The sequence below is a fragment of the Mucilaginibacter aquariorum genome, assembly GCF_024498135.1.
GTDB lineage: Bacteria > Bacteroidota > Bacteroidia > Sphingobacteriales > Sphingobacteriaceae > Mucilaginibacter > Mucilaginibacter aquariorum.
The window spans coordinates 2,421,485-2,479,155 of the sequence record NZ_JANHOH010000001.1; the positions used below are offsets into that span (position 1 = coordinate 2,421,485).

The 57,671-nt window shown below is 42.5% G+C and carries 54 protein-coding genes (2 of these 54 running past the window's edge); 25 read left to right on the plus strand and 29 right to left on the minus strand.

Translation table 11 applies throughout. The annotated features are described in order from the left end of the window. Positions 1-21: the start of a tyrosine-type recombinase/integrase gene (locus NPE20_RS10600; protein WP_256538596.1), read on the minus strand. It extends 1,215 nt beyond the left edge of the window; the window shows 21 of its 1,236 coding nt (coding positions 1-21); its start codon is at positions 19-21; its stop codon lies off the left edge, out of view. A gap of 540 nt (positions 22-561) precedes the next feature. Between NPE20_RS10600 and NPE20_RS10605 the strand changes: the two genes are divergently transcribed. The 3 genes from NPE20_RS10605 to NPE20_RS10615 all read left to right on the plus strand — a co-directional run bounded on the left by NPE20_RS10605 (position 562) and on the right by NPE20_RS10615 (position 2,087). Further along, the gene (locus NPE20_RS10605) at positions 562-999 is read left to right on the plus strand and encodes a hypothetical protein (RefSeq protein ID WP_256538597.1); all 438 of its coding nucleotides are present in this window, start codon (positions 562-564) and stop codon (positions 997-999) included. A gap of 207 nt (positions 1,000-1,206) precedes the next feature. Then, complete coding sequence (locus NPE20_RS10610) at positions 1,207-1,578, plus strand: cupin domain-containing protein (RefSeq protein ID WP_256538598.1); 372 nt, start codon at positions 1,207-1,209, stop codon at positions 1,576-1,578. Positions 1,579-1,826: 248 nt separating this feature from the next. Then, on the plus strand, positions 1,827-2,087 hold the full coding sequence (locus NPE20_RS10615; RefSeq protein ID WP_256538599.1) for a hypothetical protein: 261 nt from the start codon (positions 1,827-1,829) through the stop codon (positions 2,085-2,087). 432 nt (positions 2,088-2,519) lie between these two features. On the opposite strand, the gene lpxB is transcribed toward NPE20_RS10615, so the two are convergent. Genes lpxB through NPE20_RS10635 form a run of 4 tightly spaced genes read right to left on the minus strand, consistent with a single transcriptional unit; the run spans position 2,520 to position 5,861 of the window. Continuing rightward, on the minus strand, positions 2,520-3,632 hold the full coding sequence (lpxB, locus tag NPE20_RS10620; RefSeq protein ID WP_256538600.1) for a lipid-A-disaccharide synthase: 1,113 nt from the start codon (positions 3,630-3,632) through the stop codon (positions 2,520-2,522). 1 nt (position 3,633) lies between these two features. Next, positions 3,634-3,894, minus strand: coding sequence for a hypothetical protein (locus NPE20_RS10625; protein ID WP_256538601.1), 261 nt, complete (start codon positions 3,892-3,894; stop codon positions 3,634-3,636). Then, positions 3,887-4,663, minus strand: coding sequence for a 5'/3'-nucleotidase SurE (gene surE / locus NPE20_RS10630; RefSeq protein WP_256538602.1), 777 nt, complete (start codon positions 4,661-4,663; stop codon positions 3,887-3,889). Before surE ends, NPE20_RS10625 begins: the two co-directional genes overlap by 8 nt. Before the next feature lie 46 nt (positions 4,664-4,709). Further along, the gene (locus NPE20_RS10635) at positions 4,710-5,861 is read right to left on the minus strand and encodes an acyltransferase family protein (protein WP_256538603.1); all 1,152 of its coding nucleotides are present in this window, start codon (positions 5,859-5,861) and stop codon (positions 4,710-4,712) included. 194 nt (positions 5,862-6,055) lie between these two features. On the opposite strand from NPE20_RS10635, the gene NPE20_RS10640 reads away from it, so the two are divergent. After that, entirely contained in the window at positions 6,056-6,556 is a 501-nt protein-coding gene (locus tag NPE20_RS10640; protein WP_256538604.1) for a DinB family protein, read from the plus strand. A gap of 219 nt (positions 6,557-6,775) precedes the next feature. Here the strand turns inward: NPE20_RS10640 and NPE20_RS10645 are convergent, their stop codons facing one another. The 3 genes from NPE20_RS10645 to acs are packed head-to-tail and all read right to left on the minus strand — an operon-like array spanning position 6,776 to position 9,344. Continuing rightward, the gene (locus NPE20_RS10645; protein WP_256538605.1) at positions 6,776-6,961 is read right to left on the minus strand and encodes a CsbD family protein; all 186 of its coding nucleotides are present in this window, start codon (positions 6,959-6,961) and stop codon (positions 6,776-6,778) included. Positions 6,962-7,014: 53 nt separating this feature from the next. Beyond that, complete coding sequence (locus NPE20_RS10650; protein WP_256538606.1) at positions 7,015-7,428, minus strand: hypothetical protein; 414 nt, start codon at positions 7,426-7,428, stop codon at positions 7,015-7,017. A gap of 14 nt (positions 7,429-7,442) precedes the next feature. Next, positions 7,443-9,344, minus strand: coding sequence for an acetate--CoA ligase (gene acs, locus NPE20_RS10655; RefSeq protein ID WP_256538607.1), 1,902 nt, complete (start codon positions 9,342-9,344; stop codon positions 7,443-7,445). Between the two features lie 457 nt (positions 9,345-9,801). On the opposite strand from acs, the gene rpmB reads away from it, so the two are divergent. The 6 genes from rpmB (at position 9,802) to bshC (ending at position 14,777) form a co-directional block, all read left to right on the plus strand. Beyond that, positions 9,802-10,035 (plus strand): 50S ribosomal protein L28, encoded by a 234-nt coding sequence (gene rpmB / locus NPE20_RS10660; protein WP_067063465.1) that lies wholly within the window; start codon positions 9,802-9,804, stop codon positions 10,033-10,035. A 77-nt stretch (positions 10,036-10,112) separates the two neighbouring features. Then, positions 10,113-10,295, plus strand: coding sequence for a 50S ribosomal protein L33 (gene rpmG, locus NPE20_RS10665; RefSeq protein WP_121246452.1), 183 nt, complete (start codon positions 10,113-10,115; stop codon positions 10,293-10,295). Positions 10,296-10,371: 76 nt separating this feature from the next. Continuing rightward, complete coding sequence (locus NPE20_RS10670) at positions 10,372-10,533, plus strand: DUF4295 domain-containing protein (RefSeq protein WP_256538608.1); 162 nt, start codon at positions 10,372-10,374, stop codon at positions 10,531-10,533. Positions 10,534-10,702: 169 nt separating this feature from the next. Next, the gene (gene ftsY / locus NPE20_RS10675) at positions 10,703-11,665 is read left to right on the plus strand and encodes a signal recognition particle-docking protein FtsY (RefSeq protein ID WP_256538609.1); all 963 of its coding nucleotides are present in this window, start codon (positions 10,703-10,705) and stop codon (positions 11,663-11,665) included. Between the two features lie 55 nt (positions 11,666-11,720). Continuing rightward, positions 11,721-13,055: a 30S ribosomal protein S12 methylthiotransferase RimO gene (gene rimO / locus NPE20_RS10680; protein WP_256538610.1), complete on the plus strand. Its 1,335-nt coding sequence runs from the start codon at positions 11,721-11,723 to the stop codon at positions 13,053-13,055. Between the two features lie 111 nt (positions 13,056-13,166). After that, positions 13,167-14,777, plus strand: a complete 1,611-nt coding sequence (bshC, locus tag NPE20_RS10685; protein WP_256538611.1) for a bacillithiol biosynthesis cysteine-adding enzyme BshC — start codon at positions 13,167-13,169, stop codon at positions 14,775-14,777. A gap of 319 nt (positions 14,778-15,096) precedes the next feature. Here the strand turns inward: bshC and NPE20_RS10690 are convergent, their stop codons facing one another. Together NPE20_RS10690 and galB are read right to left on the minus strand one after the other, a co-directional pair. Then, complete coding sequence (locus NPE20_RS10690; RefSeq protein ID WP_256538612.1) at positions 15,097-16,407, minus strand: amidohydrolase family protein; 1,311 nt, start codon at positions 16,405-16,407, stop codon at positions 15,097-15,099. A 279-nt stretch (positions 16,408-16,686) separates the two neighbouring features. Continuing rightward, entirely contained in the window at positions 16,687-19,116 is a 2,430-nt protein-coding gene (galB, locus tag NPE20_RS10695) for a beta-galactosidase GalB (protein WP_256538613.1), read from the minus strand. Positions 19,117-19,257: 141 nt separating this feature from the next. Here galB and NPE20_RS10700 point away from each other — a divergent pair, with 141 nt between their 5' ends. Then, positions 19,258-20,571: an IPT/TIG domain-containing protein gene (locus NPE20_RS10700; RefSeq protein WP_256538614.1), complete on the plus strand. Its 1,314-nt coding sequence runs from the start codon at positions 19,258-19,260 to the stop codon at positions 20,569-20,571. Between the two features lie 6 nt (positions 20,572-20,577). On the opposite strand, the gene NPE20_RS10705 is transcribed toward NPE20_RS10700, so the two are convergent. Then, on the minus strand, positions 20,578-21,051 hold the full coding sequence (locus tag NPE20_RS10705) for a DUF6702 family protein (RefSeq protein ID WP_256538615.1): 474 nt from the start codon (positions 21,049-21,051) through the stop codon (positions 20,578-20,580). A gap of 66 nt (positions 21,052-21,117) precedes the next feature. Between NPE20_RS10705 and NPE20_RS10710 the strand changes: the two genes are divergently transcribed. Together NPE20_RS10710 and NPE20_RS10715 are read left to right on the plus strand one after the other, a co-directional pair. Then, complete coding sequence (locus tag NPE20_RS10710; RefSeq protein ID WP_256538616.1) at positions 21,118-21,708, plus strand: HupE/UreJ family protein; 591 nt, start codon at positions 21,118-21,120, stop codon at positions 21,706-21,708. Continuing rightward, on the plus strand, positions 21,705-24,044 hold the full coding sequence (locus NPE20_RS10715) for a M1 family metallopeptidase (RefSeq protein ID WP_256538617.1): 2,340 nt from the start codon (positions 21,705-21,707) through the stop codon (positions 24,042-24,044). The genes NPE20_RS10710 and NPE20_RS10715 overlap by 4 nt, the downstream gene beginning before the upstream one ends. Positions 24,045-24,113: 69 nt before the next feature. Here NPE20_RS10715 and NPE20_RS10720 read toward each other — a convergent pair whose 3' ends face one another. Further along, a complete protein-coding gene (locus NPE20_RS10720) occupies positions 24,114-24,632 on the minus strand; it encodes a hypothetical protein (protein WP_256538618.1) in 519 nt (172 codons plus the stop codon). Positions 24,633-24,998: 366 nt separating this feature from the next. Further along, positions 24,999-25,382 carry a T9SS type A sorting domain-containing protein gene (locus NPE20_RS10725; protein WP_256538619.1) on the minus strand — a complete coding sequence of 128 codons (384 nt, stop codon included), beginning with the start codon at positions 25,380-25,382 and terminating at the stop codon, positions 24,999-25,001. A 291-nt stretch (positions 25,383-25,673) separates the two neighbouring features. On the opposite strand from NPE20_RS10725, the gene NPE20_RS10730 reads away from it, so the two are divergent. From NPE20_RS10730 to NPE20_RS10755, 6 genes are all read left to right on the plus strand, one after another. Further along, positions 25,674-26,744: a sensor histidine kinase gene (locus NPE20_RS10730; protein ID WP_256538620.1), complete on the plus strand. Its 1,071-nt coding sequence runs from the start codon at positions 25,674-25,676 to the stop codon at positions 26,742-26,744. A 3-nt stretch (positions 26,745-26,747) separates the two neighbouring features. Continuing rightward, complete coding sequence (locus tag NPE20_RS10735) at positions 26,748-27,497, plus strand: LytR/AlgR family response regulator transcription factor (RefSeq protein WP_256538621.1); 750 nt, start codon at positions 26,748-26,750, stop codon at positions 27,495-27,497. A gap of 94 nt (positions 27,498-27,591) precedes the next feature. Then, positions 27,592-28,137, plus strand: a complete 546-nt coding sequence (gene msrA / locus NPE20_RS10740) for a peptide-methionine (S)-S-oxide reductase MsrA (RefSeq protein ID WP_256538622.1) — start codon at positions 27,592-27,594, stop codon at positions 28,135-28,137. Between the two features lie 16 nt (positions 28,138-28,153). After that, positions 28,154-28,957 (plus strand): 5'-nucleotidase, lipoprotein e(P4) family, encoded by an 804-nt coding sequence (locus NPE20_RS10745; protein ID WP_256538623.1) that lies wholly within the window; start codon positions 28,154-28,156, stop codon positions 28,955-28,957. Between the two features lie 159 nt (positions 28,958-29,116). Further along, positions 29,117-29,983: an aldose 1-epimerase family protein gene (locus NPE20_RS10750; RefSeq protein WP_256538624.1), complete on the plus strand. Its 867-nt coding sequence runs from the start codon at positions 29,117-29,119 to the stop codon at positions 29,981-29,983. A gap of 84 nt (positions 29,984-30,067) precedes the next feature. Next, positions 30,068-30,406: a hypothetical protein gene (locus NPE20_RS10755; protein WP_256538625.1), complete on the plus strand. Its 339-nt coding sequence runs from the start codon at positions 30,068-30,070 to the stop codon at positions 30,404-30,406. Between the two features lie 71 nt (positions 30,407-30,477). On the opposite strand, the gene NPE20_RS10760 is transcribed toward NPE20_RS10755, so the two are convergent. Together NPE20_RS10760 and NPE20_RS10765 are read right to left on the minus strand one after the other, a co-directional pair. After that, positions 30,478-32,322, minus strand: a complete 1,845-nt coding sequence (locus NPE20_RS10760) for a glycoside hydrolase family 35 protein (protein ID WP_256538626.1) — start codon at positions 32,320-32,322, stop codon at positions 30,478-30,480. Between the two features lie 13 nt (positions 32,323-32,335). Then, positions 32,336-35,221, minus strand: coding sequence for a DNA gyrase/topoisomerase IV subunit A (locus tag NPE20_RS10765; protein ID WP_256538627.1), 2,886 nt, complete (start codon positions 35,219-35,221; stop codon positions 32,336-32,338). A 134-nt stretch (positions 35,222-35,355) separates the two neighbouring features. Between NPE20_RS10765 and NPE20_RS10770 the strand changes: the two genes are divergently transcribed. Next, the gene (locus NPE20_RS10770) at positions 35,356-35,889 is read left to right on the plus strand and encodes a hypothetical protein (protein WP_256538628.1); all 534 of its coding nucleotides are present in this window, start codon (positions 35,356-35,358) and stop codon (positions 35,887-35,889) included. Between the two features lie 28 nt (positions 35,890-35,917). Here NPE20_RS10770 and NPE20_RS10775 read toward each other — a convergent pair whose 3' ends face one another. After that, entirely contained in the window at positions 35,918-36,433 is a 516-nt protein-coding gene (locus NPE20_RS10775; protein ID WP_256538629.1) for a YdeI/OmpD-associated family protein, read from the minus strand. Positions 36,434-36,601: 168 nt separating this feature from the next. Here NPE20_RS10775 and NPE20_RS10780 point away from each other — a divergent pair, with 168 nt between their 5' ends. After that, the gene (locus NPE20_RS10780; RefSeq protein WP_256538630.1) at positions 36,602-37,027 is read left to right on the plus strand and encodes a nuclear transport factor 2 family protein; all 426 of its coding nucleotides are present in this window, start codon (positions 36,602-36,604) and stop codon (positions 37,025-37,027) included. A gap of 98 nt (positions 37,028-37,125) precedes the next feature. Here NPE20_RS10780 and NPE20_RS10785 read toward each other — a convergent pair whose 3' ends face one another. The 4 genes from NPE20_RS10785 to NPE20_RS10800 all read right to left on the minus strand — a co-directional run bounded on the left by NPE20_RS10785 (position 37,126) and on the right by NPE20_RS10800 (position 41,069). Next, complete coding sequence (locus NPE20_RS10785) at positions 37,126-37,785, minus strand: GDSL-type esterase/lipase family protein (protein WP_256538631.1); 660 nt, start codon at positions 37,783-37,785, stop codon at positions 37,126-37,128. Then, positions 37,782-38,279 carry a cytidine deaminase gene (locus tag NPE20_RS10790; protein WP_256538632.1) on the minus strand — a complete coding sequence of 166 codons (498 nt, stop codon included), beginning with the start codon at positions 38,277-38,279 and terminating at the stop codon, positions 37,782-37,784. Before NPE20_RS10790 ends, NPE20_RS10785 begins: the two co-directional genes overlap by 4 nt. A 113-nt stretch (positions 38,280-38,392) precedes the next feature. Then, positions 38,393-40,288 (minus strand): DNA topoisomerase IV subunit B, encoded by a 1,896-nt coding sequence (locus NPE20_RS10795; RefSeq protein WP_256538633.1) that lies wholly within the window; start codon positions 40,286-40,288, stop codon positions 38,393-38,395. Between the two features lie 106 nt (positions 40,289-40,394). Beyond that, positions 40,395-41,069 carry a hypothetical protein gene (locus tag NPE20_RS10800; RefSeq protein ID WP_256538634.1) on the minus strand — a complete coding sequence of 225 codons (675 nt, stop codon included), beginning with the start codon at positions 41,067-41,069 and terminating at the stop codon, positions 40,395-40,397. Between the two features lie 456 nt (positions 41,070-41,525). Between NPE20_RS10800 and NPE20_RS10805 the strand changes: the two genes are divergently transcribed. Next, positions 41,526-43,445: a glucosamine-6-phosphate deaminase gene (locus NPE20_RS10805; RefSeq protein ID WP_256538635.1), complete on the plus strand. Its 1,920-nt coding sequence runs from the start codon at positions 41,526-41,528 to the stop codon at positions 43,443-43,445. Positions 43,446-43,631: 186 nt separating this feature from the next. On the opposite strand, the gene NPE20_RS10810 is transcribed toward NPE20_RS10805, so the two are convergent. From NPE20_RS10810 to NPE20_RS10835, 6 genes are all read right to left on the minus strand, one after another. Continuing rightward, a complete protein-coding gene (locus NPE20_RS10810) occupies positions 43,632-44,249 on the minus strand; it encodes a DUF4142 domain-containing protein (protein WP_256538636.1) in 618 nt (205 codons plus the stop codon). 48 nt (positions 44,250-44,297) lie between these two features. Next, on the minus strand, positions 44,298-45,983 hold the full coding sequence (ftcD, locus tag NPE20_RS10815; protein WP_256538637.1) for a glutamate formimidoyltransferase: 1,686 nt from the start codon (positions 45,981-45,983) through the stop codon (positions 44,298-44,300). Positions 45,984-46,168: 185 nt separating this feature from the next. Continuing rightward, the gene (gene hutI, locus NPE20_RS10820; protein WP_256538638.1) at positions 46,169-47,392 is read right to left on the minus strand and encodes an imidazolonepropionase; all 1,224 of its coding nucleotides are present in this window, start codon (positions 47,390-47,392) and stop codon (positions 46,169-46,171) included. A 176-nt stretch (positions 47,393-47,568) separates the two neighbouring features. Then, positions 47,569-49,242 carry a urocanate hydratase gene (hutU, locus tag NPE20_RS10825; protein ID WP_256538639.1) on the minus strand — a complete coding sequence of 558 codons (1,674 nt, stop codon included), beginning with the start codon at positions 49,240-49,242 and terminating at the stop codon, positions 47,569-47,571. After that, a complete protein-coding gene (gene hutH, locus NPE20_RS10830) occupies positions 49,220-50,779 on the minus strand; it encodes a histidine ammonia-lyase (protein ID WP_256538640.1) in 1,560 nt (519 codons plus the stop codon). Before hutH ends, hutU begins: the two co-directional genes overlap by 23 nt. Next, positions 50,766-51,269 carry a MarR family winged helix-turn-helix transcriptional regulator gene (locus NPE20_RS10835; protein ID WP_256538641.1) on the minus strand — a complete coding sequence of 168 codons (504 nt, stop codon included), beginning with the start codon at positions 51,267-51,269 and terminating at the stop codon, positions 50,766-50,768. Before NPE20_RS10835 ends, hutH begins: the two co-directional genes overlap by 14 nt. A gap of 305 nt (positions 51,270-51,574) precedes the next feature. On the opposite strand from NPE20_RS10835, the gene NPE20_RS10840 reads away from it, so the two are divergent. The 3 genes from NPE20_RS10840 to NPE20_RS10850 all read left to right on the plus strand — a co-directional run bounded on the left by NPE20_RS10840 (position 51,575) and on the right by NPE20_RS10850 (position 54,464). Next, entirely contained in the window at positions 51,575-52,018 is a 444-nt protein-coding gene (locus NPE20_RS10840; protein ID WP_256538642.1) for an SRPBCC family protein, read from the plus strand. Positions 52,019-52,081: 63 nt separating this feature from the next. Then, positions 52,082-52,753 carry a basic secretory family protein gene (locus tag NPE20_RS10845; RefSeq protein WP_256538643.1) on the plus strand — a complete coding sequence of 224 codons (672 nt, stop codon included), beginning with the start codon at positions 52,082-52,084 and terminating at the stop codon, positions 52,751-52,753. Between the two features lie 124 nt (positions 52,754-52,877). Then, positions 52,878-54,464 carry a hypothetical protein gene (locus tag NPE20_RS10850; protein WP_256538644.1) on the plus strand — a complete coding sequence of 529 codons (1,587 nt, stop codon included), beginning with the start codon at positions 52,878-52,880 and terminating at the stop codon, positions 54,462-54,464. Between the two features lie 125 nt (positions 54,465-54,589). On the opposite strand, the gene atpG is transcribed toward NPE20_RS10850, so the two are convergent. From atpG to atpH, 3 genes are all read right to left on the minus strand, one after another. Continuing rightward, entirely contained in the window at positions 54,590-55,501 is a 912-nt protein-coding gene (gene atpG, locus NPE20_RS10855) for an ATP synthase F1 subunit gamma (RefSeq protein ID WP_256538645.1), read from the minus strand. 137 nt (positions 55,502-55,638) lie between these two features. Continuing rightward, positions 55,639-57,213, minus strand: coding sequence for a F0F1 ATP synthase subunit alpha (gene atpA / locus NPE20_RS10860; RefSeq protein WP_256538646.1), 1,575 nt, complete (start codon positions 57,211-57,213; stop codon positions 55,639-55,641). 33 nt (positions 57,214-57,246) lie between these two features. After that, positions 57,247-57,671: the 3' portion of an ATP synthase F1 subunit delta gene (gene atpH / locus NPE20_RS10865; protein WP_256538647.1), read on the minus strand. 124 nt of this gene lie beyond the right edge of the window; the window shows 425 of its 549 coding nt (coding positions 125-549); its start codon lies beyond the right edge, outside the window; its stop codon occupies positions 57,247-57,249.

The following is a 57,671-nucleotide window of genomic DNA, read 5'->3' on the forward strand; positions in this document are numbered from 1 at the left end:
CACTTTTTTTAATACTTCCATCACTTTTCCTTTTATTACCTGAGTATTTCCAGGTAATACTTAGGTAATACTAAAGTCGGAAAAATCAAGCTATTTATGAAATAAATTGAAAAATAAATTTTCGTAACTAATTGATAAACAAATGATTTGCGAGTATTTGAAACTATTTGAATAGGGTATTTAACTTTATGGCATGCAAGAGGTCATCGGTTCGACTCCGATATTCTCCACATTTATAATCAGCCACTTACTTAAAATTGTAAGTGGCTTTTTTTATTTACGTGCACACAATTTGTACACAAGCCTATCACCTAAATTGAAAAAGAATGAAAGGATGCAAATGTCAGTACTGTTATAAGAGTATAAAACAAAAATTAAATAAGGTTTTATTAAAATAGCTTCACTTCATAACCACCTTTTCAGAGAGATTAAATATTTATAATCTTTTTCTCATTGGCTCGAACCCGGCAAACCCGAAATAATCCGGTTTTAAATGCCTTTTTCCATCAGCCTTATCGTTTGTTATTTTAGATTTTATAGTTTTAACCTTTAAACCTTATCATGTCAGTTAAACTAGAAAAGAACCAATCCGGGATAGCAGGAGAATTTTATGTAGCCGGTGAGCTCTCACGCTTCGGCTATAACGTAACAGTAACTTTTGGAAATACGAAATCAGTTGACCTTCTTATCCAAAAAGATCAGGCTGTTTATGCGATTCAGGTTAAAAGCATCCAGGCAACCCGTTCCATCTGCTGGAACATCGATAAAACAAAAGTTTTTCCGGATCACTATTATGTTTTGGTAAACCTTCACGTTGATCACCCCGAGCGGAAACCCGAGTTTTTTATATTAAAAGGAAGTGAGACTTTGACCCTGTTTAAGGACACACCAAAGGCTGGCAATAAAAGGGCTTACCTTGATTACAAAAAATTGCTGCAAATGTCTTTTTATCAAAACCGCTGGGAAGTGTTCGGTCAGCCGTCAGAAATCATATTGTAATATGTATCAATTTATACCCGAATATCCGGTTTGTCAAAAATGTCAAGAGGGCCGATGGAACTGACTGGGCTTATTTTGATCCCGGTATGGAATTGCAATTCAATCTTATCAAAACGCAGTATATAGATTTATTTACATTAAGATAGCTGTAATAATTCGGGCACATTATTAGCTTAGCCGTTGTTCAATACACAACGAATAAAGCAAATGATCAAAGCTTATAAATTATATACCGGCGCTGACGGGCATTCGCATATACAAACAGGAACAGTTACTGAGGGTATATTTAGCCAGGCATCGTCTATACGGTTCCAGGAATCGCCACCACACTCTTTTTACGATTGGCACAACGCTCCCGCCGATCAATATGTAATAACCTTATCGGGCACGCTGGAATTTGAAACACACCCCGGCGAAACATTTATTATAAAACCCGGCGATTTATTAATTGCTATGGATACCACGGGCAGCGCCCACAAGTGGAAACTAATAGACGATGAACCATGGAAACGCATCTACGTAGTATTTGACCCATCGCAACAAGTAAACTTTATCCCAGACGAAGAGCCGGAATTATAAATAAGATGATTTCGATAGGTTTCCCCTAACACTACTTTAGAATTGTAGCAATTATCCGTACAGTGTAACCGGCAAAACAGACAATGCACTGTCTGAAAACGGACACTTCATTTTAATATCGCTAACAAAATGACTACTCTTTGCAACACGCCATACCGATTTTTAATACAATAAGCATATTACACCACACCAAAAAAAGGTGTAAAAGCCCCTGTTTCCCAAGTGAATGTAAAAATATCTCATACCAAATGTCATTTTTTTTCATGCAGATGAAAAGTTTGGCATTGAATTGGAATAGTACTTATCAAACGGGGGTTAAAATGTCAATAGACAAGAAAACTGAAAAAGCGGGCGAAGAGAAAGAGTGGGAAAACCCACAAGCGCCCGAAAAAACATCCGATGAACGGGATAGGGAGCAGCTTGCAAGGCAGTATAAAGAAGCAAAACGCAGACATGACAACCTTAGCGAGAACCAGGAGAAGGAGAACGAAGAGAACAACAAAGAATAATAAAATTAAAAACTTAAAATATTGAATATGAAAACTTATCAAAAACCAGCTACCAGCAAATTAGTAAATCGTTTCGATAAAGAGTTAATGAACCTTTTAATGAGTGATTTAAAAGCACTTAAATCAAAAAAACAAGCTGCTTAACGTAGCGATAGCATACACCTATCAAAAACTCACAACATTAAACATCATTCTATGAAAGCTTATAAAACCTGCAACAAGTAAATTACTTACCAGTTTTGATAACGAGTTAAAAAACTTATTAATGGAAGATCTTAGGTCTTTCAGTGAAAGGAATCTGTTTTCACCAAGCAACAAACAGGCGGCTGTACAACAACAGTTATCAGCCGCCTGATCGATCATATATATCTACAATATCTATCTAAAAAAACACCTTTTGAGAAAAATAAGGCCCGCTATAATTAGCAGGTCTTATTTTTTTGAAGCATATTTTACTATGAGTTTTGCTGTTTTGGCTGATGCGCCGGGAGTGCCCATCTTTTCATCAAGCACATCATAATCAGCAAGCATTTGTTGCCTCAGGTGTTCGTTATGCAACAGGTTATTCAGTTCTTCATTTATTTTTACTGATGTGCAATCTTCCTGTATAAGTTCCTTTACTACCAACTTATCCATGATCAGGTTAACCAACGATATGAATTTTATTTTCACCAACATACGCGCAATACCAATGGTTACCGCATTACCTTTATATACTACTACCTGCGGCACATCAAATAAGGCGGTCTCCAGTGTGGCCGTGCCCGATGCTACAACAGCAGCCTGTGCGTTGGCCAAAATATCGTAAGTGGCATTAAATATTACGGGGATGGCTTTATCGCCGAGGTATTGGTTATAATACGTAGTATTAAACGACGGCGCACCTGCTATCACAAACTGATGATGCGGAAACTTATGCATAGCCCCCAACATCTCGGGCAGCAAGCGGCTTATCTCCTGCTTACGGCTACCCGGCAACAGCGCTACTATCTTTTTATCAGTTAGGTTATTATTTGCAAGGAAATTGGCATCGGGCTTAAAAGCATCAACGGCATCCAGCAGCGGGTTGCCAACGTAATCTATCTTCATACCCCAGCTTCTGTAAAAATCTACCTCGAAGGGCAGGATACAAAACAGGTGATCAACAATGCGTTTAATTTTTAGGACACGTTTTTGGTTCCAGGCCCAAACCTTTGGCGATATATAATAGTAAACCTGTAAACCCTGAGTTTTGGCAAACTCTGCTATCTTTAAGTTAAACCCCGGAAAATCTATCAGTATTAATACATCAGGCTTATAGGCCACAATATCCTGCTTACATATTTTAAGATTTTTAAGGATAGTGTTCAGGTTGATCACCACCTCTACAAAACCCATAAAGGCCATATCGGCATAGTGTTTTACCAATGTACCACCTTCGGCCTGCATCAGGTCGCCGCCAAAAAAACGGAAGTCGGCGTTGCCGTCCAGTTCTTTTAAAGCTTTCATCAGGCTTGCTCCATGCAAATCGCCCGAAGCTTCGCCCGCTACCAGGTAATACTTCATCTTAAGTATGCATTTTAAATACAAACACCAATAATGTACAGGCAAATGTAGCTATCATTATTCCGTTTGATGTTTTATCAAGATATGCTTTCGCCGAAAACCTTAACAATATCAGGTTTAACCCAATAGCTATCAGGTACGGCGCTGCCGGCTTATCCAAAAAGGAGCTGTTTTTTAACAACAAGGAGAATACCAACCAGGCAATAGCAGGAATTACGCAGCCGTATAGTATCCCCAAATAAAGGTTATTCTTCTTAAACATTAAACGTCCAGGTATTTAAAACGGGTATAGCGTGGTGGGCGGTCATATCAAACTGAACCGGCACAACCGATGCATAATTATGCTCAAGCGCCCAAACATCAGTGTCCTCGCCATTATCATTATTTTGAAAAACGCCAGTTAACCAATAGTACGGCCGTTTATATGGGTCAAAACGCATATCAAATTCTTCGGCCCATTTGGCATTGGCCTGGCGGCATATTTTTAGGCCTTTTATTTTATCCCCTGCCGGGAAGTTAACATTTAATACAGTACCACCCGGCAAGCCGTTTGCCAAAACCTGCAAGGCAAGCTCTTTCACATACTTTTGACAAGGATCAAAATCGGCCTGCAGTGTATAATCATCTAACGAAAACCCTATTGATGGGATATTTTCTATAGCTCCCTCAACAGCAGCCGACATAGTACCGGAGTACAGCACATTAATAGAATTATTCAATCCATGATTAATGCCCGATACACACAGATCTGGTTTTACCCCTTTAAGAACACTGTTAACAGCCAGCTTTACACAATCTACCGGAGTACCACTGCAGCTATACATCTCAATACCCTCGTAAACATCAACCTTATCTAAACGCAGGGGTTTACCAATGGTAATAGCATGCCCCATTCCAGATTGCGGACTATCCGGCGCTACAACAACCACCCTGCCAATCTCTTTCATGGTATGCATCAGGGCTTTAATACCTGGTGCGGTTATACCATCATCATTTACTACCAATATGGTGGGTTGCTTAGCTTTTGTCATGGGGCAAAAATAGCTATAATTGAATTAAGCTTCCTTCAGAATTGTATTAAATAATCTTATTTACACCCGGAATTTTAACTAATATCAACCCTAACAAAAAGCTACCGGCCACAGCTAAAGGCGCCACTATTAATAATTTCAAGGCCGGCTCTAAAGCCCAGCCGCTTAGCGCAACGGTTAAGGATATGACCACCAAAGGATGGAAAATATATACCGCAAATGTGCTGCGCGATAGATCATTTAGAAAAACTGAGGGTTTGTTCCATCTGTGTTTACCTATGCAAAGCAAGGCGGTTATAATAGTAAACCCAACCAATTGTTCCCAGATGGCATACCACGCCGATTGCCAGTGTATACCACCGATAAACCAATCACCCGGAAAATTCAAAACGGTTTCTACCACAAAAAAAAGTGGAAAGCCAATTACAACAAGGCAAATAGCCATTGTGCGCATGAGTTTACCCGGCTCATATTTAACATCATTCAGCCATTTGCTTCTGGCGGCTATCAAACCTAAAATAAATAAGGCGATATACTGTGGAAAATGCCCCAACTGAAAGCCCAGCGGTTTAAGCACCCACCCTACCGGGAAAACGATGCGGACCGTAAAACTTATCAGCCCGATAATCACCGCGAAAAGCAGGATGGTGGTAACCGTGGGTAATTTAACCACTTTGGCTAAAGGCGTTACAGCTACTCTGTATAATACATACAACAGCGTAAAAACCAGCAGGGCGGCAACAAACCAAAGTACACCAAAATCTACCCAGGGGTGAAAACCGCCCAGGTATTGCAGGTAGGTGATATTCTGTCCTTCGGCCCATTTGTAGGGTATAAAACTTAAAACCGGCGACAGTACGAACGAATAGAACAGTAAGGGGATCCCTAACCTGACGAGCCTGTCGGTGATAAATTTCACAGGGCCTTTTTTATCGTATGATGAGGGGACAAACAATGCCGACAGGAAAAAGAAAAAACCCATAAAAAAAGCCTGGTTAACAGATACAAACGCTGTCATGGGGACGATGGCTCCTGCTATGGTTGTTTTCTGCGAATAGTACCAGCCGCCCGGCGCACCGTATGCTATAAAAGTATGATGCAAAATAACCAGCATGGTAAGCACCACCTTTAGGTGATCGATGTAGTTTATTTTTGCTTTGGGCTGGATAAGTGCAGGTTGCGATTCTGAGTTAGGCATTATGGTTGGGGTATGGTATAAAAATAGTGTAAATTTTATTCTATTCCTCTTTTTGTCGTGGTAGGGTCTCACATAGCGCATTTTTGGCGCAATCGCCCCCTTAGATTGTCATTATACCACCCCTAAATAGTTGTGTTATGGCTATAGCTTTGTATTGTACATGATTGATAAAGGTAATTAAACTTATAAATGCTATGAAAGACGAAATTTTAAACCGTTTTGATAAAACGACAGATGAGCTAATTGGATTACTTACCCCGCTTACCCAGGAACAACTAAATAAGGTTCCTTTTGAAAACAGCTGGACAGCGGGTCAGGTAGGCGATCATCTTTGTAAATCGTATGATGCAACTGGTGTTTTAAATGGGAATGTAAAGGCAACAGATCGCGTACCCGATGAAAAATTGGGAGAGGTAAACAAGCTGTTTTTAGATTTCAGTATAAAAATGCAATCGCCAAAAGAAATCCTTCCAACAAATGATGATATAAACAAAGGCAACCTGCTCACCTCGTTAAAAACAAGAATTGCATCTTTACGGGAGGTAATTATCAATAAAGATCTGACAAAGATCTGCCTGGATTATGCCATACCGGGCTTTGGCGAATTTACCCGTATGGAATGGATTGGCTTTATTACCGTTCATACTCAAAGGCATATCCATCAGCTAAAAAATATCAGTTCAAATATCAATTGAATATTTTGTTAACGCAGGGTTGGATTTAATGGTGACGTTATTTCGTCAGTATAGTATTTTTTAAATTATTCATTATCAGTTATTTATGAGTTCACAATGGTGTTCACGGCCATGAACGTGAACACTTCTCACGCCATTTACTAAAATTGTCATGGGTAACGACAGTGAAGGATGACAAAACGGAATAAAAGAAAGGCCTCGTTAACCGAGGCCTTTCTTTTACAAACTGTTTATCCAGTCTACAAGTTCTTCACGGGTTTTACCCGTTTTTTGTTGCAGGCGGCCAAGTGTTTCGTCGTCCTTGCCTTCTTCGTGGGCCAGATCGTCATCGGTTAAATCGCCGTAAGCTTGTTTTATTTTCCCTTTCAGCTCGTTCCAACCGCCCTTTAATTCTAATTTGTCCATGATTTGTTCTCCTATTTAGATGTATAAGATTAACAAGTCAAAGTGTTCTTAGTTTAGATTAAATTAACTTTCGCTTTAACACTTCTTGCAAAAAGCTCAAAGTCTGCATCAGGCAAAAAGTTTATATAGTAATAATAAAGTCCGGCAGGTGATATCTCTCCTAATTCGCCGTTACCTATCTCAAATTTTCCCCTATACATTATATCAAGCGTACCAGAATCCGTGTTTGTTGTATCTAATTTGGAGCAATAACGTTCGATAGTGCAACCGTCAAAAACTACTTCGACGCCTTTAAGCTCACTTTTACAATACTTGTTAGGTTTAAACGAAAGCGTTAATTGCTTTTTAGAACTTGAAAAATCAATAGCGTCACAATCAAATTCATTATGTAAATCGATGTGTAAGTCCTCGAGTTCAAATTCCGCAAAACTTTTAAATAACTCAGAATTTGTAAGGTCTATTTCCATCTTGTGCCTTAGCTCTAAAGTGCCCCTTCCTTAATCTCATCTACTATAGCAGGGTCAAGTAAGGTAGAGGTATCGCCCAAATTAGAGGTATCGCCTTCGGCTATTTTTCTTAAGATCCTTCGCATAATTTTACCCGAGCGTGTTTTGGGCAGGCCGCTTACAAACTGAACCTTATCAGGGCGGGCAATGGCGCCAATAATGCGCGATACCGTCATCATAATATCTTTCTTGGTAAGCTCAGGGTCATCATGCAAGTTGGGGCATACCACAAACGCGTAAACGCCCTGGCCCTTAATATCGTGCGGGTAACCTACCACGGCACTTTCTACCACGCTGCTGTGCATATTAATGGCATTCTCTACCTCGGCCGTACCTATACGATGGCCTGATACATTCAGCACATCATCTACACGGCCGGTAATGCGGTAGTAACCATCCTCATCGCGCAGGCAGCCATCGCCTGTAAAATACAGGTTTGGATAAGTGGCGAAATAGGTTTGGCGGCACCGTTCATGATCGCCATAAGTGGTACGTAGCATACCCGGCCAAGGGAACTTGATGCAAAGGTTGCCGTTAACGCCATTTCCTTCTACCTCTTTACCTGTATCGTCAATAAGTACAGGCTGCACGCCCGGCAGTGGCAAGGTTGCGTACCCTGGCTTTAAAGGCGTAATATTAGCAATTGGCGATATCATGAAACCACCGGTTTCGGTTTGCCACCAGGTATCAACAATAGGGCAATTCCCTTTACCTATCTTTTCGTCGAACCAGTGCCATGCTTCTTCGTTAAGTGGCTCACCTACCGAGCCGAGTTTTGTTAATGAGCTAAAATCTTTTCCCTTCACCACATCATCGCCAAAGCTCATCAGCGAGCGGATGGCGGTTGGGGCGGTATATAATATATTAACCTTAAACTTTTCTACAATATCCCACAAACGGCCTGCATTTGGCCAGGTAGGGATGCCTTCAAACAATACCGTAGTAGCACCCTGGCTCAACGGCCCGTAAGCGATGTAGGAGTGGCCGGTTATCCAGCCAATATCTGCCGTACAAAAATAAACCTCGCCCGGTTGGTATTGGAACGCGTTACTGAAGGTATAACCGGTATAGACCATGTAACCGCCACAAGTATGTACAACACCTTTTGGCTTGCCTGTAGAACCCGAGGTATACAGTATGAACAGCATATCCTCTGCATCCATTTCTTCGGCAGGGCATTCTATATTTCCTTGTGTTTCTACTTTTTGCACTTCATCTTCCCACCATACATCGCGGCCTTTTATCATAGATACCGGCGTACGGCTGCGGGTAAGTACAATAACCCTTTTAATAGACGGGCACTGCACCAGCGCGTCGTCAATAATTGATTTCAGCGGCACTTCTTTTGTACCACGGAAGCTGCCATCGGCAGTAATCACAATATTACATTCGGCATCCTTTATCCTATCGGCAATTGATTGCGCCGAAAAACCACCAAATACCACCGAGTGAATTGCGCCTATCCGGGCGCAGGCCAAAACTGCAATAGCCAGTTCCGGCACCATAGGCATATATATACAAATGCGGTCGCCTTTTTTTGCGCCATTGTTTTTCAATACGTTGGCAAACTGACAAACTTTACTATGCAATTGGCGGTATGTTAAAACACGGTGGTTCTCTGACGGATTATTCGGTTCCCAGATAATTGCGGGGGTATCACCGTTCTTTTCTAAATGGCGGTCAAGGCAGTTCTCAGTAATATTAAGTTTGGCTCCCTTGAACCATTCTATTTTTGGTTCTTTAAAGTTCCAGTCTAAAACCTTGTCCCACTTCTTTCTCCATAAAAAATTATTGGCAATGTCTTCCCAAAATTGTTCAGGTTGTTCAACGCTTTTGCGGTACACCTGCTGGTATTCTTCAAATGATTTAACTTGCATGGTAGTATATAAATGGTGGCGTAAATTAGTAATTTATGCGTAATCTGCGTATTAAATTTCATCTTTTTAAAGTATTTTAAAAAGTATTTAATTACTATGGCGTGTCCGAAAAAATACAACATGGCTTTTGCTTAGATATTTGTAGTTTTACATAGTGAAAAAATACTTTTTAGAAATTTACTTTCCCATCGGTATCGTTATAGGCTCATTTTTAGCGCTATTTTCCGGCATAAGCCTTTTTATGGCTATGCTAATGAGTGTATTGTTTGTGATGCTTGCCCATTTATCGATAAATAAAAGAGCTCGGCAAATGGCATTATTTCAATTAAAAAACATCTTTTCGTCTACAAAAAAAGATTTTTGAAATATTTTAAAAACACTGTTGTCTATCTCAGTTAAAAATCTGATATTTGCAAACTCTTTTTAGGAAAAGAACGAGAATTAAAAAATATTTGTCATGTCAAGAATTTGTGATTTAACAGGAAAAGGCTACATGAATGGCTTTAACGTTTCTAACTCAAACGTTAAAACTAAACGCAAGTTTTATCCAAACTTAAAACTTAAAAGGTTTTATATCCCTGAAGAAGATAAATGGATCACTCTAAAAGTATCTACTTCAGCACTTAAAACTATCACCAAAAACGGTATTACAGCTTGTATCAACAAGTTTGTTAAAAAAGGCTCTATTTAATATTAATAGATTGTTGGGGCTACAGTTAAAGATGTGATATCTTAACAATTGGCAGGCAACTCAAAACATAAAAGAAAATGGCTAAGAAAGGCAACAGGGTTCAGGTAATTTTAGAATGCACAGAGCATAAAACCAGCGGCATGCCGGGTATGTCTCGTTATATTACCACCAAAAACAAAAAGAACACTACCGAAAGACTGGAAATGAAAAAATTCAACCCGGTTTTAAGAAAAGTAACTTTACACAAAGAGATTAAATAATCTAAGCTTGATTGCTGTAGATTATGCATGATTTATATCAGCATAATTGTAAGCACAACTTATAAAACATAACAACATGGCAAAGAAAGTAGTTGCAACCCTGAAAGTAGCGGGTAAAGGAAAAGAGTTTTCAAAAGTAATAACAATGAATAAATCACCACGTACAGGTGCTTACTCATTCAAAGAGCAGATCGTTGCTAACGATTTCATTAAAGATGCTATTGCAGGTAAACTGTAATTACTTTTGATAAAAATATAAAAGCCGTCTTGTTGATAACGAGAGGGCTTTTTTTGTTACTGGCGGATGTGCTGATATAATGATGTGCTAATGACATCTAATATTTAAGCATCCCGGTTAGAATTGTTAATTTGCATATCTGCACATTTAAAATCTGCACATCTAACTTATGGGATTATTTGATTTTTTCAAGAAAAAGGAAACCACACAGCAGGAACAGCAGGCGCTTGATACCGGCCTGGAAAAAACAAAAGACAATTTCTTCTCCAAGATAACCAAAGTAATTGCCGGTAAAAGCACCGTTGATGATGATGTGCTGGATGACCTGGAAGAAGTGCTGGTAACGTCTGACGTTGGTGTAAGCACCACCCTAAAGATCATCGAACGTATACAAGCCCGTGCTGCCAAAGATAAATACGTTAACACATCAGAACTTAATAAGCTTTTAAAGGACGAGATACAGCATCTGCTTGCCGAAAACAACAGCAACGATTTCCAGAACTTTGAGTACGGCGATCATAAGCCTTACGTTATCATGGTTGTCGGCGTTAACGGAGTGGGTAAAACCACTACCATAGGCAAACTGGCCCACAAATTAAAACAAGCCGGCAACAAGGTAGTATTAGGCGCTGCCGATACCTTTCGTGCTGCGGCGGTAGATCAGCTACAGCTTTGGGGCAAACGTGTTGATGTAAAGGTGATAGCACAACCCATGGGCAGCGACCCGGCATCTGTAGCTTACGATACCCTGCGATCGGCCGTAGCCAATGGCGACGATGTAGCAATTATTGACACTGCTGGCCGTTTACATAATAAGGTTGGTTTAATGAACGAGTTAACCAAGATCAAAAATGTGATGCAAAAGGTTGTACCCGGCGCACCGCACGAGATCTTGCTGGTACTGGATGCATCAACCGGGCAAAACGCTATTGAGCAATGCAAACAATTCACCGAAGCTACCGCGGTTAATGCATTGGCATTAACCAAATTAGATGGCACCGCAAAAGGCGGTGTAGTGATAGGAATATCTGACCAGTTTAAAATACCGGTAAAATATATAGGTGTAGGCGAAGGCATGGAACACCTGCAACTATTCGACAGGCAAGCGTTTGTGGATAGCCTGTTTAAATAAGAAATTAATAAAGCGTCGTTGCAAGGGATAAGAGAATGACGCGAGTGAAAAAGCAATGAGGACAAAAACAATTAGCAAGCCGATACTAACCAGTAAACCCCGTGTAAACGTGGTTACTTTAGGCTGTTCAAAAAATATTTACGATAGTGAAGTACTCATGGGCCAGCTTAAAGGCAGCGCCTTTGATGTGGTACATGAGTCGCAGCAAATGCGCAGCGATGATATTATTGTAATAAACACTTGTGGTTTTATTGATAATGCAAAGCAAGAATCAATAGATACCATATTACAATACAGCGAGCTTAAAGACCAGGGTAAAGTTGGCAAAGTTATCGTTACCGGTTGCTTAAGCGAGCGCTATAAGCCCGAATTAGAGTCCGAAATCACCAATATTGATGCTTATTTCGGCACAAATGACCTTCAAAACATCCTGCATAGCATTGGTGCCGATTATCGCCACGAATTGATCGGCGAACGTTTATTAACCACCCCATCGCACTTTGCTTATTTTAAAATTGCCGAAGGTTGCAACCGTCCATGCTCGTTCTGCGCCATCCCATTGATGCGTGGTAAACACGTAAGCACACCGATTGATCAATTGGTGAAGAATGCCGAAAGCCTTGTTAAGAACGGCACAAAAGAGCTGATATTAATAGCACAGGATTTGACCTATTACGGTCTTGACCTTTATGGCAAGCGTAATTTAGACGAGTTGCTGCGCCGCTTAAGCGATGTAAATGGTGTAGAGTGGATAAGGATGCAATACGCCTACCCTTCGGGCTTCCCGATGGAAATTTTGGATGTGATGAACGAGCGCGATAACATTTGCAAATACCTGGATATGCCATTACAGCACATTACAGATAACATGCTAAAATCTATGCGCCGTGGCTTAACCAAGCAAAAAACCATTGACGTGGTTAATGAGATACGCGACCGTGTGCCAAACATTGCCATGCGTACCACGCTGATAACCGGTTACCCCGGCGAAACCCAACAGGATTTTGAAGAAATGGCACAGTGGGTTGAAGATACGAAGTTTGACCGTTTAGGTTGCTTTACTTACTCGCACGAGGAAAAAACACACGCCCATACTTTGGTTGATGATGTTCCCGAAGAAGTAAAACAGGAACGCGCCGATGCTATAATGGAAATTCAGCAAGGCATCTCTTTCGACAAGAACCAGGAGAAGGTAGGCAATACCTATAAGGTACTTATTGATAAAAAAGACGGCGGCTATTTTGTTGGCCGTACCGAATACGATTCACCAGAGGTAGATAACGAGGTCTTGATAGACGCCGCTATTGATTATGCAGCCGTGGGCACTTTTGTCAACGTTAAAATAAACAGCGCCGAAGATTTTGACCTTTATGGACAAATTGTAAAATAAAACCAATTTTACAGGCGGCATGTTGCTAATAAGATTTTAAAATCTAATTTCGACATTCAGATTAAGCGTTTAGGAAAATCTAAGATCGTAAATCTGCAATCGTAAATAAAAATGGACGCAGCCTGTATTGACTATAAAGAAACGGGGTATTTTTCCCAAACGGTTATTGATTATCTGGAAAATGTTCCGGAGCTACGGTCATTTTATAGCCACCGCCCCACTCTTAAAGGTTTTGCCGAACTATTCAATCATAAAAAAGTTATTGCCAACCGCGACTTATTAGCACAGGTTTTAACAGAGCAATATTTTGGGATCTCGCAAAACGGCATCCCCGAATTAGATGCTGCCGATTTCATTCGTAAACGTATCGAGCTACTTAAACTACCCGATACCTACACCGTAACCACCGGCCATCAGCTAAATATTTTTACCGGCCCTTTATATTTTATCTACAAGATAGTTACTGCTATAAAACTTTGCAGGCAACTAAAAGACGCCCACCCCGATAAAAATTTTGTACCCGTTTACTGGATGGCATCTGAAGACCATGATTTTGCCGAGATAAACTACACCAACATTGGTGGTAAAAAAGTACATTGGTGGTATGAAGCATCAGGTGCTACAGGCCGGATAAATCCGGATACCATGCGCCAGGCACTAAACCAATATAAAGGTGTTTTGGGTATTGATGGCCACTCGTCAGAACTTGGCGAAATGGTAGAAACCGCCTACACCAAATTTGATAAGCTTGCCGATGCTACCCGCTACCTGGTGAATGCCCTTTTTGGCCGCTACGGGCTGGTTATTATCGACGCTGACGACCATCGCCTCAAAGAATCTTTTGCGCCCATTATGGAGCAGGATATCATTCAGCAAAACAGCTTTAAAAATATAACCGCTGCTAACGAGCAATTACAAAAGCTTGGCGTACACATACAGGTAAACCCGCGCGAAATAAACTTCTTTTACCTGAAAGATAACCTGCGCGAACGCCTTGTTTTTGAGAACGACCGCTACAACGTAATGAATACCGATATCAGCTTTACCGAGGCTGAACTGAAACAGGAAATTAAAACCGCGCCCGAAAGGTTTAGTCCTAATGTGGTAATGCGCCCGCTGTACCAGGAGTGTATTTTACCAAATATTGCCTATGTAGGTGGTGGTGCCGAGCTGGTTTACTGGCTGGAACTTAAATCAAACTTCGACTTTTATAAGGTAGATTTCCCTATCCTGATACTGCGTAATTCCGGCCTTGTTATCCGTAAGGAAACCGCGGCTAAAATAAAAAGCATGGAGCTTGCCCCTGCCGAGATCTTTAAAAGTGCCGACGAGATAAAAAACAGCTGGGTAAAAAAACACAGCGATCACGACCTTACCCTGGCCGAGGAATGGCGCGAACTGGAACGTGTTTTTGAGAAAATAAAACTGCGCTCGCACAAAATTGACAGCACCCTTGCCCCATCTGCAGCGGCAATACAGGCACGTTTAAAACATGCCGTGGATAACCTGCAAAAGAAAATGGTAAAGGCCGAAAAGCGCAATTACCATACTCGCCTGGAGCAGATAGAACAGATTAAAAAAGATATTTTCCCCAACAACAGTCTACAGGAACGTTCCGAAAACTTTGGTTTGAGCTACGTAAAATGGGGACAGCTTTTCATAGACGAACTTATCCGCAACTTCGAACCGTTAGATTTTAAATTTACAGTTTTAACGGAGTAATAACTTCACCACTTTGTCATGGAGCGTGTCGAACCATTAGCAAACTGTATAATCCTTCGACAAGCTCAGGATGACAATTTATTAGTAAATGGCATGCCAAGTGTTCACGTTCACGACCGTGAACACCATCTCTAACGTTTAAACAACTGATAATAAGGCATTTTAAAAATAAGGCACTGACAAAATAACGTCACCATTAAATCCAAACCCGGCAAAGTCTTTGTCCCCGCAGGGGCGTCTGAAAGAGAGTCTGCGCCCTATATGCAAGTCGCCGCAGGGTCCACGAGGTGAGACCCTGCGGCGACGAAAAAATAAATGACTACTTACCCACGTATACCACCCCATCCTTCATTACAAAATGGATATTCAAAATTGCGTGTATATCCGTATCAATATTGTTGTCCACTGCAATAATATCAGCAAGGAAGCCGATTTTGAGCGCGCCGATTTTGCCGGACATATTAAGCTGCTTTGCTGCGTTTATGGTTGCAAATTGGAGGATTTGTGGGATACTCACCCCTTCTTCTTGATAACCAATGAGCGTATGTTTAGACCAAGCCGCATAAGGCATCTTTACGTCAATGTAATCGTCAGAGCCAGCAGCTATTATAACGCCATATTTGAGGGCGCGTTGCAGCCGGCTGGCCTGGGCATTTAGCATTTTTTTTATTTGCGGCCCAGCGTTTTTGTCATCGGGGTAGGCAATCTTTACATAGTTTGCGAAAATAGTGCTGTCGCCGTCAGTTGGCACCAGTATAACTTTCTTTTTGGCCATCATAATAAGAGTACTGTCCGCCACGTCATAGCCATGTTCAATGCCGTCGACTCCGGCAATTACAGCGTTGTAAACGGCCTGATTATCAGTAGCGTGAGCAGTTACACGAAGGTGATAGCGATGCGCCTCGGTAACTATTGCCCGCATCTCGTCAACCGAAAGTGCGGTACGGTTAGGTGTATTGTTGGAGTAAATTTTTATCACGTTTACCCCTTGAGTGACATTTTCACGCACTGCCTGTATAGCGTCGGTAGGGCTGGTTATTATCCGGTATTCATCATTTGCGATACCGCGATGCTGGTAAATCAGCCCAGGCAGTTGCCCGCCCTCGCTGGACAGTCCCTGCCCGGCACATCTCATACGTGGCCCAATGACCAAACCATCATTAATAGCCTTGCGCAAAGCGATATCGGCAAATTTGCCCGAGTTGCCCAAATCCTGCACGGAAGTGATGCCCGCCTCTAAATAGGCTTTGGCCCTTACAGCCCCATAAATGGCCCGGTAAGCATCCCCCTGCTGAGTTAAGACCTTTTCTAAAGAAAGGGTCGAAAAGTCCATGCCTGGCTGTAACTCTTCCCGAAAAAGCAGATGCGTATGTGAATCAATGAGACCCGGCAAAATAGTGTATTTAGAAAGATCAATAAGCTGATGATCTTGCCTTTCATTGGCTGTAACGTCCTTGTCGGGCTTAACGCCTTCTATCCTGCTGCCATCAACCAACACATCCAAACCGATTTTAAATGTTCCCGTTTCGCTATCAAACAGTTTACCTGTTTTAATGAGATACTTATGGCTGATTTGCGCTTTGGAAAAGTATGGAAGAATTAGCAGGGCGAGGAAAATTGTTTTTTTCATATATAATTATAAGTATTGGTAATGCGAGGCACTTACAAAAGCTAATATAAAAATTCGATAGCCAAAGCATTATAAAACCCGTAAAAGAAACGAGCTCAATAGGTTAATTAATTGAAAAATTAGTGGATTTAATACTGCCTGTGTAAAAGCGGTGTCAGGAGTAGTGGTCATTGCTTGCATATTGCTTTGTCTTCGCAGGGTCTTCTGGAAGAGACCCTGCGCCACATGCAAAGCATCGCAGGGGCCACGAGGTGAGACCCTGCGGCGACTTAAATTTCCTTATTTAGCATTCAATGTAACAACAACCGGCTTTAACCCCGCTGTTGTAGCAGTAACTCTGATACTTCCTACCGTTTCTCTCCCTTTTACAACAGCCAGTGCCAAACCATGGAACGCCTTTACATTATTTGCCCTAAAACTGTCGTGACTAACCGGATTGCCGTTATCAACAGATACAAGCGTTCCGCCAAGTACCGTAAACTTGATACGGTTAGCGGCGTTGGGTACAAGGTTACCATCTTTATCTAAAACCCTAACAGTAATAAACGACAGGTCTTTTCCATCAGCTTTAATATTGCTTCTATCAGCAGTTAGTTCAATTTTAGCAGGTGCTCCTGCAGTTTTTATCTCTTTGGTTAATACAACTTTTCCATTTTTACGTGATACGGCTTTTAAGGTACCCGGCTCAAACTTTAATCGCCACATTACATGCAGGTCATCGCCTGTTTTCTTTTTAATCCCAACAGATTTCCCGTTCAGATACAGTTCAACTTCATCTGCATTGTTATAATATGCCCATATGTCAATCATTTTGCCCGGCTCCCAGTTCCAGTGCGGGAAAATATGCAGCACCGGCTTAGCTGTCCACTCGCTTTGGTACATGTAATAGATATCTTTAGGAAAACCGGCCAGATCTATTATGCCAAAATAAGAACTGCGCGACGGCCAGGTGTAAGGCGTAGGCTCACCCAGGTAATCAAAACCTGTCCAGATAAACATGCCAGATAGGTGGTCATACTTTTTCATCACCTTCCAGGTAGCCTCATGAGTTGAACCCCAAGTCGGCCTGGTGTTGTCATAGGCAGATACATTATTACCTTCTCTTATCAATGGCTTATCCCATTGAGGGGGCCAGATCCGTATACTATCTGATGGCATCTCATAATATCCGCGTGTTTCTAAACCAGACGTAGTTTCGGTAGCGATGAACTTTTTACCCGGAAACCGCTCATGAAATTTAGCGTAATCAAATTCATGGTAATTATACCCGATCAGGTCGAGCGCTCCTGAGGCTATAAGGTTATTGGCTGTACCGGGATCGTTATTGGCCGAAGTTATTGGCCTGTTATCCATTGAGCGGACTATACCCGCCAGTTCGCGTGCTATGTTCCTGCCTGCGGTATCTGTTTTGCTGTATTGCTCCCCAATTTCGTTACCTATGCTCCATACAAATACCGATGGGTGATTACGGTCGCGCAGCAATTGGTCTTGCAGATCGCGTTTATGCCATTCGTCCCAGTATAAATGATAATCATACTTGGTTTTTTGCATCTTCCACATATCAAAGGCTTCATCCATCACAATAAAGCCCATGCGGTCGCAAAGATCAAGCAACTCGGGCGCCGGTGGGTTATGTGATGTACGGATGCCGTTACAACCCATCGCTTTTAATATTTGCAGCTGCCTTTCTAATGCACGGGTGTTTATGGCCGAGCCTAAGCTGCCCAGATCATGATGATCACAAACGCCCAAAATTTTCATAGGCTTGCCGTTAAGCGAAAAGCCCTTATCGGCATCAAAATTAAAATACCGGATGCCTAAAGTATTGGTGTAGGTATCAACCACCTTATCGCCGTCAAAAACCTTGCTTACTACTTTATACAAATAAGGATCATCTACCGACCATAAATGCGGGTTATTTACCTTAAGTGTAGTTTTTAAAATGCTCACCGTATCCCCCTGTTTGGTAGCCGGAGGGACTGTACCGCCTCCCGAAACTAATTTACCATCGGTATTATAAATATAAACCCGGGTGGTGACGCCGGCATTGGCAGCAGCGGCATTATTTATCTTTACCTCAACAGCTACGTCGGCAAATTCATTGTTTACCTGTGGCGTGGTGATGTAAGTCCCCCAATGGTCAATAGCAATTTTATTAGTGGTAACCAGCCACACATTCCTGTAAATACCCGAGCCGGAGTACCAGCGCGAGTTGGGCTGTTCGGAATTATTTACCTTAACCGCAATTACATTTGCCCTACCAAAATTTAAGTATGGCGTAAGCTCGTATCTGAAAGAGATGTACCCATTGGGCCTGAAACCCAGGTGATGCCCGTTTATCCATACATCGCTGTGTTGGTATACACCATCAAAATCGATATACAGCTTTTTGCTTTTTGCCGAGGCCGGAACTGTGAACGTTTTACGGTACCAGCCTATCCCGCCCGGCAGGGCGCCACCTTCGGGGGTTGCGGGGTTATCTTTGCTAAATTGTCCTTCTATGCTCCAATCATGCGGTAAATTTAAAATGCGCCAGTTTTTATCCGCAGTAGTCATCTTTTCGGCATTGCTTACATCGCCTAAATGGAAACGCCAGCCTTTGTCAAAATCGGCTACAGTTCTTGCTTGTTGTGCAAAACATATTGTACTACAAAAAAGTACAGCTATTACAGCGGCTGCAGTTTTTAAAAAAGCTGATAAAGATTGCATTAGGTATATTTTATTTTAAGTGTCAAATATACAATTACCAGCCACAAAGCAAAGTTTTATGTATTAAAAAACTAAGTCCGTTTATAACCGGCCGTATTAATTCCTTTTATTATCTTTATAATCAATTATAGCCAAACCTATATGAAATTCCCCTTAAAGCTATTCATTTTAACTATCGCTTTAATAGTATCAAATATATTCTTTACAGGTTGCTCAAAAAGAAAAGATGCACCAGAACCGGTTACCCCGATAATACCCGTAGTACCTGTAACCCCTGTTCAGGATGAAGTTACTATAACTTCGCTAAATATTAATGAAGGCCACTATAATGAAACCGTACTTATCAATGGCACAGGGTTTAATGCTGTAGCTGAAAAAAACAAAGTGTTTTTTAATAATAAAGAAGCGGCTATCACTGCTGCAACTACTACACAACTAACGGTTACAGTTCCATCGAGCGCAGGTACCGGCACCGTTAAAGTTACTAACGGTAAAAAATCAGCAACAGGCCCATCATTTACTTATAATTACACTTTAGTAAAGTTCGTATGGGCCGGAAGCGGTGCATATGGCGCTACAAATGGCTACGGATTATCCGCATCGTTTAACGTCCCTACCGGATTAGCTGCAAATAGCTTGGGAGATATTTTTGTAGCTGATCAGGATAATAATCTGATTAGAAAGATAACAAAAGAGGGAATTGTATCAACATTTGCCGGAAATGGAACCAAGGGTTCAAAAGATGGAACGGGTACTGCTGCAAGCTTTAACTATCCTTCGGCAATAGCCATTGATAAGAACGGAAACCTGTTTGTAGCTGAAAACGGTGGGTATGTTATCCGAAAAATAACACCTGATGGTGTTGTAACTACTATTGCAGGCAGCGGAATAAAAGGCAACGTTAATGCTTCAGGAAAGTTAGCCCAATTTAATTCACTTAATGGTATCGCTGTAACTGCAAATGGCGACTTGTATGTATGCGATACCGGAAACAATGCCATAAGAAAAATAACAGCGACAGGGGAAGTAACTACTTATTTTCAGGGCAATGGAATTACATCATCTCCACACGCAATAGCTATTGATGATCAAAATAATATTTACGTTGCAGATCCTTATAGAGTTGTACTTAAAATAGATAACGCAGGCACTATAAGTAAATTTAATAATCCAGATAACCTTGCTGACTTTTCTCCGCAAGGTATAACCATTGATAAAAAAGGTGACAAATACATTTTAAATTCAGATGGTAAGATTTTTAAACTTTCTTCTGCAGGCATAATTACGGCAGTTACTGCTTTACCAAACAAGACTGTAAATAATAAAACTGTAAACAGCTTAAAACCCCAGGCAACAGCCGTGATAATCAGGCCTGCCATCACTGCCGATAACCAAGGCAACTTCTATATTTCAGATCTTCGCTATAATCAAATTATAAAAGCAAGCCTGCAATAATTATCCCTAAAAGCTAAAACTGGTATCTGCATCGGGCGCATCAAGTTTGGTACTTTTGCGCTGGCCGCCAACGGTTACATGCAGCATATTTATTTGCTCGGCATGCTGGGCATTTAACAAATCGTCGTGTATATCAATTTTCTTTACAGATGGTATGCCTTTCACTTCAAAATAAGCCCAGGCGCCATCTTCCTGTATCTCGTACCCAACGTAACTTAGATTTAGCAGTTTGCCATCGGCCTTAATGCTCAGGTGTTTCTTTACATACTCGTTTATAAAGCGGTTCAGCTGGGCTTTATCGGCGGGCTTTACAATGTTCAGGGGGACTTTGTTATCTTTCTCCAGCACTCGTTCCAGGTCATCATAAAACATGCGGCAGCTTACCTCAACAGTATGTGTTTTGGGGTTGTGGTTTATCTCGGTAACGCTTACATAAAAGGGGTGAAAAAGCCCGAACCAAAGGATGAATAGCTGCAGCATATTGCCTGTAAAATATATCTTTACGCAAAAAACGATATTTTTATTGTTATTCGCTAATTAATAACGATGCAGGATTTTGGTTTATACTTCCAGCTGGGCTGGCAACATATCTGCGACTGGCAGGGTTATGATCATATTTTATTTGTTACCGTACTTTGCGGTACCTACCTTTTGGCCGACTGGCGCAAAGTACTGGTGCTGGTAACCGCTTTTACAATCGGCCATTCTATTACCCTGGCATTAAGCGTTTTAAACATAGTAAAAGTAAACACATCACTTATCGAATTTCTAATACCGGTTACCATAGTGCTTACCTGTTTGGTAAATATCCTCAGCAAAAACAGAACCGCGTTAACCGTACGCTTCAGTTATTTTTTAGCGCTGATATTTGGGCTGATCCACGGCCTGGGCTTCTCTAATTATCTGAAAAGTTTGCTGGGCACCAGCACCAATATCACTGCGGAATTGTTCGCTTTTAACATCGGGTTAGAGTTTGGGCAGGTACTAATTGTATTATCGGTACTTATTTTGGCTTATGTAATCATAAAATTACTTAAAACGCCCCGCCGCGATTGGGTGTTATTCCTTTCATCTGCTATATTTGGGATAGCTTTTATCATGTGCATTGAACGTTTTGTATTAATAAAATTTAAATGAAGAAACTTTACTACTACCTTTTACCTTGCTTATTGTTTTCAAACGCTGTAATAGCGCAAAACGAAAACAACCCCGGATCTAACCACGGCAACAAATTTGAGCAATTGGGTACCATGCTAAGCACTCCCAACGAGTATCGCTCTGCATCTGGTGCGCCGGGGCCAAAATATTGGCAGCAAAAAGCCGATTACGAGATAACTGCCAAATTAGACGATGATAAACAACGCCTGGATGGTGTAGAAACCATAACCTACACCAATAACTCGCCAGACCCGCTTACCTACCTTTGGTTACAGCTTGACGAGAACGAGCATAAAAAAGATGCCGAGAACCAAAAGTTTGACGAGAGCAAAATGCAAAGCAAAATGAGCTTGCGCCAGCTGCAAGGTATAATGGGCCATGATCTTGACCTGGGTAACCATATTGTAAGCATTAAAGATGTTAACGGCAACGCGCTTAAATACACTATTAACCAAACCATGATGCGGGTAGAGTTGCCTGCAACCTTACAACCGGGCCAAAAGTTCCGCTTTAAGGTAACCTGGTGGTATAACATCAGCGACAGGCTAACAATTGGCGGCCGTGGCGGTTACGAGTTTTTTCCAGAGGATGGAAATTACCTGTATACCATGGCACAGTGGTACCCGCGCATGGCTGTTTACAGCGATTTTCAGGGATGGCAAAATAAACAATTTACCGGTCGCGGTGAATTTGCCTTAGCCTTTGGCGATTTTAAAGTAAACATTAATGTACCTGCCGACCATGTAGTAGGTGGAACAGGCCAGTGCAGCAACTACGCGCAAACCCTTACAACAGCGCAATTAAAACGTTGGAACGAAGCACAAAACGCTACCCAGCCCATTGAAGTGGTAAACCTTAACGAGGTTAAACAACTAATGAAAGGCCACTCAACAGCCCGCAAAACATGGAGCTTCCACGCTGAGAATGTACGTGACTTTGCATGGGTAAGCTCGCGACGAATTGTGTGGGATGCCATGAGCACCCGTGTAGACGGTGGCAAAAAAGTGATGGCGATGTCGTACTATGGCCCCGAGGCTTATGGCCTATATCGTCGTTATTCTACCAAAGTTGTTGCTCATACCCTGCGTAGCTATTCTAAAACAACATTCCCTTACCCATACCCGGTTGCTATTTCTGTTGAAGCATCAAACGGGATGGAGTACCCAATGATATGCTTTAACTATGGCCGTACCGAAAAGGATGGTACATACAGCGAGGCCACAAAAAATGGGATGATAGGCGTTATCATCCACGAGGTTGGTCACAACTTTTTCCCGATGATAGTAAACTCTGATGAGCGCCAGTGGACCTGGATGGACGAAGGCTTGAACACTTTTTGCCAGTACCTTGCCGAGCAGTCATGGGATCCTAACTACCCATCACAGCGTGGCCCGGCTTATAAGATAGTGGATTACATGAAGCTGCCGAAGAACGAGTTGGAACCCATAATGACCAACTCAGAGAACATTACCCGCTTTGGCCCCAACGCCTATGCAAAACCGGCAACGGCATTAAACATACTGCGCGAAACCGTAATGGGCCGCGAATTATTCGACTACGCCTTTAAAACCTACGCACACCGCTGGGCATTTAAACACCCTACCCCTGCCGATCTGTTCCGTACCATGGAAGATGCTTCGGCTGTTGATCTGGATTGGTTTTGGCGCGGCTGGTTCTACGGAACCGACCCGGTTGATATATCGCTGGATAGCGTAAAATACTATCGCCTTAACACTAAAAACCCGGCAAACGAAGCCACGTTCGACCGTGCACAGTTTGACCGCAACCTGGATAACATCAGCACTAAACGCAATAAAGCCGCAGGTGATAAATTTACGGTTGAGGCTGATACCGCCCTGCAAGATTTTTATAGCAAGTGGGACCGCTTTGCCGCCACCCCAATGACCACACAAAGCTATCAGGCCATGTACAACGCTTTAAGCCCGGATGAGAAGAAACTATACGATACCAAAAACTTCTTTTACGAGCTAAGCCTTACTAACCGTGGTGGCTGTGTATCGCCATTAATTATTGAGTGGACCTATACTGATGGCAGCAAGGAAACCGAAACGATATCGGCCTATATATGGCGCCATAACGAGCAAAAGGTAACCAAGGTGTTTGCCAAAACCAAAGAGGTACGTTCTATTAAACTCGACCCTGAACGCGAAACCGCCGATATTGACGAGAGTAATAATAGCTGGCCAAGAGAAATGGCACCAACACGCTTCGAGCTGTTTAAACAGCAAACCCTGCCAAGGGGTGCCACCAGCGGGGCTAACCCAATGCAGCAATCCAGAAAAACAACACCATAACAAAAAGCCTCCCAACATCAGTCGGGAGGCTTTTTGTTTATTAAGTATTTGCCATCAAGTGGCAATGTTTTATTTATTAGTATTGAGCGCTACGTTAAATTTGCCCTCGGTTACAGCTTTAGTTTTTACCGCACCGCCGCCGGCTGCTACTGTTGCAAGATTGCCCTTAAACGTACCTTGTACGTTGGTTGAAGAAGCAGCTGTAATAGTAACACTTACCGCATTTGCAGCAATACTATCGTCGTTCAAATAGCTTTCATTACTGGCTGTTAACAATAAAATTGTTGGTTTATTGGGATCAGCAGCGCCCCCTGAAGTGTAGGTTTGTCCGGCTGTTAATGCGCCAATTACCGATATTGATATTTTATTCCCTTTAGCATCGGTGCCTTGTATACTGGTAACAGTAGCAGCACCAGCTTCGTTGGTTGTTGCCAGCATATTGGTATTAAATTCTGTTAAGGTACCGTCAATTTTGGCTGTCACCGCAGCTTCCGGAATTACTGGTACATCTCCATCTTTTGTGCATGAGCTAAATGTAATTGTTCCTAATGCCAGGGCCGATAAAAATAATGTTTTGATAAATTTCATAGATGTATAAATGTTAATTAATAAAAATGTACTTCTGTAGGCTGTACAGCACTCAAACGCATTTTACATACATTTGTTTTAATTAAAGAGCACAAAATTATACACGTGCGAAACAACCAGTCATTAATTTCCAATCATAAACACAAACTCAAAAAGCACGAAGAGCACAGAGGTTAACTAAATCTCACAAAAGAAACCTCCGTGTTCCCATGCCTAAAATTTTATATTGGTACAAGTAAGTATTTTATTCATCCATATAAAAAAGCGATAGACCGGCACATAAAAAACATAGATGTAAAGGCATTTTTAACCGTTAAAAAAAATGCCCATGCTTATGCATGGGCATTTACTTATTAATGGGTGCTTTTATTGTAAAAACACATATGCTTTGTTACCGTACTCCTGGTAAACATGCAATTGTTTAGTAATTGATGTGTTGTTGGCATTAACGGTAACCGAGTAATCCCCTGTTTCCAGTTCAGAAAGGTTGTAAGCTTTTTCTATCGTTTTGCCTTTTGCCAATTTATCATTCAGTATCACCTGGTTGTTTTTATCGGTAATAATAACCGAACCAGCTGCCGTGGTTTGTTGTATACTAATGCCGAAACCTAAAGCGGTACGCATGGCCTGTACAACTATAGCGCTGTTTGCATCGTCGTTGTTATTAACAATACTTTTGGCTGGTGTGGCTGCAAATAAACCTGTACTTAATACTAATAATAATGCTGCTAATGTGAATGACTTTTTCATGATCTTTTCGTTTTAATTATGTTTTTAAATTTTGTTATGAACTTTCAATGCTCAAAGAAACAGCTGTTTACATTACTAAAAAAACGCGATAGACCAGCGGCAGCGACAAATAGACGGAAGCCCGTTTTTGTTCTGCGAAAGCCGAATTAAGGGAATTGTAGGGTTAAAGCTTAACCCCAACCGGTAAAAACGCCTGCTCATCGGTAAACTTTGATTGCCTGTAGATTTTATTGGCATATTGACCGCAGCATTTGTAATATTGTGATAACCTGTCCATTAAACCTAAAGGGAATGATATTTCAAAGATCTAAAAGCACATTGGTTAACATCCTTATTCAAACCCTTATATGGATAGTGTTGGGTATAGTACTGCTATTTAATCAGCCCCTTGGGTGGAATATTGAGGTACCTTGTCAATTTTGGATAAAGCAGGTATTTATTTTCTTCCTGCTGATAGCCGCCTACTACTTAAATGCCTATACGTTAGTCCCCAGGTTTTTACTGAAGAACCGTACAGGTATTTATTTTTTACTGATAGCGTTGGTCATAGCCGTTATAATGGTACTCACCAGTTGGATCGATAACTATCTTGAACTTCCACGCCTTTTCTACGAAGCGTTTATGAAGAAAAAGAACTCATTACAAAGCATCAAGGGCAAGCATGGCTATGATATTCTTACACTGGCTATATCGGCATTGGTATTGGGCATAAGCACCAGCATCACCACTACCCAGATCTGGCAGCGCGACAAACAACGCCATCAGGAAATGGAGCAGGAAAAGATCAGTTCGGAGCTATCCTTTTTAAAAGCGCAGATAAACCCGCATTTCTTTTTTAATACCCTAAATAACATATACGCGCTTACGGTAGTCAACGTAGAAACATCGCGTACTGCCCTGCATCAGCTATCGCGGATGATGCGATATGTGCTTTACGATACCCAAAACAGCACCGCCCTGTTAAGCCAGGAGATAGCTTTTATTAAAGATTATATTAGCCTGATGCAATTAAGGCTTACCGACAAAGTAACAGTGAATTTCAGCAGCCCAAGCCCTTTAAAAGATTTTGCGGTGGCACCAATGCTGTTCCTCACTTTTGTAGAAAATGCTTTTAAACACGGCATAAGTGATACCCAGCCCAGCACCATTGATGTTATTATTGAGCAGGATGACAATAAGGTGAATTTAACAGTAAAGAACAGCATATATAAAACTCAGGACAGCATAGAAGAGAACCAGGGTATTGGCCTCAATAATACTATCCGCAGGTTAGATCTGCTTTACCCCGGCAAATACACTTTAAAGGTTGATGATACCGGCGAAGGAAATATGTATATTGTTAACTTAACCATTCAGCTGTAACATATGACTATAAATTGCATAGCTGTTGATGACGAGCCTTTAGCCCTTGGGCTGATCTGTGCTTTTATTGAGCAAACGCCTTTCCTGAATTTGGTTGGCCGCTACAGCAGTGCGGTGGAGGCTTTGAGTGGGTTACAGGAGCATAAAGTAGACCTCATATTTTTGGATATACAAATGCCAAACCTTAACGGCATCGAGCTTGCCCGGGTATTGGACAGCCGCGGGCCAAACAAACCCCGCATCATTTTCACTACAGCTTATAACCAGTTTGCTTTGGAAGGATATAAGGTAGACGCGCTGGATTACCTGCTGAAACCTTTCAACTACGAAGAGTTTTTGCATGCATCAAACAAAGCTTTGGCTTATGCAGAGTTACTGCAAAAATCAAATGCTCAACCCGCCGCAGAACCGGCAGCCCCCGAACGTGTGGAAGATGATTACCTGTTTGTAAAGGTAGAGTATCAGTTAGTGCGCATTGCCCTTAATGATATTTTGTACATGGAAAGCCTGAAGGATTATGTAAAGATCTTCCTGAAAAATACCGAGAAAGCCATCCTGACCCTCAGCAGCCTGAAAGCCCTGGAAGAAAAGCTACCCGCCAAGCGTTTTATGCGCGTGCACCGCTCGTATATTGTATCGCTCGATAAAATAAACTCCATCACCCGTAATGCACTTCAAATTGGCAAAATAAATATTACCGTAGGCGACCAGTACAAAGAGGAGTTCGGTAAGTTTTTGAGTAAGTGGGTGTAACCCGTAGGACGAGAAAGTAATTAAACTGCCATAACTCTCCGGCATGTATTTAAGCGTAAACCAAATTAATATTCTATTCGTTTATAAGATAACTATGAATATTCAGAAAATAACATTTGGCAACGGCTGCTTTTGGTGCACCGAAGCTATCTTCCAGTCGGTAAAGGGCGTAATATCAGTAACATCCGGCTATACGGGCGGGCATACAAAAAAACCAACCTATATGGAAATTTGTAATGGCGATACCGGCCATGCAGAAGCTTTAGAGGTAGAATTTGATGCTGATGTACTATCATTGGATGAACTGTTGCTGGTTTTTTTTAAAACACACAATCCAACTACGCTTAACCGCCAGGGTAATGATGTAGGCACGCAATACCGTTCGGCCATATTTTACCATACCGATGAGCAAAAGCAACGATCGGAAGAGATGATCCGGAAACTAACCGAAGAGAAAGTTTATGATAAACCAATTGTAACCGAAGTTACCCCGGTAAGTGAGTTTTACAAGGCCGAAGATTCTCATCAAAATTATTACAATGATAACCCCATGAAGCCGTATTGCGCCTTTGTGATACAGCCCAAATTAAATAAGTTTGTAAAAGAATTTACTGATAAAGTAAAGCCCGAACTTTTATAACCGGGTAAATATTTAAATGAAGAGATCATTAACCGTCCTGCTGGCAGGTACCCTATTATTGGCCGCCTGTTCCACCCCAAAAAAAATCGAAAGCACATCTATTGCTAACAATGGCAAAGTTTGGGCTTCACTTTGGCAGCAACGGTCGGCAGAGTATAAAGCATTATGTTTCCAGGCTTATAACATTGCTAAACTACGCCTGGATGAGGCACTAAAAAACCCGGGTGGCAAACCACTGGCCTTAGTTACGGATATTGATGAAACAGTTTTAGATAACAGCCCGTACGATGCCATGCGTGCTGCAAAAAACGAAGAATACAGCCTGGCCACCTGGAAAGCATGGACAGCCAAAGCCGAGGCAGATACCGTACCCGGGGCTCCTGCATTTTTTAAATACGCGGCGTCAAAGGGTGTGGCGGTTTTTTATATCACCAATCGTGATGAAGATGAACGTGCGGGCACGATTAAAAACTTGCAGCGATACAACTTACCTAACACCGATAACGAGCATGTGCTGTTAAGGCAAACATCGTCCAGCAAAGAAACCCGCCGCCAGCAAGTATTGAAGAATTATAATATTGTGTTGCTTTGCGGCGATAATCTGCCCGATTTTGATATGCTATACGATAATAAACCTGCCGAGCCCAACAGACAGGCGGCTACCGAGCAATTGAAAAAAGAATTTGGCAGTAAGTACATTGTGATACCTAATGTATCTTATGGTGATTTTGAGGGCGCTTTGTTTAATTACAACTACAAGCTAATCGGCGCACAAAAGGATTCGATCATCAGGGCGAAGATTAAGGTAGATAAGCAGTAGGGCCTCACCCCCGCCCCTCTCCAAAGGATAGGGCGTAAAAGTTATTTTTAAAATCCTCTCCTTTGGAGAGGATTTAGGTGAGGCTTTTTTTCCTATTTTTATACAAAAAGAAACACTCCGCAAACTTGTTTGTTGATAATCCTTTAAACCTCACAACGCATGACCACCCTTGAGAATGAATTTCTGAAAGTTACCATTGATGCCAAAGGCGCGCAGCTAACTTCATTATATAATAAAGAAACTGGTGTTGAACAACTCTGGCAGGCCGACCCTAATGTTTGGGGCTACCATGCGCCAAACCTGTTCCCTATTGTTGGCGGGTTACTGAACAATGAACTACATGTTGACGGCAAAACCTACAGCATGAACAGGCACGGCTTTGCAAGGCAGTCGGATTTTATTCTGTTGGATAGTGACGATGCACACGCTGGTTTCTCGTTACCGCACTGCGAGAAAACGCTGGCTGTATTCCCTTATAAATTCGATTTTCAGGTATTGTATACACTGATTGAAAACGCGCTGCGGGTAACGTATAAGCTGATCAATCGAGACACAAAACCGGTTTACTTTTCGGTAGGCGGGCACCCCGCGTTTAATGTACCGTTTAACGCAGGCGAAAATTATGAGGATTACTACCTGGAGTTTGAAACACAAGAGAAGCTGGAAACTCATGTGCTAAATGCTGATGGCCTGTTCAGTGGCGAAAAGCATCCTGTGGCTACACCTAATAAAAGACTCTACCTAACCCGCGAATTATTTGCCGGGGACGCATTGGTTTTTAAGAATTTACAATCGCGCATGGTAACCATTAAGAGTGATAAACACAACCAAACACTATCGGTTGAGTTTCCGCATTTTAATTACCTGGGGCTTTGGGCTAAACCTGGTGCCGATTTTGTATGCATTGAACCATGGCTGGGTTGTGCAGATTCGGCTGGTGAACCCAAAGATATTACTGTGAAAGAAAATATACAAAAAACCGTTGTAGGCCATGTTTTTGAGGCATCTTTTTACATCAGCATATGAAAGTTGATTATTTTATATATTTTTTAAAACATTTGAATTGTTTTTAAGCTTATCACTAAAATACTTACATATAACAACACAACTATGAAAAAGAAAATCTATCTAATTGCTATGACAATGCTACTTACTGTAGCTGCCTTTAACAGTAATGCTGCAACATTTACTGACAAGAAAGATGTTTATAAAGAAGCTGCTGCCAACATGACCAAAGAGCAGAGAGTAGCCCGTGTTGAAGAGATAAAGACGCGTGTTGAAGAGATAAAAGCAATGGACAAATCTCAGTTGAACAAAGCAGAAAAGAAAGAATTAAAATCTGAATTAAAAGAACTTAAGCAAGAAGCACAAGCCATGGGCGGCGGTGGTATTTACCTTTCTATTGGTGCAATTATCATCATCATTTTAGTATTGATCCTGATCTTGTAATTAAAACATACAAAAAAACACTTGCGAAAAAAGAGGCGCCAAAATGGTGCCTCTTTTTTGTTATAAATCCGTTAAGGTGTTGGCGGGCCTACCTCTTTTAAAACAGGATGATCAAAAGTTGATAGTTCTGTATGGCCGCCTTTCAACTGGTCGAACACCACTACTTCGTTAATACCTTTCTTTAACCAGGCGGCCGGCACATATAAGGTTTGCTGTGGGCCAATGTTCCAGTATTTACCCAGGTTGTGGCCGTTTATAAAAACAAAACCTTTACCAAAACCCTTCATATCCAAATAGGTATCAACTAAGCCACGTAACGAGAATGTGCCTCGGTATAAAGAAGGTTGTAAATCGCCTTCGTTTTGTGCGGGCAAATATTTGAACCCGGTTGCTGTAGCAAACGGAAACTGGTACATTTTCCAGCCTAAAAGTTCTTGTCCGTGCAGTGTTACCTTATCGGTTATTCCCTGGCGGTTATCAATAAGATATGGCCCGTAATTTATCCGGCCGTTATTCTCAACCAAAATATCTAACACACTATTTGGCGTCGGGCTATCCAGTTGCAGGGAATCTTGTTTTAAACGCCTGTCTAAAACACTAATGCGCTTACCGTTTAAGTAAACCGTAGCATAATCTCTCAGCTCTTTTATTTTGAGCAAACCGCTTGCCGCATTGGCTAATGTGGTGCGGTATAACACAAAACCGTAGCCCTGGTCAATATCTTCAAAACTCAATGGTTTTTCTGATTCTATTGGTTTACCCAAATTACTGAACAGGTTAGCCACGCCGCTAAATTTGATCACCTCTAAACCAAATGTGCGGCGCTTCTTTTCGGGCACTTGGGGCAGGTGTTCGCCTTCTGGCAGGTGTTTGGCAATTATTGCCCTAAGCTTATAATATTTTGGTGTGGGATTACCGGCTTCATCCAGCGGGGCATCATAATCATAACTTGATGTTTGCGGTGCATAAGCTTCGGTACGACTCATATTGGCACCGTTCATAAAATCGCGCGTGGTACCACCATGAAACATGTACATATTAATGGAAATACCTGCGGATAAAACCTCATCCAGCTTTTTGGCATCCTCGTCAGCATTGCTACCACTGTGTGGTTTACCCCAGCTATCAAACCAGCCCGGGTACCATTCTGCTATATAATACGGACCTTTACCATTATGATATTTATTAACAAGCTCTTTCACTTTTGCAGGGTTATCCTCGCCATTTACAGCAGGTAAAAAGCCCGGCAAATAACCCGCAGGCATTTGTGAGGGACCATCGCAGGTAAACAATAAACCGTCAAAACCCGCTTCACGGAAAATCTTTTCGTTCTGGGCCAGGTACTCCTTATCGTTGCTGAAAGAACCATATTCGTTCTCTATCTGCACCATCAGGATATTGCCGCCATGGTTTATCTGTAGCGGGGCAAGCTGTTTTCCTACTTCCATCATGTAGTTTTGGTAGGCATTAATAAAACCGGGATCCTTACTGCGTACTTTAAGGTTCCTATCCTTTAGCAACCACCACGGATAGCCGCCAAATTCCCACTCGGCACATACGTAAGGGCTTGGGCGCAAAACCACCCAAAGGCCTTCTTCTTTGGCTACACGCACAAATTCGGCTATATCGTTATTCCCCGTAAAGTCATACTTGCCTTGTACAGGCTCGTGCGCATTCCAGAACACATATGTTCCGATGGTATTTAAGCCCATGGCTTTCGCCATTTTCATTCGTTCGCGCCAGTATTCGCGCGGGATGCGGGTATAGTGCATCTCGCCGGATATCATTTGCAGGGGCTTGCCATCCAGCAAAAAGGTGCTATCGCCCAGGGCGAATGTGTGATTTACAGTTTGGGCATTACTGAACACAATGCCGCCAAAAAACAGGGTGCAATAAATTAGTATCCTTTTCAACATAGCTCTCTCAACATTAAAATAATCCCAGCTGCCCTTTATCGTCTATATCAATATCATCGGGGTTGGTTATTTCGAAATCAACTTTTTTCTTTGGTGATTTCACCTGTTCGCCTTTTGATTCCACTGATTTTTCTTCAGATGATTTCACTGATTCGGCTGGCGGTTCCACCGATTTTGTCGGTTCAGCAGGCCTCGCAGGTGCTGGCGCTGGTTTCTCTGCAACTGGTTTTTCCTGCTCTATAACGGGATTTTTTGGCTCAGATTGCGGGGCAGCCACTATTGGTGCTGCCGGTGCGGTATCCGCTACTTCCTTATCTTCGCCGGTAATAACAATTTCGGTATCATCAACAGAATCTGGTGCCGGGTCTGGTACATCCTCTGCATCATCATGTTCGGCTATCAGCTCCACGCTTTTTACCTGGTGAACAGATAAACGGTTCCCCATAGCTTTCATGCCTTTTACATCTATCAAATCGGTAAGGTTCAGGTCTACAACTTCGGGGATCAGCGTTTTGCCTTTCAACTGCTCTACTTTCACTACGGGTTGTGCCGCACCTGATATTAATACCAGTTTAGAACCGTTTTCGTCACTAATGATACTGGTTTGTTTACCAATAACCGTATTCTCGAACACAAAACGTTTCACCATGTAATTTTTCGACTTGCCATCGTAATGTACCACGGCAAATACTTTAGCCGGATCGTATTTTTCAATAACGATCATCTTATCATCAAAGTGATTATTAAGGTCGAAACTGGTTAATTCGTAATTACCATTGCTTAATACATTTAGTACACGGTCGTCGCCATCAAACTCGCCCAGGTATTTACCACGGCCGTCAGCATTAAGGCGTTTAAGAATATCATCATACCAGATCTTACGACCTGCAAGGGTAGATACTCCTTTGGTCTTTAGTATCACCTTTTTAATGGGATACTTGGTTACCATATTACCGATAGAGTTACGTCCTTTTATAGCTAAGGCTGCAAAATCTTCATCAAACTGAAGCTTCTTCAATTTAGCATGTGGCTTCAATTGAATGTTTACTATCTCGGCCTCGCCGTTAGGATTGGCGGTAAAATACAATGTTTTAGAGCCTTTGCTGCCTTTGGTAAGGTCGTACTCCTTATCGCGGGTTACGCCCGTTACCGAAAAACGCTTGATATAGCTTATGCCGCTTTGCCCGTCCTTATATATCATGTTGTAAACGGTGCGCTCGTCGTTCTTTTTGAATACCGCAACGTGCTCAATATCCTTGCCCACAAAAACCTTGTCCTGCACCTTGGTTACAATAAATTTGCCATCACCACGGAAAACAATTATCTCGTCGATATCCGAGCAATCGCAAACAAACTCATCTTTCTTTAATCCCGAACCTATGAAACCATCTTCGCGATTTACATAAAGTTTTACGTTGGCTAAAGCTACCTGTGCGGCTTCTACCCTATCAAAGGTGCGCAGCTCGGTTTTACGGCCACGGTCTTTACCGTATTTCTCTTTCAGTTTCTCAAACCAGGCAATGGTATAATCGGTAAGGTGTTTTAAATGGTTTTTAACCGTTTTTATTTCTGCTTCCAGTGCTTTTATCTGCTCATCCGTTTTCTTTACATCGAAACGGGTGATGCTGCTCATTGGTTTATCAATCAGCTTCTTATAATCCTCGGGCAGTATAGTACGATAAAATTGTGGGAAGAACGGTTCAAACAACCTGTTCAATACCACCAATACGCCTTCAAAATCTGACGATTGCTCGTAGTCGGGGTGCTTGTACATACCCTCCTGGATAAATATTTTCAGCAACGAGCTGAAGAAGATCTTCTCCATCAGTTCCCGCAACTTGATCTCCAGTTCCTGCTTAAGCAGCTCCTTGGTAAAGAAGGTGCTTTCGGTAAGCATATCATTTACGCTCATAAAGCGCGGCTTATCGGCCTGTATTACACAGGTATTTGGTGATATGGAAACTTCGCAATCTGTAAAGGCGTAAAGTGCATCGATAGTAACATCAGGCGAGATACCCGGTGCCAGGTGGATAACTATCTCTACATGCTGGGCGGTGTTATCCTCTATCTTTTTTATCTTGATCTTACCCTTATCATTAGCAGATATCACACTATCTATTAAGCTGCCGGTGGTAGTGGTAAATGGGATCTCGGTAATTGTGAGTGTTTTTTTATCGCGCTCTACTATTTTAGCCCTTACCCTTATCTTACCACCACGCTGGCCTTCGTTATACGCCGAAGCATCTGCCATACCCCCTGTCGGGAAGTCGGGCAGCAGGTTGGGCCTGTCGCCTTTTAAAACCGCTATAGATGCATCTAACAGTTCAATAAAGTTGTGCGGTAATATCTTAGTAGCCAAACCTACGGCAATACCCTCGGCGCCCTGCGCTAATAATAACGGGAACTTAACCGGCAATGTAATAGGCTCTTTGTTACGGCCATCGTAGCTGGCCTGCCAAACGGTGGTATCCGGATTAAAAACAACATCAAGCGCGAATTTTGAAAGGCGCGCCTCAATATAACGCGGGGCTGCTGCCGAATCGCCGGTTATCGGGTCGCCCCAGTTACCCTGGCAATCTATCAGCAGGTTTTTCTGACCTATCTGCACCATAGCATCACCAATAGAAGCATCCCCGTGCGGGTGATATTTCATGGTGTTACCAATAACATTGGCCGCTTTGTTAAAACGCCCGTCGTCCATTTCTTTAAGCGAGTGCAGGATACGGCGTTGTACCGGTTTTAAACCATCATTTATATGCGGAACGGCACGGTCAAGTATTACATATGATGCATAATCAAGGAACCAGTTCTCGTACAGCCCATCAAGAGAAGTAACTTTATGAAGTATATTGTCTTCGTTATTTGCAGGAATATCAGGATTGTTTAGATCTTCACTCATTCTGTAGCTAAAAAATTATGGATTGGTAAAGATAGAGAAATGTGCAGATATGCGGATGTGCAGATATGCAGATTTTATACACAAATACGATGTTTTCCCACTATATTTATAATAAACTATAAACCTCTGCAATCATGAAGAAAATTCACCTGCTATTGCTGGCGCCGTTGCTAATTGTTGCATGCCAAAGTAAACCAACTGCCGATTCATCTGCAGAAAAATCAGATACCGTTTTAAATTTGCCATACGCTTTAAAAGTAGACCGTAAATGGGAGATCAATCCTGACCAGGGCAATTTGCAAACGGCATTAAGCGCCATGAAAGCTTTTGAAAAAGCCGATTCAAACGCAATGAAGAACATTCTTGGCGATACGGTACAGGTGTTTTATGAAGGTGGTGAGTTTAAAGGTAAAAAATCAGATTTCTTACAGGCTGTAATGCACGAAGCCGGCATGTATAAAAACCTGCAAATTAGTATGGATGACTGGGAATCGGTTATTTCTAAAGATAAAAGTGAAGAATGGGTAAGCCTTTGGTACAAACAAAAATGGCAAAACGAAAAAGGTAAAACCGATTCCTTGCAAATGTATAACGATATTCAATTAAAGAACGGCAAACTAATAAAATGGGTTGACTACAGCCGACACTATGCCCCGCAAGCAAAGTAGTAAAAGAGCCCGGTTCATCTGGGCTTCTTTATTCTCTCAGCTTTTTTTGTTCGCGCAGCATTGCCCCATAATCCATCCGGCGCAGGGCAGCGTTTATAGTTTTGGCTATCCTATTGGCACGGGTTTCTAACGTTTTGGCATCTGTTATCCATTTGATAAAATATCCCTGGTGCGATTTAGCCAGGCTGTTGAAATATGCAAACGCTTCGGGCTGCTCAAAATCAAAACACTCCTGCAGGTCTTCGGGCATTTCTATTTTAAAATCTTTATCATGTTCTAACTGCACACGCAGTATAGCGCCACGCTCTTTGCGGATGCCCTTGCGAATTTCCTGGCGTAATGCCATCATAAAATTCCCCTCGCCAATTGGCAATAACGACACCCCCGCGATAGGAAGGTTATCCAGCAGCCCGCGCACCCTAAACGATCTCTTGTTATCGGGTAATATTTGTTGGGCAATATCGGCAGGTACCTCAATATAAGTCCAGCCGGTTTTATCGCCCTGTTCCCCAAATTGTAAGATAATGGTATTGAAATCAACCATGGCCAAATATATATTATTGAGCGGCAAATGTTAAATGTTTGTTAAAACGCAAAATTTAACATTTCAAAGTGTAACTATTCCAGATCTGCTTGCATCTTATACACATACGAATTAACTGATCGGTTGCAACTAGATATACAAATTAATTATAACCTTAATTCAACGATCATGAAAACCTTAAAATCAGTAACCCTTGCCCTTGCACTCCTTGTTACCTGTAGCTTTGTAAAAGCCAACGATGTACCCGAAATTAAATTAACAAAAACCCACGCCATTAACACTTACCTGGACGCCATGACTCTTGGTAGAATTGAGAACTTAAGCCAGGTTATTGACCCCTGTGCTAAGTTTAGCATATTACGTGGCAAAACCATTATGAGTTTTACCAAAAAAGAGATGACCGACTACCTGGAGGGAGAAAAAAACATTCAGCAACAATGCTCAACCAGCACCGAGGTTATTGAAAGCAATTCTGATATGGCCGTAATAAGAGTAGATATGAAATTTGAAGACTTTACCCGAAGCAATTATGTAACCGTTGCCAATACCGGCGGTGCCTGGAAAATAACCAATGTTTATAGCGTATTTAAATAATTAAATTTTAGTGTTTGAGTGTGATTGGCTCCGGGCAACCGGGGCCTTTCTAGTTTTAAGCCCCCCGCCTTCCACAAAGGAGAGAGGTTTAAGAAATTCTATTTTACGAACGGCTGTAACACGGTTTGCCACTTATCATACCCTTTACTGTTCAAGTGCAGCATATCACTTTCAAACAATGAGGTATCGGGTTGTTTGGTAACGGGGTCTAATATCGCCGATGCCACATCAACATAATGCGTTTTCTTTCTTTTCTTTATAAAATCCTTCACTAACGCGTTGGCTATTTTTACTTGAGGGAGAAACTTTGCACGGCTTGGGCTTGGTTTTATAGCCATAAAATAGATCTCGGCATTGGGCAGGTTTTGTTTGATCAGGGCCCAAAGCTTATAAAATTCGCGGGCGGTAAATTTTCCTGTTTTGCCTTCGGCGATATCGTTCTCACCCGCATAGATGAATATTTTTCGCGGATGATAGGGATACATAATATAGGGTGTATAATAATCTGCCAGCTGCTCTATTGTACAGCCACCAACACCGCACCTGATGATACGCTTATCGCTGAACCGTTGTTCAAGGTCTGTCCATTTACGAATAGATGAGCTACCGATGAACAAGATACCGTTCCGGGCAGGCATTTGCAGACTGTCCTGGTGTTTAAAGTCGCGGATCTCGTTATCAAACGGAAAACCTTGCTGTGCCTGGGCACTTATACCAATAGTAGTTAAAACAAAAAATAAAAGGATCCTTAATTTCATAACGGTTGCTGTACTAAACGTTCTTCAAAAAACATAAAGGGCATTAAGCTTTGTATACCATTTATCACCCATACCGGGCCATCGATGCAATATAACAACATCCTTAGAGGGTGGTTTTGCATTTTCTCACATTCGGCCATTACCTGAAGGCACGCGCCGCATGATGTTACGGGTTTCAATAACGGGAAATCATCGGTATGTGCTGTTACGGCCATACTCACAATTGGGTCGCCGGCATGGTTAGCGCCCCAATTAAATAAAGCAACCCGCTCGGCACACAGGCCCGATGGATATGCTACGTTTTCCTGGTTACTGCCATGCAGTATTTTGCCGCTTTGTAATTGCAAAGCTACACCTACTCTAAATTTTGAATAAGGCGAGTGCGAGGTGGCTAACGCCTTAACCGCTTCGGTACATAAAGCTTTATCAGCGGCAGTTAATTCTTCTATACTATCGTATTCTTTGAAAGCTATTTTTATTTCGTGTTCTGTCATGGCCTCACCCTGCCCTCTCCAAAGGAGAGGGTTCTTTTTAGTTTATAAATAAAAATCCCCCAACCTAAAAAGATTGGGGGATACAATATAGTGGTTATTCCTTTAATATCAAATTACACAGCTACCGGCAATTCCTCTTCATCAATATCCACCGCAATTGTTGGGTTTACGCTTTCGTCGTCCTTTTCTACACGTAAATTATTTACAATGTGTTGCTGGCGGGTGGGTGTATTCTTACCCATAAAATATTCAAGCAAAGCTTTGATATTGGCATCTTTCAAAAACACAGGGTCAAGCCTAATGTCTTTACCAATAAATAATCCAAACTCATCCGGCGAGATCTCTCCCAAACCTTTAAAGCGGGTTATCTCGGGCTTAACACCTAATTTGGCTATGGCATTGCGGCGTTCCTCATCGCTATAGCAATAAATAGTTTCCTTTTTATTACGTACCCTAAATAATGGCGTTTGCAGGATAGATACGTGTCCTGCTTTCACCAGGTCAGGGAAAAACTGCAGGAAGAAGGTCATCAATAACAAGCGGATGTGCATACCATCCACATCGGCATCGGTAGCAACAACAATATTGTTATAACGCAGTCCATCAATACCATCTTCAATGTTTAAGGCATGCTGCAACAGGTTAAATTCTTCGTTCTCGTAAACAACCTTTTTTGTAAGTCCAAAACAATTCAGCGGTTTACCCTTTAAGCTAAACACCGCCTGAGTTTGCACATCCCGCGATTTGGTGATAGATCCGCTTGCCGAATCACCCTCGGTGATAAACAGGGTGGTTTCCTGCTTGCGTTCGTGGTTATCATCAAAATGCAGTTTGCAATCGCGTAGCTTGCGGTTATGTAACGATGCTTTTTTGGCGCGATCATTTGCTAATTTTTTGATGCCTGCAATATCCTTACGCTCCCGTTCAGATTGCAGGATCCTTTTTAGCAAAGCATCCGCAGTAGCCGGGTTTTTGTGCAGATAGTTGTCCAGTTCCTTTTTCAGGAAATCGTTAATAAACCCACGAACCGATGGGCCATCCGGGGCAATATTTTGCGAACCTAACTTAGTTTTGGTTTGCGATTCAAAAACCGGCTCCTGTACCTTTATCGCGATAGCCGCTACAATTGATGCACGGATATCAGATGCGTCGAACTCTTTTTTGTAAAATTCGCGGATGGTTTTTACAACCGCCTCGCGAAAAGCTGCCTGATGCGTGCCGCCTTGTGTAGTATGCTGCCCGTTCACAAATGAGTAATATTCTTCACCGTACGATTGGCCATGTGTCATGGCTATTTCTATATCCTCGCCTTTTAGGTGGATGATAGGATAGCGCAGGTTCTCGGCATCGGCATTGCGCACCAGCAGATCGTACAACCCGCGTTCCGAAAGATATTTTTGCCCGTTAAAGTTTAATGTTAAACCAGCATTAAGGAACACATAGTTCCATATCATGTTCTCAACAAACTCGGGTATAAAGCGGTAATGGCGAAAAATGCTATCGTCGGGAATAAAATTGATAGCTGTACCGTTACGCTGCGATGTTTCCTTTTCCGGTTCATCACGTATCAGTTCGCCTTTTTCAAACTCGGCAATTTTTGTGCGGCCATCACGATATGACTGTACGGTGAAGGAATTAGAAAGCGCGTTAACCGCTTTTGTACCCACACCATTTAACCCAACCGATTTTTGGAAGGCCTTACTATCATACTTACCACCAGTATTTATTTTAGATACGCAATCAATAACTTTACCCAGGGGGATACCACGGCCGTAATCCCTCACAGATACTTTATGATCGCTCATGTTCACTTCTATTGTCCGGCCCGATCCCATCACAAACTCATCTATCGAGTTATCGATGATTTCTTTAAGCAACACATATACGCCATCGTCATAAGCAGAGCCATCGCCCAGCTTACCAATGTACATACCCGGCCTTAAACGGATGTGTTCCTTCCAATCGAGCGACCGGATACTATCATCATCATAATTTACTGTTTCTGCCATGTTAAAATCAAATGTTTTTTGGTGCTGATATAGCCCGAATGCAAAAATAAATTTATGCCACTTAAATTAATACTTAAATGTGCCAACTTATTAACATTCGCAACGCTTAGGGCTTAAATTTTATGCAGGTGCTGGCCTTATCCATGTTTTTAAAAAACTCGGGGCCTTTTTCGTTTGCAAAACACACTGCAAGTATAGTACCTGTACGGTCTTTTTGCAGTGTTATTAGCAATGCGTATTTGTAGTGTTTGGTTACCGGCAAATCAAGCAGGGTTAACAGGTAAGATTTGCCTGCATCTGCGTTATATCGCGCTAAAATTTTTGGAGGGATACTGCGGGTTAAAAAATTCCGGTCGCCGGTAAATGCTATGGCGTGCGCCGTACCCATGCCCAGGTATAACGAATCGGGATTAGCCTGCATCGTACTCTGATCACCTATTGACCGCAGATAACTGGCATAATTCTCTTTTTGTGATTTAACCTGGAACCAGATCTCAAACTCTTTGCCCGGCATTTCCATGGCATAGTCGAATGAAAGATCTTCATTATCGGGTGCGGGTATCTCTCTGAACCCCTTTGGAAAATTAAAGGTTACGTTAGCCTGCGCGTTTAACTGCTGAAAGTTTTTTAGTTGGGCACTGACGATAACCGGCTTTGTTACAAGCTTAACGGGTAGTGGTTTTTTAATTTTAACAGGTCGTTTTTGCGCTTCTACAAATAGTGTAGGTGCAATACAAAGTAACAATATTCCCGTAAGTAATATTTGTTTAAATTGCTTCAAAATAGCGCCAATTAATCAGGTAATGTTAAAATTGATGAACGAATTTAAATGATTTTTAACATAAATAAAATTAAATTATAATATAAATTTAAAAAATAAACATTTAGATAATAATGGGTATACAAACACGCCTTAATCAATTTAATATCAGCATGATAGCCATTAGTTTGATGATAGATAGGGGCATATTTAGCAACCTAAGCAATTGCAGCAGTAACGACCTGCAGCGCCAAGGCTCTAAATTTTAATCTTTTTAAAATATTTTAAAAAGTATTTTGATTTTTAAACTTATGTTTATTAAGTTTGCGTAATAATGAACGACAGATCATTAAAATATTCATACTTGTTATCCTCACATGGGGAGTTAAATTTTATGTTAATTGGTTTAAATCCTCGCTTCGGTGAGGATTTTTTTTGCACTGATTTTTGAGAAGATAAACATATATAAACCTAATTATGGCAAGATTAAATTTATTAGAAGAGACGCGATACGAGAAGCTGCCGGTAACGGTGTATGCAGATCAGCGTATCGCATCACTGGCGGTGGCTGCAAGGATTGCTACGCTCATTCGTAAGAAACAAGCAGCCGGCGAGCCAACAACCCTGGGATTGGCAACGGGTGTTACACCGATACAAGTTTACGCCGAGTTAATTCGCTTACATAAGGAAGAAGGCTTGTCTTTTAAAGGTGTCATCACCTTTAACCTGGATGAGTATTATCCCATGAAGCCCGATGCTGTACAAAGCTACGTGACCTTCATGAACGAGAACCTTTTTGATCATGTAGATATAGACAAATCATTGGTTCACATCCCTGATGGTACGCTGCCGCAGGACAAGGTTGCCGCGTTTTGTTTAGAATACGAAAGACAGATAGAAGAACTGGGGGGATTAGATCTGCAGATATTAGGTATAGGCCGTACCGGTCACATAGGTTTTAACGAGCCGGGCTCTGCGCCAAACTCGGGTACGCGCCTGGTAACCCTTGATGACCTTACCCGTAATGATGCTTCGCGTGATTTTGGGGGTAAACAGAATGTACCTACCAAAGCCATCACCATGGGTGTGGGTACCATTTTCAAAGCCCGCGAAATTATCCTGATGGCCTGGAGCGCCAAGAAAGCGCCTATAGTTCGTAAAGCGGTAGAGGGTGAGATCTCTGGCGAAGTGCCGGCCACATTCCTGCAGCTTTCTGATAACGTAGAGTTTGTGCTGGATAAAGACGCGGCTTCGGGCCTTACTCGCTTTGATACGCCCTGGTTGGTATCTGACTGTGTTTGGAATAACAGTTTGAAAAAGAAAGCGGTGATCTGGCTTTCGGGCGAGGTAGGTAAACCCATCCTGAAGCTTACTGAAGAGGATTACAACGGCCATGGTATGGCCCAGCTGGCCGTAGAACAGGGGCCGGTTTACCAAATCAATATTGACATTTTTAACCAGGTACAACATACCATTACAGGTTGGCCGGGCGGCAAACCCGGGGCTGATGACAGTCAGCGCCCGGAACGTGCTGAGCCTGCAAGCAAACGTTCGGTGATCTTTTCTCCGCATCCGGATGATGATGTAATCTCGATGGGTGGTACATTCATCCGTTTGGTTGACCAGGGGCATGATGTGCATGTAGCCTATCAAACATCGGGCAATACCGCTGTGTGGGATGATGATGTATTACGGTACATGGAGTTCGCTATTGATTTTAAACACAGTATAGGCGAGGATACTGCCAAATTGCAGGGCATTTATGAAGACATGCGCCGATTTATTGATACCAAGCTGCCCAACCAGATAGATACGCCGGAGATTTTGGATGTGAAAGGGTTTATCCGCAAAACAGAGGCTATCTCGGGTGCCCGTTTTGCGGGGTTGCCGGATAGCAATATCCATTTCCAGGCGCTGCCATTTTACGAAACGGGCAAAACCAAGAAAAATTCGGTTGGCGAAGAGGATGTGCGTTTAACCATGGAGCTTTTACAGGCGGTGAAACCGCAGCAGGTTTTTGCCGCGGGCGATTTTGCGGATCCGCATGGCACGCATGTGGTTTGCTTCAACATCGTTCTGGCTGCTTTACGCCGCCTGCGCGAGACTGAGGCATGGGTAAAGGATTGCTGGCTGTGGATGTACCGTGGTGCATGGCAGGAGTTCCCAACTCATGAAATTGAAATGGCGGTGCCCCTTTCGCCTGCCGAAGTGTTACGCAAGCGCAACGCTATATTTAAGCATCAGTCGCAAAAGGACCGGCCGGTATTTCCCGGGGATGATGCAAGAGAGTTTTGGGTACGTGCCGAGGACAGGAACCGCGAGACCGCGCAGAGTTATGACAAACTTGGTATGGCCGAATATGCTGCCATGGAAGCTTTTGTAAGGTATCATTACTAACATACTATCCCTTAAGATAAAAAAGGTCGCAAATTGCGGCCTTTTTTATCTTACAAACTACGTCATTTCGAACGAGGTACGAGGAGAAATGACGTAGTTTTTTTAATGTAGAGACACAATACTTTGCGTCTCTGCCATGCAAGCTCACAAAGACGCGAAGTATCGCGTCTCTGCGTCGGGTCTCATTTATTTCTTATTCTTTACCACATCGCTGGCGTTCTGTGCCATTTCCAAATGGTGTTGTAATATGGGTACATGCTTTGCAGCAAATGCTTTTAACACTGTATCCTTGCCATCCTTAGCTTCTTTTTGAAACTCTTCTATATCCTCTTTATGATCTTTCACCATATAGTCGGTATATGCTTTTTCAAACTCAGCCTTACCTAATTTTGCCATATCATCATAATCCTTCTGAAGGTCATTAGATAAAATTGCAGGTAAAGTAATAAACTTGGCAGCAGCAATTCCTTTAAGTTCGGTATTAGCTTTTGAATGATCAGTTACCATCATTTTACCAAACGCTAATACTTGCGGTGTAATGGCTTTTTGCTGTGCAAGCTTACCTAATTCAACTTCCATCATACCACCGTTTGCAGCTTTTACCGCATATTCGTAATCGGCCTTTACTTCAGTAGAATCTTTGGCTTTTAACTCTTTTTTATTACTGTCGATTGCAGCGTCTGTACTATTGCTGCTATAATTTGCCGTACTATCGCTATCGGCAGTACTTTTGCTACCATTGCCACTGCAGGATGCCGCAGCGATGATCACTATCCCTGATAAAAATTTCAATACGTTTTTCATGGCGTTAGTCTTAATTTTTACTAAAAATTACCCAACAATTATGCCATGCTATTTTATCTTCTCATTCACCAGGGCAATTATCCCGGCCTCGGCACCTATAGCCTGCTTCTCTATTTCTTCGCCACGTTTTAATATATCATCCACAAAAGCCTTATCCTTATAGCCCGACGCATTGATCTTTACATTCATAAAAGCACCTATCACGGCCGAACGTGCACATAACGCAGCTACTCCCGCATCCGTTACCGAATTTGGGTTGCCGGTTTCAACCATAGCTTTTATTAGCGCCAGGCTTTCAAAACTGGTTTGCATCACTTTAAATGGTATCTCAATAGCATAACGTGTAGCATCCTGTATAGCTGCATCCCGGGTTGCTTTTTCTATATCATTCGCTTTTGGTAAGCTAAATGCCTCCATTATTTTATTAAAGGCGGCAGTATCCAGGTCAACCAATCGCAGCAGTTCATCCTTATAATTTTGCCCCTGTTCTGCCCAGTTGCCAAACTCTTCCCAACGGCTATCCCAACCTTTTTTATGCGACGATAAATTAGCCACCATAGTTGCCAATGAAGCACCCAAAGCACCCATATAAGCAGATATCGACCCGCCACCCGGCGCCGGGCTTTCGCTCGCGGTCTCGTCGGCAAAGTCGGTAAGGGTCATGCTTACCAATTTGCTCGCGGTTATATCTTTCAATAAGTATTCGATAATTCGCTCATCCGGGTTAAACGGACCAAGTTCATCCAGGCCCATAGATTTAATGGCGGTCTTGATCAGCTCCTTCTCGCTCACCCCTGTCGACCGTTGTTGCTTCCGCAGAAAATATTTACCTGCATCCAGCATGGCTTTCAATGGGATCAGCCCCACCAGTTCGCTGCCCGTTACTCGGATACCACGCTCGGCAGCTTTTTTGCAAACTTCATCAAACGCGATATGTATTGGGGTAACCTCAATATTGGTCAGATTCATCGAGATCTGGGCAACGCCGTATTCCTCAATGTACCACCCTATAGCCTTTACGCTTTTTAATGAGCCGGGGATAGATTTGGGTTTGCCATTCTCGTCCATCACAATTTTGCCCGAAACCGGGTCGCACTCGCGCATTACCCGGCCGGCCTCGCGTACATCAAAAGCAATGGCATTTGCCCTGCGGGTTGATGTGGTATTCAGATTAATATTATAGGCAATCAGAAAATCGCGCGCACCAATAACTGTAGCCCCACGTTTGGCGTCAAATTCCGCCGGACCAAAATCGGGCCGCCATTTGGGTTCTTTTATCTTTTTAAAGAAACCTTCATACTCCCCAGCCCTAATTACCGATAGGTTATTACGGGCTTTATCTGCCTGTGCATGTTCGTACAAATAAGCCGGGATGCCTAACTCTTCGCCAACACGTTTGGCCAGTTGCCTGGCGTATTCGGCAGTCTCCTCCATGGTAATATTGGCAATTGGTATCAGCGGACAAACATCTGTTGCGCCCATTCTTGGATGTTCGCCTTTTTGTTTGCTCATGTCAATCAGTTCGCCGGCTTTTTTAATAGCCCGGAACGCCGCTTCTATCACCTGTTTGGGCTCGCCCACAAAAGTTACAACAGTACGGTTGGTGGCCTTACCCGGATCTACGTTCAGCAGTTTTATGCCTTCTACAGATTCAACTTCGTCAGTTATTTGTTTAATGATAGCCAGGTTTACACCTTCACTAAAATTGGGCACACATTCTATTAGTTGGTTCATTGGTTTATTAGTTCAATGGTTCATTAGTCTCAATTCCAACATGCATTGGATCGCTTTAATTCCCTCCCCACGGGAGGGGTGTGTCAGGCAGAGCAATGGCAGGGAGGGGTTTCTACGCTAAACAAAGCTCGCTAAATCCCTACCTCCCCCTTCCCAAGGGAAGGAATCGCTCTATCCCTCGTTTTTTAGGTACTTTCTCCCCCAACCCAAACTCGGTTAGGCTTCAATTTCCCCTGGTAATATAATATTTCGCGGTAATCTGCACATGGGTAGGCCTGCATATCTGCGGGCATCCCGGGTGCTAATATACCACGTTCAATTTTTAACGCTGATGCCGCACGGAAGGTTAAGCCGGCAAATACTTCAGCAGCAGATAACTTTTCCGACGCGCTCATTACTGCGGCTTGCATCAGCAGGTCGCCCATTGGTGCCGAGCCAGGGTTCCAGTCGCTGGCAATGGCGAGGCAGGCCCCTGCATCCAATAAGTTACGTGCCGGGGCGTATGGCATTCCCAACCCCAATGACGCCCCGGGCAACGTAACAGCAACTATATTTGAGTCAGCTAATAGTTTAATTTCATGGTCGCCGCTGGCTTCCAGGTGGTCGGCAGATAATGCACCAACCTCAACAGCAACCTTGCTTCCACCGGTTGTAAACTGGTCGGCATGTACAGTAATATCAAAGCCCATTTGTTTGGCTTTCTTCAGATATACCAAAGCATTTTCGGTATTAATAGCGCTTTCTTCAACGAAGATATCTATGCGGCTTGTTAAATTTTCTTGTTTAAGAACGGGTAACAGGTCATTTACCACATGTTTCAGATACTCCTGTTGAGAACCTGTAAAATCCTTCGGCACCATGTGTGCTGCAAGGCAGGTAGCAATTAGTTTTGCCTTAGTTTGGGCCGATGCCGCTTTAATAGCATGCAGCTGTTTTAACTCTTCCTCCAGGCTTAAGCCATACCCACTTTTAACTTCTATGGTGGTTACGCCTTCGGCTAAATGGCGATTGGCTCTTTGGACTAATTGTTTCGTTAACGTCGCCTCATCAGCAGCACGGGTTTGGGTAACCGTATCCCAAATACCACCGCCCGCTTTGGCAATTTCTAAATAAGTTTTTCCTGCTATACGCATTGAGTAATCTTTAGCGCGATTACCTGCAAAACAAATATGTGTATGGCAATCAATAAAACCGGGTAGCAGTACTTGCCCGCCTTGTATTTCCTCTATTTGGGCCGATGGGTTGGCTTTACTTAATTCGTCAAAATCTCCTACAGCTAGTATTAGTCCATTTTCAACAAGCACAGCACCGTTTTGGATAATATGCAATTGCTCATCCGCCAGCGCACCTTTTAAGGGCAGCCCTGTTAGAGGGAGTATTTGTGTGAATGGACCAATTAGTTTTTTCATCGTTGTTTATTTTCCCCAAGCGTCATTGCGAGGTACGAAGCAATCTCCTGACCGTGCATGTACGCTTAGCATGTTCGCCCGCCTATCGTGAGATTACTTCGTACCTCGCAATGACGACTTTATTATATATCTCTCTTCCAACTAATCACCAATCACTAACCTCTAATCACTAACCGTTACCACACCTTCAACCCAAACCTATCCGCCCAATCCTGCGCCTTATCATACCCGGCATCCGCATGGCGGAAAATGCCCATCGCAGGGTCATTGTGCAGCACGCGTTTAAGGCAGGTTGCGGCGCGTTCGGTACCATCGGCAACCACTACCATACCTGCATGCTGCGAGTAACCCATACCAACACCACCGCCGTGGTGAAACGATACCCATGTAGCACCACCTGATGTATTAGCCATCAGATTAAGCAATGGCCAGTCGGACACCGCATCTGAGCCATCTTTCATAGACTCCGTCTCGCGGTTTGGTGATGCTACCGAACCACAATCCAAATGGTCACGCCCAATCACAATAGGCGCTTTTACTTTGCCGCTTGCTACCAGCTCGTTAAATATTAAGCCGGCTTTTTCACGCTCGCCCATCCCCAACCAGCAGATCCGCGCGGGTAAGCCCTGAAAAGCGATTTGCTTTTGTGCTTTTTCCAGCCAGTTTATCAATGGTTTATTTTCCGGAAAGGCTTCCATCAGTGCCATGTCGGTTGTGTAAATATCTTCAGGATCACCGGATAGGGCTACCCACCTAAACGGCCCTTTGCCCTCGCAAAACAACGGGCGGATAAACGCTGGGGTAAAGCCCGGGAAATCATAAGCATTTTGCTCACCCCCCTGCTTTGCAAACTCGCGCAGGTTATTACCATAATCAAACGTAACCGAACCAAGCTTTTGTAATTGCAACATAAAGCCAACATGGCGGGCCATGCTTTTTAATGACAGGTATTTATACTCTTCCGCATCCGATTTACGCAAATCGGCCGCTTCTTTCAAAGTTAATCCGTTAGGAATATAACCGTTCAATGGGTCGTGTGCTGAGGTTTGGTCGGTCACCATATCGGGTACAATGCCATCGGCAATTAATCTTTCCAGCATATCACCGGCATCGCTTACCAACCCTACTGATAAAGTTTCACCCTTCGCCATAGCATCCTGTACCCAGCTAATTGCTTCCTCGTAAGAGTGGGTTAGCCTATCTATATATTTACTGTCAATCCGCTTTTGGATGCGGGTTACATCTACATCGGCACCTAAAAATACAGCGCCTGCCATAGTAGCGGCCAGTGGCTGCGCGCCCCCCATACCGCCAATACCGGCACTAACAATTAGTTTACCAGTTAAATCATTATTAAAATGCTGGCGGCCTGCTTCTACAAAGGTTTCGTAGGTGCCTTGCAAAATACCCTGGGTGCCAATATAGATCCAACTGCCCGCGGTCATCTGTCCGTACATCATCAGGCCATCGGCCCTTAGTTTATTAAAATGTTCCCAGGTTGCCCATGCGGGTACCAGGTTACTGTTGGCTATTAAAACCCTTGGCGCCTGCGGATGGCTGCGGATAATACCAACCGGCTTACCCGACTGCACCAAAAGGGAATGATCCTCATCCAGCTCCAGCAGTAATTCAATTATTTTCCTCAGCGATTCCGGGTTACGGGCCGCCTGGCCAATGCCGCCGTATACTACCAACTCATCGGGATTTTCGGCAACCTGCCCGTTAAGGTTGTTTAGCAGCATACGCAATGGCGCTTCTGTTTGCCAGCTTTTGGCATGCAGCTGATTGCCTACCGGCGCGTAATACACCGGGTGCTTAGCGTAGGTATTAATAAATTCCGAATTCGTCATCGTCGCTAATGTTGATGTTATGTTTTTCGGCGGCTCCCGTCGCTACCGACAGAAACCGACCGCTTATAATTAGTTGATGTAAGGCATTTATATCTTCAGCAAAAATGCGGTCTTCTTTTATAAAAGGCACATGCTGCCTCACCAGTTCATGGCAGTTCTCAATTACCGGGGCTGACTGTAACGGCCTCCTGAATTCGAGTGCCTGCGAGGCATAAAGCAGTTCAATAGCCTGTATATATTCAATGTTATCCAGCACCATATGCAGCTTGCGCCCGCTGATAGATCCCATAGAAACATGATCCTCCTGCCCTAATGAGGTTGGCACACTATCGGCACTGGCCGGGAAACACATGGTTTTGTTTTCGGTAACCAAAGCGGCCGTAGTGTATTGAGGTATCATCAGGCCGGAGTTTAAACCTGCATGTTCCGTCAGTAATTTTGGCAAGCCATAACGGCCTTCACTCATGAGGTAACAACGGCGGTCGGCAATATTACCCAACTCTGCGGCGGCTACTGTGGCATAATCTAACGGTAAAGCCAATGGCTGCCCGTGGAAGTTACCACCGCTTATGGTATCGTCGGCATTAAAAATGATCGGGTTATCGGTAACGGAGTTCAGTTCAATTTCGGTGAGCTCTTTTAAGTGAAGCCAGGCATTGCGGGATGCGCCATGCACTTGCGGCATACAACGCAACGAGTATGGGTCTTGCACCCTATCGCAACCTATATGCGAACTGCCGATAACCGACCCTTCCAGCAGAGCAGCTAAGCGCTTGGCGACGTGTTTTGTTCCTTTAAAAGGGCGAATGGCATGTAACCTTGCATCAAACGGCCGGGAGGAGCCCATTAACCCCTCTAACGACATGGCGCCAATAAGATCGGCGACATTCAACGCGTTATTTAAACGCTCTACAGCTTTTATGGCAAAGGCCAATATAAATTGGGTGCCATTAATAAGAGCAAGGCCTTCTTTAGGGCCTAAAACCAGCGGTTGTAAACTATGCTCTTTTAAGATCTCTCCTGCCGGATGTTTATCATCGCCTACATTCACATAACCAAGACCTATTAACGGCAGGAACAAATGCGATAGCGGCGCCAGATCGCCCGAAGCACCAACCGAACCTTTTTCGGGGACAACCGGGATAATATCGTTATCAATATGCCAAATAATGCGATCTAAAGTTTGCGGGGCAATGCCCGAGTAACCTTGTGCTAACGCATGCACTTTGCTGATCAACATCAGCTTTGCAATTTCCTGCGGGATGGGTTTGCCCACGCCCACACTATGACTTTTGAGAATGTTGCTTTGCAGCAAGCTGGTATCTTCTTCAGAGATCCTTGTATCGCAAAGCGGGCCAAAACCGGTATTAATACCGTAAACCGGAAAATGAGCATGTACAATCTTTTCTACCTCTTTCCAGGAAGTATGGATACCGGCGGCAGCTTTATCGTTAATAATACCCTTTACTTTGCCGGCTGCGATATCCAGGCAAATACCTATGGTAAGGTGGTCAATACCGTAATTAAAGTTTTTCATTGGGTATTGGATTTAATTTTTCACCAACCTTGCCGGATAGGTTATACATGCGGAATGAATCTTCTAAAGCGGAAATGGCAGGAAGTATCTCGGCTATCTTTACATCGGTTGCCTCCAACTCGTTCATGCTGGCACTTATGGCATCCCAAACGGGAAGGATCTGTTTCAGCAATTCGCGGCCTTTATCGGTAAATTGCACCAACTGCCTGCGGCCATCATCGGCACAAACGGTAGTTTCTACCAGCTTGCGGTTTTTCAGATTAGTGATCAACTGACTGGCGGCCGGGTGTGACACCTCGGTTTGCTCGCTTAATTCTTTTATAGACAGGGAATCGTTTTTTGACAGCAGGTAAAACACCGGAAACCAACTGGCATCAAACTCAATACCTTCGTTCTGATATATGCGATTTATTTCGGCCAAAAAGGTTTCGCTCATCCGCCTAAGGCGACTGCCTAAAACCAGGTATCCTAAACTTTGGTACAAATTCATAATGCAATTTATATAAGTGCTTATATAAATGCAAGTTTATTTTATTAATTATTGATAATCAGATAAAACTTGTCTCTATTTGACTCACCCCGACTACGCTACGCTGGTCGACCCTCTCTGCTTCGCAAAGAGGGTGAAAAATATAAGAGTTCTTTAGCCCTCTTTTCCTCTTGCGGAGAGAGGGTGGTCGAGAGAAGCAAGACCGGGTGAGTTAACTTGTCCCGAAACACCTCGTAACTCGTCGCGTTTGCACCTTATAAGTAATAGATTAATCGCACATCTTTGTATTATAAAAACTTAAAATCATGAAAGAGCAATTTAAAATCACCATTAATGCGCCACGTAAAAAGGTTTGGGAAACACTTTGGGGCGAAACAACTTATCCGCAATGGACTGCCCCTTTTTGCGAGGGATCGAAAGCTATAACCGATTGGCAGGAAGGCAGCAGGGTTTTATTTACAGACCGTGAGGATCGCGGCATGATCTCTCTTATAGCCAGGAATATCCCATATGAACATATGTCATTTAAAATGCTGGGCGAACTTGTTAATGGCGTTGAAGATTTCACCAGCGAAAACGCAAAAAAAATTGCAGGTGCTTTTGAAAATTATACATTAACACCCGATGGTGATAAAACCTTGCTGGTAGTTGACTTGAATGGGTTAGATATGGACAAGGGCATAATGGATTACCTTATGGCAGCCTGGCCCAAAGCATTGGATACCTTAAAAGAAATTGCTGAAAAATAATTTTGTATCAGGCTTTTTACGGTTATTGTGCCTGCAATTATGCATTTAAGCTATTTTTGCAGCATGAAAAAAAACGCCCTATTAACTATACTATTATTTAGCTTAATTTGCCAGACAGCATTTTCTGCAGGCATAGATACTTTAAAGAAAAACGGTTACACGCTTATTGTATCCGGTAACGATGAGCATTTTGATAACGCTATCAAAGAGAAACTGATCAGTACCTTTTTTATCGTTTATCCAAAAATTGTAAAGGAATACAATAAGAAGAGTTTGAAACAGGTGGTTTTCTTTATTGATACGGCCTACCATGGTGTGGCCGCTACAGATAATGGCCGCGTGGTTTTTAGCCTTGCTTATATGACCAAACATCCTAATGATATTGACGTGGTTACCCACGAAGTAATGCACATTACCCAGGATTATGGCAGTTTTGACGGGCCAGGCTGGTTAACAGAAGGTATTGCCGATTATGTACGTAACGAGCATGGCGTAGCCAACGATGCGGCTAAATGGCGCCTGCCCGATTATAAACCAACCCAAAACTACGATAATGCCTACCGCATAACCGCACGCTTTTTAGTGTGGGTAGAAACCAAGGTTAAAAAAGGCACTGTTAAGAAATTAGATAGCGTGATGCGCGATCATACTTACACTGATTCTACCTGGGCAAAACTAACAGGTAAAACTGTGCAGGAATTGTGGAAGAGCTATTCGGAGAATCCGGCGATATAGCCCCCCATCCCCCTGAAGGGGGAGCAGAATAAACAAAAGGCTTTCCAAGTTGGGAAGCCTTTTGTTGTATAAATGCATATGTTATGAATAAAGCGCTTTATATTTAAAGCGCTAAACCTTGTGTATGAATAATAGCAAAGCGATATATATTTTATACGCCTTTATTGGCCTTTACATTATTACAGCTGTAATTGTATTGGTACAATCATCGCAAGGCGTGGATTGGGACCCTGCTACCTGCATTAAAATGACAGATAATGCTTACAAAGGCATTCCATTTAATGCCTACGCGCATCCGAAACCAGGTAATTTAAACGAGGACGAATTTGAGTTTGTTACCTGGTGGTCGCCGGGGCAGTTTGCTGTTCCATTATTAATTCAAAAAATTGTTGGCATAAAAGTAAATATCGCTATTAGGATCCTCACGGCATTGTGCCTGTTAATTGCGGGTTTGGGCATCTTTAACCTGTTCCGCCTATTCTTAAAAAACAAAGATGATAAAGTTGAAAACTGGCCTTCAACCGTTGCACTTGCATTTTTGTTATTCACTCTGTTACAACCATTTTTTTGGAAAAACCTATTTGTATACAATGGCGGCGGTATTTTGATGCTGGCTTATTGCCCCTGGTTTATGTATTGGGTGATTAAAATTAATCGTATTACGCTTTATAGTTTATTACTGCTTTTACTCGCTGGCTTTGTTGGCTTCTTTCTCAAATCATCATTTACAAGCATTTTTGCAGCGGCACTGTTCTATTTATTTCTAACAAAATCGATAAACGCCAGTGTCCCTATAAAACAACAAAACGTAAAGAAAATAACTGTTAACGCGCTTTGTTTAGGCGCAGTGTTACTCGTGTATATCTTAACAATTAAAATAGCTTATTTAAATCAAAATACAGGCATTAGCCAATCTTCTACGGGTATAAGGCTACAGCCAAGAGTATTGTTGTACCCGGTTATTGCACCAGTAATCGGGCTGTTTTCATTGAATTTTTTGAACAAAACAATCTACTGGATCATCGCGTCGTTTTTTGTTATCCCTATTTATTACCTCCTATTTAAAAATGATAGGTTGAGTTTAACATATAGGTATGTGTTGATCAGCTTTGTTATTACAACCGTATCTTTTTATGCGTTACTCTATTTTATTAATGTAGATGTTTCTTACGAGCTTCGTCATTATATAATTATATCTATCCTTCTTACTCCGGCCTTTTTCATTAGTCTTTGGAAGTTACCTTTCGGGAGGTATTTAGTATATGGTATTGTCTGTATATATACTACAATAAATATTTACCAGTTTACTACTGCCATTATTGCTAATCCTAAATATCAGAAAACAAATTTGTATAGCGGTTTTCCAACTAACTATCCTGCCGACTTAATTGAAAAAGTACACACGCTGGATAATTTAAAAGGCCACAAAAAAGATATATTCTACTTTAGAAGTTCGGAGCTTACCATAGCATTAGAAGTGAGAAATAACCGGATTTTATTTGAAGATAACTTTGTTAATTTTCATTTTAACAATAAAGCCAGGTATGATTCTGTATTATACTTCGGCCGAAACTCGGGCGAGCTTTACCTGATATACCCGCTGCAGAATTTCAGGCAAGACTCAATATCCTATCTTACGCGGTTTGAAAAATATAAGAGTTTTGAGAAAATATATCAAACTAAAGGATATGCCATTTTCAAAGCACACTGATCAAGCTAAACATAAGTGGGTTAAACAATAAAGGCTTTCCAAATTGGAAAGCCTTTATTAGTATCAGTATGTCTTCGACAAGCTCAGACTGACAATTTTTTCATCGCGAGTTTATCAAACCATTATCAACCGCCTAATGCTGCTGCACCACTCACTATCTCGGTAAGCTCGGTAGTGATGGCTGCCTGGCGTGCCTGGTTGTACGAAAGTTTTAAGGCTTTCAACAGATCGCCTGCATTTTCAGTTGCTTTATCCATTGCGGTCATACGTGCGCCGTGCTCAGATGCATGCGAATCTAACACCGCGTGGTATAACTGTATTTTAATATTCTTAGGGATCAATTGTTCAACTATCTCTTCTTTCGAAGGCTCAAGTATATAATCAACCTGCATTTCTTTAGGCTCATCTTTAGTTGCAGAAGCTGTTTTTGCAGCCGCTTTAATTTCTGCCTTCGGAACAGGTAATAATTGCTCTGCTACCTGAAACTGTACAGCTGCGTTACGGAAATGGTTATAAACTATTTCAACACGGTCGTAATCGCCATTCAAAAAACCCTGCATTATGCTATCAGTAATTTTTGAAGCGTTGATGAAGTTCAGGTCAAGGTACAAATCATTATTGTTCCCAATAACGTTGTACTTACGGCGCTGATAAAACTCCTGGCTTTTTTTACCTATAGCAACAATAGATACATTACCTGCGCTTAATTGCTTACTGTATTTCTCAGCAATCAGGTTGTTGGCCATTTTAATAACATTTGTATTAAAAGCACCTGCCAAACCACGGTTTGATGATACAACAACAATTAATACACGTACCGGTTCGCGGTCTTGTAAGAACGGTGAATCACCATCTTCAAGGCTTGCCGATAAATTAGCCAACAGATCTTTTAATTTGTTGGCATAAGGGCGTAATTGTACAATAGCATTGGTTGCCCTTTTCAGCTTTGCTGCCGAAACCATTTTCATGGCCTTGGTTATTTGCTGTGTTGAGCTTACGGATACTATCCTGTTTCTTACTTCTTTTAAATTAGCCATTCTTTGTTTGAGATGTGAGAAATGAGATTTGAGATGTGAGATAAACTCCTAACTCTCTTCTCGTCACTATATCTAATTTAATCTGCCAGATATAAGATTTGAATTCTCAAATCTCATATCTAACATCTCATATCTAATTAATATTTACCTGCCAGTTCTTTAGCTACTGTTTCCAGTACGCCGGTTAACTGGTCGTCAAATTTACCTGCTTTTAGGGCTGCCAATACTTCTGGATGGCGTTGCTCTAACTGGTTGGTATATTCAGCTTCAAATTCTCTGATCTTGCTAACAGGTACGTTACGCATCAGGTTTTTAGTACCCAGGTAAATAATAGCTACCTGTTTTTCAACCGTTACCGGCGAGTACTGGCCTTGTTTAAGGATCTCAACATTACGTGCACCTTTATCAATTACGTTTTTGGTTGAAGCATCTAAATCCGAACCGAATTTAGAGAATGCCTCCAACTCGCGATACTGGGCCTGGTCAAGCTTTAAAGTACCCGCAACTTTCTTCATTGATTTGATCTGCGCGTTACCACCCACACGTGATACCGAAATACCTACGTTAATAGCCGGGCGGATACCTGCAAGGAACAAGTTTGATTCCAGGAATATCTGACCATCGGTAATCGAAATTACGTTGGTTGGGATATATGCTGATACGTCACCTGCCTGCGTTTCGATAATTGGCAATGCTGTTAATGAACCACCACCTTTAACGATGTGCCTGATAGACTCAGGAAGGTCATTCATTTGCTGCGCGATGTTATCGTTAGCGTTTACTTTTGCAGCACGCTCTAATAAACGGCTGTGCAGGTAAAATACGTCACCAGGGTAAGCCTCACGGCCCGGTGGGCGGCGTAGTAATAATGATACTTCACGATAAGCAACCGCCTGCTTAGAAAGATCATCATAAACGATCAATGCAGGGCGACCAGTATCACGGAAGTACTCGCCAATTGCAGCACCTGCAAACGGAGAGAAGAATTGCATGGTAGCAGAATCTGCAGCACTTGCAGCAACAACTATAGAGTAAGGCATAGCACCGTTCTCTTCTAATGTGCGTACAATGTTTGCAACAGTTGAGGCTTTTTGGCCACAAGCTACATATATACAGTATACCGGGTTACCGGCATCGTAAAATTCTTTTTGGTTGATAATGGTATCGATACAAACAGCAGTTTTACCGGTTTGGCGGTCACCAATAACCAACTCACGCTGGCCACGGCCAATAGGGATCATCGCATCGATAGCTTTAATACCAGTTTGTAATGGCTCGGTAACAGGCTGACGGTAGATAACACCCGGTGCTTTACGCTCTAAAGGCATCTCGTAAGTTTCGCCTAATATTGGGCCTTTACCGTCAATTGGGTTACCTAAAGTATCAACAACACGGCCAAGCATGCCTTCGCCTACGTTGATTGATGCAATACGGTTGGTACGCTTTACATTGTCACCTTCCTTAATATCGTCAGATCTTCCTAACAATACCACACCTACGTTATCTTCTTCAAGGTTCAATACGATACCTTGCAAACCGTTATCAAATTCAACCAGCTCACCTGATTGTACTTTAGTTAGTCCATAAACACGTGCAATACCATCACCCACCTGGAGTACAGTACCCACTTCTTCTAATTCAGATTCTGACTTAAAGCCCGCTAATTGCTGACGCAAAATTGCTGATACTTCGTCTGGTCTTACCTCTACCATTTTTTGAATTTATTTTAGAGTTTTAATTTAATATTATTTGATCGCGATTTGCGCAAATTCCTTTTTCATACGCTTTAAGCTGCTGGCAATGCTGGTATCAACCTGCCTGTCGCCAATAGTAAGCACAAAACCACCAATTAACGATGGGTCAACTTTATCAGCAAGCTTAACAGTACCGCCAATTGCCTGCTGTACATCATCAAGCATTTTCTTTTTGTTCTCGGCAGATAACGGAGCGGCTGTAACAACCTTAGCATTGGTAATATGGTTCTTAACATCATACAGGCCAATAAACTCATGCGCGGTAGTATATAATACTTCGCCACGGCCTTTGTTAACCATTATGTTAAAAAACGCGATGCTTACCTTGCTAACCCTGGTACCAAAAACATCAGCCAGGATATGTACCTTTTTGGTGTGCGATATAATAGGGTTGCTTAAAACAGCCTTTAGTTCCG

Excerpts from the sequence above, each read along its gene's own strand:
- NPE20_RS10605 (WP_256538597.1), top strand. The coding sequence starts at position 562 with ATGTCAGTTAAACTAGAAAAGAACCAATCCGGGATAGCAGGAGAATTT.
- NPE20_RS10610 (WP_256538598.1), top strand. The coding sequence starts at position 1,207 with ATGATCAAAGCTTATAAATTATATACCGGCGCTGACGGGCATTCGCAT.
- NPE20_RS10615 (WP_256538599.1), top strand. The coding sequence starts at position 1,827 with ATGTCATTTTTTTTCATGCAGATGAAAAGTTTGGCATTGAATTGGAAT.
- lpxB (WP_256538600.1), bottom strand. The coding sequence starts at position 3,632 with ATGAAGTATTACCTGGTAGCGGGCGAAGCTTCGGGCGATTTGCATGGA.
- NPE20_RS10625 (WP_256538601.1), bottom strand. The coding sequence starts at position 3,894 with ATGTTTAAGAAGAATAACCTTTATTTGGGGATACTATACGGCTGCGTA.
- surE (WP_256538602.1), bottom strand. The coding sequence starts at position 4,663 with ATGACAAAAGCTAAGCAACCCACCATATTGGTAGTAAATGATGATGGT.
- NPE20_RS10635 (WP_256538603.1), bottom strand. The coding sequence starts at position 5,861 with ATGCCTAACTCAGAATCGCAACCTGCACTTATCCAGCCCAAAGCAAAA.
- NPE20_RS10640 (WP_256538604.1), top strand. The coding sequence starts at position 6,056 with ATGAAAGACGAAATTTTAAACCGTTTTGATAAAACGACAGATGAGCTA.
- NPE20_RS10645 (WP_256538605.1), bottom strand. The coding sequence starts at position 6,961 with ATGGACAAATTAGAATTAAAGGGCGGTTGGAACGAGCTGAAAGGGAAA.
- NPE20_RS10650 (WP_256538606.1), bottom strand. The coding sequence starts at position 7,428 with ATGGAAATAGACCTTACAAATTCTGAGTTATTTAAAAGTTTTGCGGAA.
- acs (WP_256538607.1), bottom strand. The coding sequence starts at position 9,344 with ATGCAAGTTAAATCATTTGAAGAATACCAGCAGGTGTACCGCAAAAGC.
- rpmB (WP_067063465.1), top strand. The coding sequence starts at position 9,802 with ATGTCAAGAATTTGTGATTTAACAGGAAAAGGCTACATGAATGGCTTT.
- rpmG (WP_121246452.1), top strand. The coding sequence starts at position 10,113 with ATGGCTAAGAAAGGCAACAGGGTTCAGGTAATTTTAGAATGCACAGAG.
- NPE20_RS10670 (WP_256538608.1), top strand. The coding sequence starts at position 10,372 with ATGGCAAAGAAAGTAGTTGCAACCCTGAAAGTAGCGGGTAAAGGAAAA.
- ftsY (WP_256538609.1), top strand. The coding sequence starts at position 10,703 with ATGGGATTATTTGATTTTTTCAAGAAAAAGGAAACCACACAGCAGGAA.
- rimO (WP_256538610.1), top strand. The coding sequence starts at position 11,721 with ATGAGGACAAAAACAATTAGCAAGCCGATACTAACCAGTAAACCCCGT.
- bshC (WP_256538611.1), top strand. The coding sequence starts at position 13,167 with ATGGACGCAGCCTGTATTGACTATAAAGAAACGGGGTATTTTTCCCAA.
- NPE20_RS10690 (WP_256538612.1), bottom strand. The coding sequence starts at position 16,407 with ATGAAAAAAACAATTTTCCTCGCCCTGCTAATTCTTCCATACTTTTCC.
- galB (WP_256538613.1), bottom strand. The coding sequence starts at position 19,116 with ATGCAATCTTTATCAGCTTTTTTAAAAACTGCAGCCGCTGTAATAGCT.
- NPE20_RS10700 (WP_256538614.1), top strand. The coding sequence starts at position 19,258 with ATGAAATTCCCCTTAAAGCTATTCATTTTAACTATCGCTTTAATAGTA.
- NPE20_RS10705 (WP_256538615.1), bottom strand. The coding sequence starts at position 21,051 with ATGCTGCAGCTATTCATCCTTTGGTTCGGGCTTTTTCACCCCTTTTAT.
- NPE20_RS10710 (WP_256538616.1), top strand. The coding sequence starts at position 21,118 with ATGCAGGATTTTGGTTTATACTTCCAGCTGGGCTGGCAACATATCTGC.
- NPE20_RS10715 (WP_256538617.1), top strand. The coding sequence starts at position 21,705 with ATGAAGAAACTTTACTACTACCTTTTACCTTGCTTATTGTTTTCAAAC.
- NPE20_RS10720 (WP_256538618.1), bottom strand. The coding sequence starts at position 24,632 with ATGAAATTTATCAAAACATTATTTTTATCGGCCCTGGCATTAGGAACA.
- NPE20_RS10725 (WP_256538619.1), bottom strand. The coding sequence starts at position 25,382 with ATGAAAAAGTCATTCACATTAGCAGCATTATTATTAGTATTAAGTACA.
- NPE20_RS10730 (WP_256538620.1), top strand. The coding sequence starts at position 25,674 with ATGATATTTCAAAGATCTAAAAGCACATTGGTTAACATCCTTATTCAA.
- NPE20_RS10735 (WP_256538621.1), top strand. The coding sequence starts at position 26,748 with ATGACTATAAATTGCATAGCTGTTGATGACGAGCCTTTAGCCCTTGGG.
- msrA (WP_256538622.1), top strand. The coding sequence starts at position 27,592 with ATGAATATTCAGAAAATAACATTTGGCAACGGCTGCTTTTGGTGCACC.
- NPE20_RS10745 (WP_256538623.1), top strand. The coding sequence starts at position 28,154 with ATGAAGAGATCATTAACCGTCCTGCTGGCAGGTACCCTATTATTGGCC.
- NPE20_RS10750 (WP_256538624.1), top strand. The coding sequence starts at position 29,117 with ATGACCACCCTTGAGAATGAATTTCTGAAAGTTACCATTGATGCCAAA.
- NPE20_RS10755 (WP_256538625.1), top strand. The coding sequence starts at position 30,068 with ATGAAAAAGAAAATCTATCTAATTGCTATGACAATGCTACTTACTGTA.
- NPE20_RS10760 (WP_256538626.1), bottom strand. The coding sequence starts at position 32,322 with ATGTTGAAAAGGATACTAATTTATTGCACCCTGTTTTTTGGCGGCATT.
- NPE20_RS10765 (WP_256538627.1), bottom strand. The coding sequence starts at position 35,221 with ATGAGTGAAGATCTAAACAATCCTGATATTCCTGCAAATAACGAAGAC.
- NPE20_RS10770 (WP_256538628.1), top strand. The coding sequence starts at position 35,356 with ATGAAGAAAATTCACCTGCTATTGCTGGCGCCGTTGCTAATTGTTGCA.
- NPE20_RS10775 (WP_256538629.1), bottom strand. The coding sequence starts at position 36,433 with ATGGTTGATTTCAATACCATTATCTTACAATTTGGGGAACAGGGCGAT.
- NPE20_RS10780 (WP_256538630.1), top strand. The coding sequence starts at position 36,602 with ATGAAAACCTTAAAATCAGTAACCCTTGCCCTTGCACTCCTTGTTACC.
- NPE20_RS10785 (WP_256538631.1), bottom strand. The coding sequence starts at position 37,785 with ATGAAATTAAGGATCCTTTTATTTTTTGTTTTAACTACTATTGGTATA.
- NPE20_RS10790 (WP_256538632.1), bottom strand. The coding sequence starts at position 38,279 with ATGACAGAACACGAAATAAAAATAGCTTTCAAAGAATACGATAGTATA.
- NPE20_RS10795 (WP_256538633.1), bottom strand. The coding sequence starts at position 40,288 with ATGGCAGAAACAGTAAATTATGATGATGATAGTATCCGGTCGCTCGAT.
- NPE20_RS10805 (WP_256538635.1), top strand. The coding sequence starts at position 41,526 with ATGGCAAGATTAAATTTATTAGAAGAGACGCGATACGAGAAGCTGCCG.
- NPE20_RS10810 (WP_256538636.1), bottom strand. The coding sequence starts at position 44,249 with ATGAAAAACGTATTGAAATTTTTATCAGGGATAGTGATCATCGCTGCG.
- ftcD (WP_256538637.1), bottom strand. The coding sequence starts at position 45,983 with ATGAACCAACTAATAGAATGTGTGCCCAATTTTAGTGAAGGTGTAAAC.
- hutI (WP_256538638.1), bottom strand. The coding sequence starts at position 47,392 with ATGAAAAAACTAATTGGTCCATTCACACAAATACTCCCTCTAACAGGG.
- hutU (WP_256538639.1), bottom strand. The coding sequence starts at position 49,242 with ATGACGAATTCGGAATTTATTAATACCTACGCTAAGCACCCGGTGTAT.
- hutH (WP_256538640.1), bottom strand. The coding sequence starts at position 50,779 with ATGAAAAACTTTAATTACGGTATTGACCACCTTACCATAGGTATTTGC.
- NPE20_RS10835 (WP_256538641.1), bottom strand. The coding sequence starts at position 51,269 with ATGAATTTGTACCAAAGTTTAGGATACCTGGTTTTAGGCAGTCGCCTT.
- NPE20_RS10840 (WP_256538642.1), top strand. The coding sequence starts at position 51,575 with ATGAAAGAGCAATTTAAAATCACCATTAATGCGCCACGTAAAAAGGTT.
- NPE20_RS10845 (WP_256538643.1), top strand. The coding sequence starts at position 52,082 with ATGAAAAAAAACGCCCTATTAACTATACTATTATTTAGCTTAATTTGC.
- NPE20_RS10850 (WP_256538644.1), top strand. The coding sequence starts at position 52,878 with ATGAATAATAGCAAAGCGATATATATTTTATACGCCTTTATTGGCCTT.
- atpG (WP_256538645.1), bottom strand. The coding sequence starts at position 55,501 with ATGGCTAATTTAAAAGAAGTAAGAAACAGGATAGTATCCGTAAGCTCA.
- atpA (WP_256538646.1), bottom strand. The coding sequence starts at position 57,213 with ATGGTAGAGGTAAGACCAGACGAAGTATCAGCAATTTTGCGTCAGCAA.